Raw genomic sequence first — 41,770 nt, 5'->3', positions numbered from 1 at the left:
AGAATTTCCTCCTAAATTATATTTTATTATTTAATGCTTTTTTTACTTCTATAATGATTTTATTTATAAATTCATCATTATATATATTATTCATACTATTATTAGAACTGCCGTTAGAGAAATCTTTAATTTTAGATATATCATTAACTCCATAAGCAATTCTCTTTCTATTAAATAAATGTAAAACACTTATATTATCACTTGTGGCATTTCCTCCATAACTTCCACATCCTAAAGTAAATGATGGAGTCAAAGAAGTTGCATAACCCACAGCACCTTGGCTAGTAGGAGTATTTACCAACACGCGTGATACTGGCATAACTGATGAATAATTAAGAATTCTTTCCTTATCATTAGCATGTATAGCACAACTATGCCCCATACCAGCAAATCTTATCAAACTTAAAGCTATATATTTAGCATCATCTAAATTTTTTGCTTCATAGAAAGCTAAAATACAAGTTAATTTTTCTATAGAGAAAGGAAATTTCTTACCAACTCCAGTTTCTGGTGCAATCAAAACCCTGGTATATTCTGGCACTTTTATACCTGCCATATCAGCTAATGTTTTTCCGTCGAGTCCAACTATATTCGGATTAAATGCTCCGGTAGGTCCAACAAGTATTTTTTCTACTTTTTTCTTTTCTTCTTCGTTCAGGATATAAGCACCTTGTTTTATACATTCTTTTTTAACAAGATCTGAAACTGCAGAATGCGCTATAATAGACTGCTCTGAAGCACAAATAGTACCATTATCAAACGTCTTACTGCATAAAATATCTGCAACCGCTTTTTCAACATTTGCTGTTTTATCAATATAAGCTGGAACATTACCCGGACCAACTCCCAATGCAGGTTTGCCAGAACTATAAGCGCTTTTAACCATAGCTGAACCGCCAGTAGCTAATATTATGGCAACTTTATCATGCTTCATTAGCTCTGATGTGGCAACCATTGTAGGATTAGATATGCAACCTACTAAATTATCATCTACACCTAATCTTTTTAATTCAGACTTTATTATTTCGACCGTTTTTAATATACATTCTAAAGCTCTAGGATGCGGACTAAAAACTATAGCATTGCCAGCTTTCAATGATATTAAAGTTTTAAATATAACAGTAGATGTTGGATTTGTAGTAGGGATTATACCTGCAACAACTCCCATAGGTACAGCTACTTCATATATTTTATTATCATTATCTTCCTTGATTATACCTCTAGTTTTTATATTTTTCATATAATCATTTAATATTTCACTAGCAAGTATATTTTTAGTCTTCTTATCCTCCCATCTTCCAAATTTAGTAGTTTCACACGCTAATTTAGCAAGATATTCTGAATTTTCATAAAGTACCCTAGCCAAAGAATTAACTATATTGTCCGTTTTTTCTTGATCTAACTTTTCAAATCCCTTTTGTGCCTCATAAGCTTTCTCTACTAAATCCCTTGTCTCTTGTATAGATATAAGATCAACATCTTTTATTGTTTCCATATACTGTCCTATTTATCAATTATTTCTTTTTCTTTTTTCTCTTTTTAGGATTTTTTTTATCAGAGGATTCATCAATTAAATTATCATCTAATAACATACCATCCATATTAATAACATTGTCGTTTAAATCACTGCCATCATTATCTTCTGAAACATCTGTTACTTCATTAACAACAGCATCATTATTATGTTTTGTAGTATTCACAGTATCATTATTAGAATCTATTTTTTTATCAATACTATTGGAAAGATCTACTTCTTTACCACCATTATCTTTGTTGAAGTCATCTTTAAAAATAGTGTCAAACACCTCTGCACTTAATCTAGCTATAACAGTACTACTTAAAACCATACCAACCCTTTGAGAGGCAGCCACACCGCAATCAACAGCAACTTTAACAGCTGCAACATCTCCAAAAAAACTAATTGTAACTATACCGCCTCCAATATAGGTTATAACAGGTGTAATAACATTACTAGATTTTAAAGCAGCATCTAATGCTTCAATAGCCGCCACATCACCATAAGTTTCTATCATTCCTATAGCATATTCCATACACAGAAATCCTAAATATTAAAATAATGTTGGATTAGAACATACTGATTTTACAGCTTCAGCAAATGCCATACAAGCAGCTTTACAAGCAGATTGCTCACCTGTTAAAAATGCAGATGCAAAGTTTGTTTCTGAAGGAGGAGGTCCAAACACAGCCAATTTAACATCAGCTGCCTTCAAAGCTGCATCTATAGCATACATAGCTTCAAGCGGAGGAGCAACAAGATATGCTAAAGGAGAACCTAAAGCTATACCTGCCTGTTCAGATAAATAACTTCCTGTTCTAGAAATTGTATAAGCATAGTATGCAACAGAATCATCTTCATTAGCTGATTTAAATGTAGCATCACCTGAATTAATAAAATCTATTGCTGCATTTAATCCGCTTCTTACTTCTGCTGGTGAAGGCCCTGCTAATATACCTATAAATTCTCCAGCATACTTCTGACTAGCATTAGATGCTCCAGCATACATTGAACGTGCATAAGCAACTTTAACATCAGCTTTTTTTGTAGCTTCATCTATAGCTGTATATCCTACATCATCACAATCGGTAGTTATTAAACCTAAACTTTTATAGCTGCCATCAAGTTTAAATTGTTCAGCCATGGATTTATCTACATTAGTTATCATTTTAACTGCCAATATATTAACTTTTATGCTATCATCTCTCATAAAAATGAACTCCTTTATTTTAATTCTATACCACTAACTTTTTGTTCTAACATTTTTTTCACAAGATCTGCTATATAAGCACCAGCTTCTAAAGCAGGCATACCGCCAGAATGTATATTAGAAACAACTGTTCTTCTACTTTCAGGCATTCCTATAGTTGGTCTATAAGCCATATAACAACTCATACTCTCATCTGTTATCAATCCAGGTCTTTCACCTATTAAAGTACAAACAACATCAGCATCCAATAATTCTCCTATTTCATCCATTACACCAACTCTACCGTATCTAACAAAAAATGGTGTACCTATAGTTAAATTATATGATTTTAAAGACTGCTCTATAGACTGAAGAGTTGTTTTAGCATTTGTCATTACAGCCATTGATGATAACCCATCAGCTACATATATCTCAACTTTCGGACTTTTTTGACATTTCTCCTGAACCATCTTCACACCTTCTTCATTAAGTCTTCTTCCAAGGTCAGGACGTGTCAAAAACATATCTTTACTTGTACATCTAGTTTGTACAGACCACCATCCATTTTCTTTAATAAATTCTTCAGGAACATCTTTAAACACTGTATCTTGTGCTGTAGCATGGTCTGCTCTAAATCTAAGCATAGTCCTAGTAGTATATCTAGGACCTGATCTCCAAATACCTATTCTTCCAGGAGTAGCTTGCTTAAGTTTCATATACATATCTAAATTCTGCGGATTAGGAACTCTCATTTCTTTTTTGAAATCCATATCACCCAAATCTTCTAAAGGAGAATCATCTGCAAATGATGAAGATGAATTAGAAGACACATTATTGTTTGTTACAGAATTTTTAGATACATTATTAATATCCATATTAGATAATACTTTTTTTATCAATAATTCAAGTTCTGCTTCTTGCATATTATAACTCCTATATATTATTTCATAAATATAGAGGCATCACCAGCTATATCTGTAAGTCTGCCATTCTTCCATATACCCATATTTTCAAGCCATTCTTCAAATTCTTTTATAGGTTTTAAACCTAAAAGCTGTCTTAAAGTAGGAGCTTCATGATAACCTGTACATTGATAATTCAACATTACATCGTCGCCTGCTGGTATTCCCATAAAGTAGTTACAGCCAGCTGCTGATAACAATACAGCTAAATTCTCAATATCATTTTGATCTGCTTTCATGTGGTTAGTATAACAAGCATCACAACCCATAGAAATTCCTGTAAGCTTACCCATAAAGTGATCTTCAAGACCTGCTCTAATAACTTGTTTAGAATTGTAAAGATATTCAGGACCAATAAATCCTACTACTGTGTTTACTAAGAATGGACTATATTTTTTAGCAAAACCATAACATCTTGCTTCCATAGTTACTTGGTCAGCACCATGATTTGCCTCAGACGAAGCCTCAGAACCTTGACCTGTTTCAAAATATAAAACGTTAGGACCAACTCCTGTACCATAATGCAAAGCAACATCTAAAGCCTCAGATATTAAATCTCCGCTTATACCAAAAGCTTCATTACCTTTCTGACTTCCTGCTATACTTTGGAAAATCAAATCAGATGGAGCGCCTTTTTTAATTGCTTCTATTTGTGTAGTAACGTGCGCCAAAACACAAACTTGAGTTGGTATCTTGAATTTGTTTTTAAGATCTGTAAAAGCATTTAAAACTCTTGTAACACTTTCTACCGAATCGTTTACAGGATTCAAACCTATAACAGCATCACCTACTCCATAACTAAGACCTTCCATAGTAGAAACTATTATTCCATCTACATCATCAGTAGGGTGATTAGGCTGAAGTCTGAATGAAAGTGTACCTTCTTGACCTATAGTAGTATTACAATGAGCTGTTATTCTTATCTTTGAAGCTGCATATATCAAATCCAAATTTGACATAAGCTTACATACACCAGCAACAACTTCACTAGTAATACCTCTGCTGACTCTTTTTATCATCTCACCTGTTGTGTGATTAGATAATATCCACTCCCTAAAATCAGACATAGTCCAGTTTTTTATTTCATCATAAATCCTCTCATTCACCTGATCCTGTATTATACGAGTAACTTCATCTTCCTCGTATGAAACAACTGGATTATTCCTAATATCAGCTATGGTTAAATTAGCCAAAACCTCTTTAGCGGCAACCCTTTCCTTAGAAGTCTCAGCACATAAACCAACTAAGCTATCCCCCGACCTCTCTTCATTAGCTTTACCTAACACTTCTTTTAAATCTTTAAACTCATACACAGTGTTAAGAAGTTTAGTTTTCAACCTCATCTCTTTAAACTCCAAAAGAATATTTATAGAAAACCAATCTTTTCTACTAAAGAAAGTATAGTATATATATATCAAAAAATCAAGCGGTTGACTTTAAAATAATAAAAAAAACATACTTTAAACTAACAAATCATTCTCTTAAAATCCTAAATACAAGGTTTATGACTTAGGGAGTTTATAATATTCTGATTGTATAAAAACTGCTCCCGAGTTTTGTAACAAAAAGGAATATCCTGACTTATGGCTATCTACGCTTCACCTTCTCACTAATAAGCAATGGTTTTTTAATATTAGCGATTTAATATTAAAAAGAAGTTTCGCTACCAAACACAGTGACGGGCTCGTATAGGATTCTAACCTATTTCCTCCTAATTATATTATAAAGTATAATATAATTATAAATAAAAATCAAGGTGTTTTTTACAAAAAAATTAAAAAATAAAATCACCATTTATTTAATGAATTGTGCATATATTCAACCACATTAATACCATATATATCATTCAATAACCTAATATCAAAGTCATCAATACTTCCAAAATATTTAGAGCCGCCATTTTTTAAAACCAATAATTTATCAGCAAAATTTAATACAGCATTAATATCATGAAGAACTGCTATAATACATCGACTACCTTCTTTAACCCACTCTTTCAAATTATAAATCAACTCTATCTGACTATTCAAATCTAAATGATTAGTAGGCTCATCCATAAGTATTATGCTTGGATTTTGCACTAAAGTCCTAGCTAAAAAAACCCTCTGAAGCTCACCCCCTGAAAGCTCTGTTATTAACTTATCTTTTAAATGCATAATCTTTAATTTTTCCATATAATAAATTACAAATTCTTTATCCTCTTTACTTGGAATAGACAAAAGTTTATCTTTATAATTAAAATATCTACCCATCATTATAGTATCATAAGCAGTGTAGCCAAAATATATCGCAGACATCTGAGTCATTATAGCTACAGTTTTATAAGTATCTATTTTTCTTATATCTTCATTATTAATAAGTATTTTTCCGCTATCAAAATCTATTATTCTGCATAAAGATTTTAAAAGTGTGCTTTTCCCGCATCCGTTTGGACCTATAATACATAAACTTTCGTTTTTATATGCCTCAAATGATATATCTTTCAAAACATCTTTTTTATTTGTATAGCTCAAACATAAGTCTTTTACTTCAAGCATTTTATTTACTTTATCATTCATAAAAAATTACATTCCCTTTTTACTACTGCTGCTCGATATAAATACATATAAAAAGAAAGGCGCACCTATAACAGCTGTAACAATCCCTATAGGTATATTTGAACCTTCTACTATAACCCTTGAAAATATATCAGAAATATTTAAAAGCAATGCCCCCATTAAAGCAGACATAGGAACAACAATGATATGCTTAGCTCCAAATACTTTCCTCGCTATATGAGGAGACACCAAATCAACAAACCCTATTATACCAGTAAAAGCAACCAACATTGCTGTTATAAATGACGAAATAAGTATAAAAAATATTCTCATATTCTTTACATTAATACCTAAAGATAAACTTGTCTCATCTGAGAAAGTCATAATATCCAATACACTTGAATATTTTATAAGTATAAGTAAAAATATTAAAGTAGCAAAAATTATTATGAAAATATCTAATTTGTTTCTTACAAATAAGCTTCCAAGCTGCCAAAGTATTATCTGATTTGAATATTTAGGAAACATATAAGATAAAAAACTCATTACAGAACTTAAAAAAAGCGATATTACAATTCCTGCAAGTATTATAGAATTATTACTCATATATTTATCTATTCTATTAGATATAAACAATATAAATAATATAGTAATGAAAGCAAATATCATAGATGTACTTATAAAAAAATACTGATTAAAAGATATCTGCATAACTATAAGTAATGCAGCCCCAAGACCTGCACCAGATGATATACCCAAATTATAAGCAGAAGCTAATGGATTTCTTAATATAGATTGTATAACAACTCCAGTCATGGAAAGTGAAGCTCCTACAAATAAGGATAATATAGCATGCTGAAGCCTTATACCTATAATATCAGAATTTATTTTATCTATATTCATAATCTCGATATTTAACAACTTATATAATAATATAGCTCCTATCTCTTTAGGCGATATAAATACACTCCCTATACATATTGATAATATAGTAGAAATAAAAACTAAAACCAATATTATTATTATCTTTTTTATCATTACAATTAATTCCTAATCAATTCAATATCTTTATATTCATTAGGATAAATATATTTAGCCATCATTATTAAAGCATTAACTATATTATGGGTAGGCAATGAAGCTGATGTTATATAATATACATCTTTGTTTTTTACAGCATTTACATTCTGCCAAGATGCTCTGCTTAATATTTCTTTATCAGGATTATTAATGTAATCAACACTTGTAAATATTATATCAGGATTTAAAAAGAGTACATTTTCTTCTGTTGTGGATATCCAAGAATTTCTATCCGAAAATACATTTGATGCTCCTATAATATTTATCATGTCGTCTAAATAAACATTAGTACCGAATGTGTATAAATTTGGCAAAGCCGATATTTCAAAATACACTTTCTTTTTATTAGTTATTGTATCGCCTATAGCTCTAATCTTTTCTATATTACTGCTCATAATATTGACAATGTTAGAAGCCTCATCAGTTTTAGATAAAACATCTCCTAAAAAGAATATATCATCTTCTATAGAATTAATAGTATCACTTGTAGGTATTACAGCCACACATATACCAGAAGCCTTTATAGAATCTAATGAATTTTTTCCTCCAAACACACTAAAACCATTAACAAAAATTATGTCAGGCTTAAGAGATATTATTTTTTCTGAATCAGGATTAAACATGTCAAAAACGGCAATATTAGACATATCCACATTGTTAGTAGATAAAATTTCTTTAGAAGTAGAGTCAACTGCTATTATTTTATCAGCAAAACCTAAAGATAATATAATATCCGTAGAAGAAGGAGATAAACTTGCTATACTTTCTATTTTTTTTGGTAAAATAATTTCATTTCCTACTCTATCTTTTGTTATATTCTCTTCTATATTTATTTTAGAATCATTACATGAAAACAAAAATATATTAAAACAAATAAATACTATATATATAGTAAGATTTTTCATAAATGACAAATCCTTCTAATATTTTTATTTAACAAATTTAATGTTTGGCAATTATAATTCTAAAGATTCATATTGTCAATAAAATATTAATTCAAATAAATAATATTAAATATATTTTATTTAAGTAATATAAATAAATTGAATATAATAAAAAAATAATTTATTATTATTATATAATTTATTGACTTTTTTATCATTTATAGTATAATACTTTCTGTAGTAAATTTTTAGGAAAAAACTAATGAAAAATATAAATAATAGCTACACTCTTTTTACAAATCATTCTTCAAGGCGTTAAGCCTCTAAAATTCTTTTATTAAAATAATTTCATCAAAAACATTAAAAAAATAAAAAACATATTATTTCTAAATATCACAGAGGAGTATTGTATTATGATAAAAGTATCCGTTATAGGTGCAACAGGATATGCAGGTGCAGAATTAATTAGACTGCTATTATCTCATAGTAAAGTAGAATTAAAAAATATTTCTTCAAAAAGTTTTGTTGGAAAAAACATAAACGAAGTATATCCTAACTTAAATAAAAACTTAGATAAATTATTAATAGATGAAAATGAAATATTTGAAAACACTGATGTAGTATTTGCCTCACTTCCTGCTGGTTTAAGCGATGAGATTGCAAATAAATGCTTTGAAAAAAATATTTTATTTATAGATTTGGGGGCTGATTTCAGATTGGACGATGAAGAAGATTATAAAAATTGGTACGGCAAAGAATACAAATATAAAAATCTTCATAAAGAGGCAATTTATTCAATACCTGAAATAATTAAATATGATAATGTATATAATAAGAAACAATTAAAGAATGCTAAAATTATAGGAAACCCCGGCTGCTACCCTACTTCTATAGGTTTGGCATTAGCTCCTGCTTTGGTAAACAAATTAATACAAAAAGATGATATTATAATTGACTCTAAATCTGGAGCTACTGGTGCGGGACGTGAATTAAAATTAAATACTCATTATACTGAATGTAATGAAGCATTTGCTCCATACAAAATTGCTGAACATAGACACACACCAGAAATAGAACAAACATTATCAAACATATACGGTGAAGATATAAAAGTTACTTTTGTTCCTCATTTGCTTCCATTAAACAGAGGAATAGTTTCAACAATATATGCTAAATTAGAAAATAAAAATCTTAAATTGGAAGATATACATAACATTTATAAAGAGTTTTATAAAGATTCAGCATTTGTAAGAGTATTAAATATTGGAGAGATAGCAAATTTAAAATATGTTAAATACTCAAATTACTGTGATATATCTTTGCATATAGACAATAGAACAAACAAATTAATAATAGTATCAACAATAGACAATATGGTAAAAGGAGCTGCAGGACAGGCTATACAAAACATGAATATAGCTTTAGGGTTAGAAGAAGCTGAAGGATTGAATTTCATTCCTCCAGCTTTTTAATAAATATAGATAAATAATTATATTTAATTAAAAATAATATAATTAAAATTATTTAGAACTATTTTGCACTTTTTGGTTCTTTTTGCTGCGGGAAAAAGAACAATAAAAAAACAAGCATATAAGAAATTAATTTACTAAACAACAATTAATTTTATAAATAAATAGGAGAATAAAATGATAAATATTAAAGAAATTGAAGGCGGTGTATGTGCTTCTGAAGGTTTCTTCGCAAATGGAATACATGCAGGAATAAAGAAAAATAAAGAAAAAAAAGATTTAGCAATAATTTATAGTAAAAGTCAATGTTCTGCTGCGGCAGTATATACTCAAAATAAAGCATGCGGAGCAAACATTACAGTAAGTAAAGAACATTTAAAAGACGGAAAAGCAAAAGCTATTATATGCAATTCTGGTAATGCTAATACTTGTAATAAAAACGGAGTAGAAATAGCAAAAGAGATGTGCAAACTTACTGCCGATGTACTTAGTATTGATGAAAAAGAAGTAGCTGTTGCATCTACTGGAGTTATAGGAGTACCATTACCAATAGAGCCTATAGAAAAAAATATTAAACAATTAATAGATAATGCAAATCACTCTCATAAGCATGCTAAAAATGCTGCAGCTGCAATAATGACAACTGACACATTTATGAAAGAGATAGCTTATGAGTTTGAAATAGACGGCAAAAAAGTTCATATTGGAGGCATAGCAAAAGGAAGCGGAATGATTCATCCAAATATGGCTACAATGCTCGCATTTATCACAACAGACTGCAATATATCAAGTGAAATGCTTCAGAAGGCTTTAAGCGAGGATACAAAATCTACATACAATATGGTTAGCGTTGATGGAGATACTTCTACAAATGATATGTGTGTTGTACTTGCTAATGGAGAAGCTAAAAACACTTTAATAAATAAAGAAGATGATAATTATAAAATATTTTGCAAAGCATTAAATATGACAAATACTTATTTATCTAAAGCAATAGCTAAAGACGGAGAGGGGGCTACAAAGTTAATAGAATGCGAAGTAATGAATGCAAGCGATATGAAATTAGCAAGAAAAATAGCGAAATCTGTTATAACATCAAATTTAGTTAAGGCTGCTATGTTTGGCTGCGATATGAACTGGGGAAGGATTTCATGTGCTATAGGTTATACTGATGCTGATTTTGATATAAATAAAGTTTCTATAAATGTAGGTTCAAAATACGGTGAGATGAATGTTTATAAAGATGGATATGGTGTAAAGTTTGATGAAGAAGAGGCTTTAAAAATATTAAAAGAAGATGAGATAAAAATTACAATAAATATGAACTGCGGGGCTAGCAAGGCTATAGCTTGGGGATGTGATTTAACTTATGATTATGTAAAAATTAACGGCTCATACAGAAGCTAAAATTTTATATAAAGCAATATAGATACAAGGAAATAAAAATGGATAATATTTCAAATAGAGATAAAGCACTTATACTTAATCAGGCACTTCCATATATACAAAAATACACGGGAAAAACCGTTGTAATAAAATACGGAGGAAGTGCTATGGAAAACCCTGAATTAAAAAAGAAAGTTATGAGCGATGTTGCTTTGCTTTCTACTGTGGGAATAAATGTTATAGTAGTTCATGGGGGAGGAAAAGACATTACTGCTATGCTCAATAAAATAGGCAAAGAATCAAAGTTTATAAATGGATTAAGATACACTGATAGCGAAACTGCGGAAATAGTAAAAATGGTTCTTGCTGGAAAAGTTAATAAAGAGTTGGTGGCTTCTCTTGAAAACTGCGGAGGCAAATGTTTAGGTATATGCGGTATTGATGGGAACATGTTTAAAGTAAGCAAATACAAAGGAGATACTGATTTAGGATTTGTTGGAGATGTTGATGATGTTGATACTCATTTGCTTAATACAATAGTAACAAACAAATATATTCCAATAGTTGCTACTGTTGGATGTGATAAAGATGGAAATGTTTATAATATTAATGCTGATACTGCTGCTGCAAAAATTGCAGAAAGCCTAAAAGCTGAAACATTAATATATATGACTGATACACCTGGACTTCTGCAAAATAAAGATGATGAAAGCACTTTAATAAGCCAAATAAATATTAAAGAAATAGATAATCTTATAAAAGATGGAACTATATCTGGAGGAATGATACCTAAAGTTCAACACTGTATTAATGCAGTACAAAATGGTGTATCAAAAGTGTTTATAATAGATGGAAGACTATGCCATTCATTATTAATAGAGATGTTTACTGATGAAGGTATAGGAACAATGTTTTATAAAGATTAAAATAAATTAAAATAATAAGGATAAAAATATGGCATGCAAAAAAAATAATAATAATCAAAATAATGAAAAATCAAAATTAAAAAAAGAATATATTAATAATAGTAAAAAATATGTTGCTAACACTTATGCAAGATTCGATTTAGTTTTGGAATCTGGAAAAGACACTAAATTAAAAGATGTAGAAGGAAAAGAGTATATTGATTTAGGAAGCGGCATTGGAGTTAATAGCATTGGTTATGGAAATAAAAATTGGATTAATGCTGTAACTAATCAATTAAAAACTTTGCAGCATACTTCAAATCTCTATTATAATAAACCTTATATAGATTTAGCAAAAAAATTATGCTCTATCACAAAATACGATAAAGCATTTTTCTGCAACTCTGGTGCCGAATCAAATGAAGCTGCTATTAAATGTGCAAGAAAATATTCATTCAATAAATATGCCAATAATGATAAAAATTATAAAAGAAACAAAATTGTAACATTAAAAAACTCTTTTCATGGCAGAACTATCTGTACAATTTCTGCTACAGGTCAGGAAGTTTTTCACAATTACTTTTTTCCATTTTTGGAAGGCTTTTCATTTGCAGAGGCAAACAACTATGAAGACACTATAGAAAAATTAAAAGATAATGCATGTGCTATAATGATGGAGCTTATACAGGGTGAAGGCGGAGTTATACCTCTTGATAAAGAATATGTACAAAAGATAAAAAAATACTGCGAAGAAAATGATATACTTTTTATAGTAGATGAAGTTCAAACTGGCGTTGGAAGAACAGGAAAGTTTTTATGCTCTGAACATTTTGGTATAAAACCAGACATCACTACATTAGCAAAAGGTTTAGGGGGAGGTCTTCCTATAGGGGCTATACTTATGAATAAAAAATGTTCCGATGTATTTGTTCCGGGGGATCATGCTTCTACATTCGGTGCTAATCCTGTTGTTGCTGCAGGAGCTTTAGAAGTTTTAAATATAATAGATAAAAACTTATTAAAAGAAGTTGAAAAGAAATCTAAATATATAAAAACTAAATTAACAAAACTTAATAATGTTGTAAGTGTTGACGGAATAGGTTTAATGCTTGGAATAGGATTAAAAGATGGATTAAATGCAAGAGAAATAGTTGAGAAATGTATATTAAAAGGAGTCATTCCACTAACAGCAAAAAATAAAATAAGACTTCTTCCTCCTCTCACAATAACTGATAAAGAATTAGAAAAAGCTATTTCAATACTTTGTGAGTGTATAGAAAATATTTAATTTTTAAAACAAATATAATTGTTGTACTTATAGTCTTAATATATGGCAATAAAAAAAGTATAATAATTTTGTTAAAAAAATATTTTCATAATTTAATTATATCCTTTAACTAAATATTAATAAAATAAATATTTATCTAAAAACTATTATATATAAATCTTATATATAATAGTTTTTTTATAATATTTAGTTATAAAAATATTCAAATAACTTGATTTAAAAATATTTATGTATTATATTATAAATGTATATACAAATATATTTAAAAGAATATACAAATCAAAAGGAGAGCAATATGAAAAATATTATCTTAGTTACTCATGGCAAATTTGCTTTAGGAATAATAGATTCATTAAAAATTATTTATGGCAATGTTGAGAATATTAGTTGTGTTTCATTAGAAGTTTCAGATCAATTATCAGATATAAAAGATAATATCATTAAAGAGATAGAAAAATATGATAATAATATTTCTACTATAATTATCACAGATATAGTAGGAGGCAGTACTACAAGAGCCGCTTTAGAAACATTATCCCATAGGAAAAATATATATATAGTAACAGGGTTAAATTTAGGTTTATTATTAGAAATAGTTATGGCTGATATTGGAGAAGATGATTCCAAGAATAAAGAGATATTAGAAGACATTATAGCAGATACAAAAGAAACTATGTATTTAGTCAATAATTATCTTGAAAAAAATTATCAAAATTTAGAAGAATTATAAATATATATTTTAGGAGTAATTAATTATGATAAAATTATTAAGAATTGATGATCGTCTTGTACATGGTCAAGTCGCTGTAAGTTGGGTATCTTTTACAGGTGCTGATACTTTATTGGTTGCAAATGAACAGGCTGTCAATGATAAGATGATGCAGGCTGCTTTTAGTATGGCAACTCCGCCTCAAGTTTTGTTATCCATAAAGAATATAGAAGGTGCTATATTAGTTATTAATAATCCTAAGCATGAAAATAGAAATATACTAGTTATCACAGCTTCTATAGATGATGCTTTAACTATTTGTAACAATACGAATTCTATAAAAACAATATGTTTGGGAGGGATTAGAAAAGCTGAATCTAAGAAAATGATTGATATGCAGGTATATTTAGATGAGCATGATATAAATAATTTAAAAAAGCTACATGAATTAAATAAGGAAATTTTTTTGCAAGCTGTTCCTACTGGACGAAAGCTTGGATATGAAGATATCATAAAAGAATTTTATAAATAACAAAGGAGAGTAAAATGTTATTAAATGCGTTATTACTTGGTATTTTAGCTGGTATAGCTATATGGGACGGACGTGTTTTTGGTCAGCACATGATTGACAGACCAATAGTAACAGGTCCAATAGTTGGATTAATATTAGGAGATTTTCAGACAGGAATAATAATGGGGGCTTCATTAGAATTAGTAATGATGGGTATTGTCGGCATAGGCGCTGCTACACCTCCTGATGTTGTTGCTGGGGGAATATTATCTACTGCTTTTGCTATTATGTCTGGATTAAGTATGGAGGCTGCTGTTGCCTTATCTTTACCAATTGCTACTTTGGCTCAATCTGTCGGCATATTAGACAGAACAATAAACACTACGTTTTTGCATTGGGCAGATAAAGCGGCAAATGAAGGAGACCCTAATAAAGTTGCTAGAGCTATGTGGGCAGGAGCATTTTTATTCTTTTTTAGTGAATTTATAGTTGTATTCTTGGGAGTATTATTAGGTTCAAATACAATAGCTGCTTTTATTGATGCTCTTCCTGACTTTATTATAAAAGGTTTAACAGTAGCAAGCGGAATGTTGCCAGCATTAGGTATAGCCATTTTAATGCAATTAATCTTTGATAAAAACAATGCGGCATATTTATTTGTAGGTTTTGTTTTAAGTGCAATATTTGAAGCAAGTACTATAGCTGTTGCTATTGTTGGCGGTATTATAGCTTATATAATTTATCAAGAAACAATAAAACATAAATCTAACGAAAATAATCCTAATACATTAGAAAATAATAGTGCTTCAAGCGGAGAACTATAATAAAAAAAGGAGAAATTATGGAAAAAACAGAAGAAAAATCAATAATTACAAAAAAAGATTTACAAAAAGTATTTTGGAGATCTTTTCCTCTACAGGCTTGTTTTAATTATGAAAGAATGCAAAATGTTGGATTTTGTTATTCAATACTTCCCATATTAAAAAAGTTATATACTAATAAAGATGATATGTCAAAAGCTTTAAAAAGACATTTGGAGTTTTTTAACACAACTCCTCAAACAGTAACTTTTATAACAGGAGCTTGTATAGCTTTAGAAGAACAAAATAAAAATAATAAAGATTTTGATATCAGTTCTATAGCAGCATTAAAAGCAGCCTTAATGGGTCCTATATCTGGTATAGGGGATTCATTTTTTTGGGGAACTTTTCGTATAATAGCAGCAGGTATAGGATGCAGTTTAGCTACACAAGGAAGCATATTGGGTGCTATTTTATTTCTTTTAATATTTAATATACCTCATTATTTAGTAAGATTTTACGGCTTAAAAATTGGCTACAAAAGCGGTATAGATTTTATAACAAATGCCCAAAAATCAGGAATGATATCAATATTAACTAATAGTGCTAAAGTAATGGGACTTTGCGTTGTTGGGGCAATGATAGCTTCTATGGTTTCTTTTAGTATTCCATTTACAATAGAATTAAGCGGTGCCAGTATTAAAATACAGTCTATATTTGATCAAATATTGCCTTCTATATTGCCATTAGGTCTTACATTTTTAATATACGCTTTATTAAAAAAGGGATTAAAAACAATACACATTATGTATGGTATTATATTGGTAGGTATATTAGGAGCATTGTTAGGAGTTTTTTAAATGGAAAAAAATGTATCAAAAATGTATGAATATATTGTAGAGACCCCTGTTGTTTTAAAGCATATTTTAGAAAATAGGAAAAAAATAACTCAAGAATTTGCAAACTATTATAAAGATATAAATATAGAACAGATATACATAGTAGGTTCTGGTACAAGTTATCATGCTGGAGTTGCAGCTAAAAAATTTTTGGAAGAAATATTTCCTGGTAAAGTATTTTGTATGTATCCTACTCAATTTGCTAGGTCTGAAAAAGTGATAAATAAAAATACTTTAGTAATAGGTATTTCTCAGGGCGGACAAAGTCTTTCAACTGTAGAAGGCTTAAATTCCGCAAAAGAAAAAGGTTTATACACCGCTGCAATATCTGAAAATCCAACAGCATTAATATTTGAATATTCTAATACAAAAACCTTAATAGAAATAGGAAATGAAAAATGTGGGGCAAAGACAAAAGGTTTTGAAGGAACTATAATAACTTTAATGCTAATGATAATGGAACTTATGCTAAAAAAAGAGCAAATATCTTCAAACGATGAAAATAGATATATAGAGCGCATGTTAAAAGTTATTGATAATATGCCAAATATTATTGAAGAGGCAACAAAATGGTTTGATAGAATATCTAAAGAATTCATAAATGCTAAAAGAATAATAGTTGTTGGATATGAAAATAATTATGCTGATGTTTTGGAAGGAGCTTTGAAGATATTAGAAACAGTTAGAGAAGGAGTTGCTGGATATGATATAGAAGAGTTTTTCCATGGCATATATAATTCAATAACAGATAGTGCGCATATATTTTATTTAGCATCAGATGGAGATTACAAAGATAGAACTGTAAAACTAATTGAGATTTTATCAGAATGGACTTCGCATCATTATTTAATTTCTTCAAAAGATATACAAGTAAATTCTGATAAATATTTAAAATGTGATTTTACAGAAGATAAACTATTTGGACAATGGGAATATATAATACCATTACAAATAGTAGCTTGCTTAGGTGCTTACCAATTAGGAATTAATCCCGATATACCTAAAGACCCTAACTTTCATAAAAGAATAGGCAGTAAAAAATTAGATGGTATAAGAGATCAATATACTATTGATAAATAACATTGTTTATTTAATTTACATTATATAGCCCTTAATTTTTAATTGAGGGCTATATATTCAAAAAAGCATAGAAATATGATATTATATAACACTAATAAAAAATATATAATATGCAAATTATGAAAAAAGAAACCAAATATAAAATTATAGAAAATAGTATACTAAAAGATATAAAAGATAAAAAGCTTCAATTTGGAGACCAAATTCCTACAGAAATTGAATTATGTAAAACATTTGAAACTAGTAGAATGACAGTTAATAGAGCTATCACTTCATTAGTATCTCGAGGTTATATAAAAAGAATTTCTGGCAAGGGAAGTTTTGTAAATAGTCAATTTATAGAAAAAACTTTGAAAAAAACTCCTAGAAGTTTTACAGAAGACATGAAATCAATAGGAATGGTAGCAGGTGCTAAATTATTAGAATATAGAATATTAAGAGCATCAGAAATACCAGAAGAAATTACTTTAAAATTAAAAGCGGAAAATGATGATTTTATACATTATTTCTCAAGATTAAGAACAGGAAATGGAATCATTTTTGCAGTTAGTTATGACTATGTTCCTACAAAAACTTTACCAATAATAGATGTTTCAAGGCTTGAAGGCTCTTTTTTTGAATATGTGCAAGAATTTGGATTGAGCATAGGAAATGCATCGCTAACAATAACTGCAACTTTACCAACAGAAGAACAAAAAAAAATATTAAAAATAAAAAATGAAGCCTTATTAAAAGTTTCTCATATTACAGAACTAAAAGACAATAGAATATTAGAATATATTGACACATATTATATTGGAAATATGTATTCATATAAATCATATATTGAAAAATAACATTATTGATACAAAAAATTACTTTATTAGAATTTATATAATATAATTAAATCAAAAAATATATTATAATAAATTATCTTTTTATTTATTATCACAATACAATTATATATTTTACTATAAATAGTTTTATTGAGATATTAAATCATTATTATTGTAACTATATAAACTAATATATTAATATATTATTAATAAAAAATTGAAATTACTCATTTATTTTACTATAATAAATATATAAAAATACAATCCGGGGTACAAAAATGATAAAAAAGATTTTTTTACTAACTTTATTTATTATTTTTATAGCTATAAGTTGCCAGAAAACTTCTTCTAATGCTATAAAAATAAGAATAGGACCAGAACCGCAAACAATAGATCCTACATTAAATACTTCTATAGACGGTGCTACATATATAGTTCATATATTTGAAGGTCTTACAACTAAGGACAAAGATAATAAAATTGCAGCAGGAGCCGCTGAAAGCTGGGAAATAAGCGATGACGGTTTAACTTACACATTTCATATAAGAGATGATGCTAAATGGTCAGATGGGCAAAAAGTTAAAGCTGAAGATTTTGTATATTCTTGGCAAAGGGCAGTTGATCCTATAGTTGCAAGCGGATATAGCTACCAGTTAGAACCAATATTGAATGCTAAAGAGATAACAGAAGGAAAAATGGATAAATCTAATTTAGGTGTAAAGGCTTTAGATGAAAAAACATTAGAAGTAACATTAAAAGCCCCTACTGCATATTTTTTGGAATTAACAGCCTTCCCTACTTTATTTCCTGTAAGAAAAGATATAGTGGAAGCTAATCCTGATTCATGGACAAGAGATGCTTCAACATATATAGGAAATGGACCTTTTATAATGAAAGAAAGAAGAATTGATGATAGATTAATTTTAGAGAAAAATACAAACTATTGGAATGCTTCAACAATAATACCTAATGAATTAGAATTTATACTTATGGATAACCCTACAGTATCAGTTGCAAGCATAAAAGATGGAAGTTTAGATTATGGCGGAGCTCCTCCTGTTCAGGAAATAGAAGCACTTAGAAATGAGGGCTTTATACAAACTAATGTAAGTTTGGGTATATATTTTTATATGATTAACTGTACTAATGATGTTCTAAAAGATCCTAAAGTAAGACAGGCTTTAACTTTGGCTATTGATAGAAATTACATTGTAAAAAATGTTACTAAAGGAGGACAGATACCAGCTGCTGCTTTTGTTCCTTATGGTGTATCTGATGTTGAAGGAGATTTCAGACAAAATGGCGGAAATTATTATGAAGTAAGTGAAGATAAACATCAGGAAAATATAGAAAAAGCAAGAGCATTATTAGCAGAGGCTGGTTATCCTAATGGTGAAGGTTTTCCGGTAATAGAGTTTAAATCAAATCAAGGAGGGGGAAATTTAGAGATATTTGAACCTATACAGCAAATGTGGAAAGAGGTATTAAATATAGATGTTACTTTCTCTGCTGAGGAATGGGCAGTATTTCAGCAAACAAGAGTTGATAAAAATTTTGAAATAGCTATGCATAGTTGGCTTGCAGATTATAATGACCCTCTTACATTCTTAGCTATGTTTTTAAGCTATAGCGACCAAAATCATTCAAGCTACAATAATCCTGAATATGATAGACTTATAAATATCGCTATGAATAGCGGAGATAATGCTGTAAGAATGAAAGCTTTTCATGATGCTGAAAAAATACTTATAAATGATATGCCTATAATACCTTTATATTTCCATACAACATCAGCTTTAATGCGCCCTAATTTGAAAGGTGTTGTATTTGATAAATTAGGTATGAATAGATTTTTCTATGTATACAGAGAAGAAAATTAAATAATTCATATAAGTGTTTAAGGGTATTAATTATTTGTTAATACCCTTTTTTATTTTATTAATAATTTTAAACAGAAATATCTCTTTTATTAAATATAATAACAGCCAATATATTAGTTAATATTCCAATAGCAAATAAACATATACCACCAATTAAAAATACATTAAAATCAGTGCTATATTTAGACGGTGCAAACAATGTTATGATACTTAAATATTTAAAAAACTCTGCCTTCTCCCCCACCCTTGATATCATTTGAAAAAGTATAAAAAATATACAAAGCCCAGAACCAACCCAAAGAGACATTGATGTAGAAGAAAAACTTACAGAGCTTAAAAAACATATTCCTAAAAAAGCAAACCATAAACCTAAAAGTCCAACATTTATAATGATAAGTTTTGTTATATCAAGTTCACCTTTAAACATAATCTCGCTTGTAAATATAAGAAGTATAGTTATATATAAGTTTAATATAAATATTTCTAAAATAGCAGTTAATATTTGTGTAGTTATTATTTTTATTCTTGAATTTGGTGTTGCAAATAAATATGCAATGCTTCCTTTATCAATATATCTTATAACAAGTCTATTAACAAGCAAAACAATAAAAACTAATGGAAAAATAATCATTAAAAATGAATATAAATAATCAATCAAAAAGTCAGTTAAATTACTTGAAAAATTATTCATTCCAAATAAAGCAAACATCTGAGGCATACTCTCAACCATAGAGTTTAAACTATCAACAAGTTTAGGGTCGAACATAGAAACTATAATTGCTCCATACATAGTTAATACTAAAGCAAATATTAATAATATTTTAAAATTCGATTTTAATTCTTTTTTTAATAAAACTAAATTAAACATAAAAACTCCTATTATTGATAAACTTATTATTGCTAATAAAAATTACTTTAATTTTTAAATTATAAAAACAATGTATTATATGTTATATAATTAACTATTTTAGTATATATCTAAACAACTATATTTTGTCAAAAATAACATTATATTTTGCTTTTATATCCGGGGCTTTGCCCCGTACCCCACTTCTTTTGTTGCCACAAAGAAGCAAAAAGGCTGTATTTGAGCTTACACTGATAATTTATATTACATGTAAAACAATTTCAGTATGGTTTAGTACTAATTCTATCCTTGCATTTTTTAGTTCTTTTTGCGGCGGGAAAAAGTTGAAGAAAAAAACTTCTACAACAAAATATATTTGTTTCAGTATATACAAAACCATCACTTATTATAAAAATGCAAAAATAACTCCTCCAAACTCTGACTTGAAGAATTAATATCCAATACATCATAATTGCTAAGTTCTTTTATAAAGCTATTAACTTCATTATTAGCAATAACAACTTTTATAGTATTATTATTCAATTCAGATTTAAAACTAATTTTATTTTTGAAATTTAACGCTTCTTCATTTGTTTTAAAAACCACTTCAAAATTTTTATTCTTTTTAGATTTTAATTCTTCCATATTTTCTATTGCTATGAGTTTGCCGTCTTTTAATATAGCAGTTCTATCACATGTTTTTTCAACTTCTTCAAATATATGAGATGACATAAAAATAGTAGTGCCTTTTCTCTTCTCTTCTAAAATCAATTCAATAAACTTTTTTTGCATCAAAGGGTCAAGTCCGCTTGTAGGCTCATCTAATATAACAACCTCAGGCTCATTCATAAAAGCACATACTATACCTATTTTCTGTTTTGTACCTTTAGACATTTTATTTATTTTTCTATTCGCATCAAGTTCAAACAAATCTATAAGCTCTTTAATTCTATTTTTATTTTTTATTGATTTCATTTCAGCAATAAATTTTATAAAATCACTCCCCTTCATCTCATCCATAAAAGCAATTTCTCCAGGCAAATATCCAAGCTTTGATTGTATATTTGCTCTGTTAATAAAACAGTCCATATCTAATATTTTAGCACTGCCTTTATCAGACTTTATAAACCCCATCAGCTGCCTTATAGTTGTTGTCTTACCTGCTCCATTAGGGCCAAGCATTCCAAATATTTCACCTCTATTCACTTCAAAAAACAAATCAAATACTCCCCTGCCGCTTCCATAATCTTTACTAATATTATCTATTTTTATTATAGACATAAATAATCCTCCTTATGCCTTATAAATATTTTTTCTTGTATGAAATCTGCTTAAACATCCTCATCCACTTAGAATACTGCTTTATCATATCTTCTTTATCTATTTTTTTAGTCATTTTCTTTCTGCTTTGCAAATAACCTTCCGATGTGTATGTTATCATTTCTATAATATCTTCTATATCAACATCATCTCTAAACTTACTTTTATCAATATTTTTAAAATAACTATTTATATCAATTTGCTTTTTATTTTTATAATTATTAACTATTTCTTTTACATCTTCACTCTCATCAAAATATCCCTGTATTAAAAAATCAAATATAGATTTATGCCTCTCCATCATTTCTAACTTTTTATAAAAAGAATATTCCATAAGCTCAAAAAAATCTTTTATCTTGTAAAAGTTAGAATCTGCAATTATTTTCTCTATATATTCATATACATAATTATAAACATATTCATACAATTTTTTCTTAGTCTTAAAATGATATAAAAGCAAAGATTTAGATATATTGGCATTACTCGCAATATTTTCTAAAATAGCATGTTTATATTCATGCTTTGCAAACTCTTCGATTGATGTGTTTATAATAGCTTCTTTTTTTTCTTCTGGTATATTAGTGTTCATTTTATTACATACAATTTATTTTACTGACTAACTTAGTCAGTTAGTTAAACTATAACACAAAACCTATATTTGTCAAATAAAAAAATTAAATAATAAATTTACACTTGATAAGCATAATCTTTAGAAACTAATATAGAATAATCAGATATTACATCCTTATATTTTAAATACTCTATTTCATTAATAAAATAACTTTCATCTAAGTCTAATAATTTAAGTTCGTATACAAATGTATTTAAAGCAAGATTTTTATCTGCAAATTTTTCTATAGCTCTATTTGATAACTCAAAGAAATTTTTTATAAGATAAGGCATATATTTATAATCTTGTTTATAATAATCTATACAATTTTTTAATAATACAAATAATGTTTTAAAATAATTAATATCACTATTTTTTTTAGTAGATATAGTATGAATATGCTGTCTATAATAATATGTTGGTTTATGATTAAAAGATATTTTAGGATTATGAATAAGAGATTTAAAAAACTGTTCTGTATCCTGATAGCAAAGTATAGAAGAATAATAAACATTATTATTTATTAAAAACTCTCTTCTCCATAATTTTGACCAAGTTGATTCTTCAATAGTTTCTTTATCTGTAGGAGATAAGTTTTTAATATTAGCATTAGATATACCTTCTAAATCATCATCATTTAAAAAACTTACTTTATTTAAATGAGATACATATTCTTTTGAATCTATAACATCATATATATTTAAGCTGCTTACATAATCAGAATCATATTTTTTTGCTGTATTATATAATTCCTCTAAAAAATTATTAGAAATATAATCATCAGAATCCATAAAAAAAACATACTCGCCCTTAGCAATATTTAATCCAATATTCCTAGATATACCAGCACCATGTTTTATTTTATTATCTATTAGTATTACTCTCTTATCTTTTTGAGCATACTCTTTTATAATTTCTTTACTATCATCACTGCTGCAGTCATTAACACATATTATTTCTATTTTCTTAATAGTCTGCTTAATTAAACTATCCAAACAATAGGATAAATATTTATCAGTATTATAGACTGGTATTATAACGCTTACCATATTATGTTACCTTTCTAATATCATATAATATGCAATTTTTTTTGTCAATTAAGATATCGACATTTAAAACAATATTTAGATAAAAATAAATAGCTTTTTTGCTTTTAAATCACATTATTTGTATTATTGATGTTATTTATAATTATTTCATAAATGAAGAAATTATTAAATAAAAACCGTATTTAAATCTTTCATCTGCATATTCATTAAATTTTATCTCTATTTCAGTTTCATCATTGTTATTAGAAGCATAATAAACATTAGATAATTTTATATAGACAGATGCATCGTTATAATCATCGTAAAAAACATACCCCTTAGTAACAACACCATTAATATCATCTTTAAGCATAGAAAATTTATCAGCAATATTTTTAACAACACCAACTGTAAGAATCTTAGGTATTTTTTTTATTAAAGCATTTTTTGTTTTTATAGAAAGCTGTTCGAAAGGCTGTTCTATTTCATAATCTAAAATTTGTTTTTGCCATTTTTCTATAGTAGATTTTTTTACTTCTATTGGGCTTAATAAACCTATAATAGTATTATCTTTAATAGAAATCTCTTCATCATTTATATCATTAAATGTGCCGTCTTCCATATACCTAAAACTGTTTAATAAAGCATTTTTTTCATCAAATATACCCCAAACTAAATTAACAGCAAATATCTTCATAAATGGATTATATATAAATAAATCCCTCCAATTATTAAACTGCCATTTTCTTCCATTCATAAAAACATAAATCAATCTTTCTGTTTGTATTTTTAAGATTTTTTTTGCTTCTGTTTTTAATGAAGTTAGTTCATTCTTTACATCAATTGGAAAATCTTTTGGTAAAGTTTTTAACTCTTTATTTTTAGATTCATCAAAAATATCAATAGAGAAATTATCTTTTAAAGTTATTTTAAATATTCTATCATCTGTTTTAATAATGCGAATACCATCTCTATCGAATCCAAAATTAGGCATAATAATATCTGCAAACTCTTCTTCTGTCATATTCATTTTACGTGAAATAGTATAAAACATATCGCGACATCTATTTCTAACGCTAACTTGCTTAAACTTTTTTGAAGCTTCATAAATTAAATAAAAACCAATATTCTTTGAAGATAAAAATATAGCCTCCATTATAAAACAAGCATATTTAAATCTTCTGCTTGCGATATTTTTTGCTTTTTTATAAAGCTTATTAATTTGACCATTAGAAGCAAATATACAATATGGATAGAGAATATTTTTAGTTTTATTATCTTCGGAAAAATTAATATATATATTTTCTAATGCCTCTCTAAAACTCTCTTCATCTAAAGAATAGCCTATATCATCAGCAATATCTAACCTGCAAGGTTCTTTTAACTCTAAATAAGCCCCAATAATAAACCTTATCACCTTAACACAAACAACAGCATTCTTATCTTTGGTAAAAACATTAGAAATAAGTTTATTTTCTATAAAAGAAGTTGTTTTATCATATTTTGATTTGTAATTTTTATCTATTATCTCATTAATCTCTTTTAAGCTCAACATACCAACACCTATATTTTTAAGGTACTATATTATAGTTATAATGTCAATAATTTAAGCATTACAAAAAGAATAAAAATTATATATTAGATTTTATTTATTTCTCAATTCATCATAGTTTTTTGTCATTATGTTATGCCAGTAATCTAATTTAGCATTATCATCGCCTTCTATATCTTTAAAGTAGAAAGGCTCTAAAAATCTTATCTTTATTTTCTTAAACGGCTTTAATACAAAACTTTTTGCTTTCATAATATCTTTAGTACCATATATAACAACAGGAAGTACTGCTACATCTTCACATCTTTCAGCAATTTTTAATATTCCTCTTTTTGGTTTTTTAATCTCTCCGTCTTTGCTTCTAGTACCTTCCGGATATATGATAATACTAGTTTTTGATTTTAATCTGTCTTCCATATCATCTATAGATTTAGCTGCCCCTATAGTACCCCTCTTTACAAATATATAATTAGCCAAACTCATACCAAACCCAACCATAGGCACTTTTCCATAAGTATCTTTAGAAACAAATGCAAACATACCTTTAAATATTGCAAAACAACAAAATATGTCAAAGGCACTTTGATGATTTGGAGTTATTAAATAGGTTTGTTTATAATCATAATTCTCTCTGCCTTCTATATCAAAAGAAATAAAAGCACTTTTCATTAAAAAAGTTCCCCACAATTTCGCTATATTATGAGTAATCTTTATTGAAAGAGTTTTACTAAAAGGCCTCACCAAAATAAATAAAATTAAAGCTACTATAAATAAAATAATAGTAAAAAGTACATTTAATAAAATATAAAATATGCTAAATATAATCATGGAAAAGAGTTTAATATAAAAATAAAAATTATCAATAGCATAAATATTATTTTTGATAATTAATAAAGAATACTAAAACTTTATTCTATTTTTAAAACCCTTTTTACAATATCAATATTTGCTATAATAAAACTTATAGAATTAAATATGTAGTATGATGTAAATATTATAAAAAATATAAAAATAACTCTTTTGATAATAGTTTTTGATTTACTATTTTTATCTTCAGTCCAGAATAGTTCGATTATATCTTTCTTTTTTCTTCTTTTTATATTTTTATTTTTTTGTATTTGTTTTTGTTTTATATCTTCTTTTTTATTTTCTTCTTTCTTTTTTGGAATCAATCTAAATATTAAAGATAATACTATATATATTAAACATACAAATATTATAAAATTAAATATTAGATAAAATGTCATTATTTGTTCTATATTACTAAAGTTTAAAGTTTCCATTGTAAATCTCCTTATGTTATAGTTTTTAAAAAGGACAGGCTATAGTTTGTTTATTTTTTATATCTGTATATTCTGCCTTCCAATAATGAGGATCATTAATTTCTATATATTTTATATTATTACAATTCTTCACTATTTTAGTAATGAAAGTTTTATTTAGAAAAATATATAAATGTTTTTCATCTCCAAAACCGCCAACGGATATTTCTCTTATTTTGTTTCCGGCTTTTAATTCATTATATAATATTTTTTCTAATTCATTATTTAATTTATACAAATTATTATTTTTTATAATTTCATTTAATGCTTTAATTTGCTCTTCAGTTGTTTTTTTATTAACAATAATATATTGTTCCAAGATAATATTTCCAAAATAAATATTTTATACTATTATATATTTATTTCTTATTTTGTAAAACTATATATTATGTTATAATTTACAAACATCGGTTAAATATGTTTTTATAAAAAATATTATTAAGGAGTGAATATTATATGAGCAATGAAAATAAATCAAATACTTTAATAGAAAGAAAAGATGTAAAAATAGAAGATACTTGGGATTTGAGTTTATTATATAAAAACGATGAAGAGTTTGAAAAAGATTTTAAATCAATGGAAGATTTTTCAAAGGAAGTTAGTAAGTTTAAAGGAAAATTATCTAGCTCAGCAGCTGAATTAAAAAATATATTAGACACTATAATGAAGGCTTCTATTGTTTTAGAAAAATTAGGCTCTTATGCATTTTTAAAACAAACAGAAGATTTAACTAATAATGATTCTAATATAAAAGTTGCAAGATTTGCAAAACTCTCTTCAGAAATATCTGCTAATATGAGCTATTTTGAGCCTGAGTTAATGAGCATTGATGATGAAAAGATTAATAGTTTTTTGAAAGATGAAGTATTAAAAGATTATTTAATTTATTTAAGAAACATATTAAAATACAAACCTCATACATTGTCAGAGAAAGAGGAGAGAATATTAGCTCTTCAAGGAGAATTATCTTCAACGGCTTCAAATGTATTTGACACTTTAAATGATGCCGATTTAGACTTTGGAGAATTAGAACATAACGGCAAAAAAACTCCTCTAACTCATGCAACATTTTCAAGTTTTCAAGAAAGTCACGACAGAGAAATAAGAAAAAACAGCTACAATCAATTTTATAAAGAATATGATAAACACAAAAATACATTAGCAGAACTTTATGCAAGCCAAATAAAGCAGGATATATTTGACGCTAGAATAAGAAATTATAACAGCGTACGCGAGATGGAACTATTTGCTGATGATATACCTGTAAGTGTTTATGACAGTTTAATTGAGAGTGTGCATAATGCTTTGCCTGCACTTCATAGCTACTACGAATATTGTGCTAATAAATTAGGTATTAACGACTTTAGGCAATATGACAAATATGCCCCAGTGGTAAAAGATGTTAAGCTACATCATACGTTTGATGAGGCAATAGATGTTTTAAATAAAGCTTTATCACCACTGGGTGAAGAATATGTATCAACTCTTACAAAAGGTCTTAATTCAAGATGGGTTGATAAATATGAGAATAAAGGCAAAACAAGCGGAGCATTCTCAGCTGGCTGCTATACATCAGAGCCTTATATATTAATGAACTTCAGAGATGAAAGCATTGAATCAGTATTTACTTTAGCTCATGAGGCAGGACATAGTATGCATAGCTATTACAGCAGAAAAAATAACCCTTTCCAACATCACGACTATACTATCTTTGAAGCTGAAGTTGCATCTACTTTCAATGAAAAACTTTTATTTAATTATTTAATGCAAAATGAAAGCAAAAAAGAAGTTAAGGCATTTTTACTCAATAAAGACATAAACGGATTTGTTGCTACAGTGTTTAGACAGACAATGTTTGCAGAGTTTGAGCATATCATTCACAAAGAGGCAGAAGAAGGCAACCCTACAACATTAGAGCTTATAAGAAATGTTTATAAGGACTTACTAAAAAAATATTTTGGAGAGAAATCTGTTCTTGAAGAGACAAGCGATTTAGAGGCTTTGAGAATACCTCATTTCTATCGTTCGTTTTATGTTTATAAATATGCTACTGGTATGTCTGCTGCTGTTGCTTTATCTAATGGAGTACTTGAAGGCAATGCTAAAAATGACTACACAAACAGAGATAACTATTTAAAATTCTTAAGGAGCGGAGGAAGCAGAACTCCTATAGAAAACCTAAAAGTGGCTGGTGTTGATATGACTAAGCCTGATGTGGTAGAGAGTGCTTTAAAACTATTTTCTAAAGAGGTAGAAGAATTAAAAGCGTTAAATTGATTTGATTTATTATTAGTTTTGATTTTGTAAGGCTGGCATAGTTTTGTATGTCAGTCTTTTATTTTAAATATTTATTTACATAGAAAAAACTATATTGGTTAGATATTTATAGTATATTAAAAATAATTGACTATAAAACAAAATATGTTATAATGTTTCAAATTATTTGCATATATTGTAAATAATAAAGTATCAATTCAAAGAGGTGTTATTATGTCAAAAATTAATTATTTAGGACAGTCTTATGACTTGTCTCATGGAGAGTCTTTATTAGACTTCCTTAAACAAAACGTAAAAAAAGATTCAAAAGATGCAGTAGCAGCAAAGTTTAATGGAACACAAGTTGATCTTACATATACGCCTGAAACAGACGGCGATTTAGAATTGATACTTAACACCACCGAAGAGGGGCTTGAAATATTAAGACACTCTACAAGCCACCTAATGGCTCAGGCAGTAAGAAGGCTTTATCCTAATACTCAAGTTACTATAGGACCAGCTATTAAAGACGGTTTTTATTACGACTTTGATGCTGAGAAACCTTTTACAGAAGAGGATTTGCCAAAAATAGAAGATGAAATGAAAAAAATAGTAAAAGAAAATATTCCTGTAGTAAGAAAAGTAATGAAAAAAGATGAAGCTATAGAATATTTTAAAAAGGCAAATGAACCATATAAAGTTGAAATTATAGAAGGCATAGATGCAGATACTGTATCATTCTATGAACAAGGCGATTTTATAGACCTTTGCCGCGGACCGCATGTACCTTCAACAGGCTATATAAAATCTTATAAACTTATGTCTGTTGCAGGAAGCTATTGGAGAGGCGACTCAAACAATAAAATGCTTTCTCGTATATATGGTACTGCTTTTGAAAGTAAAGAAGCATTAGATAAATATCTTAAAAAACTTAAAGAAGCAAAAGAAAGAGACCATAGAAAATTAGGTAAAGAATTAAACTTATTTAGTTTCCATGATGAAGGCCCTGGTTTTCCTTTCTGGCATCCTAATGGTATGATTATTTATAAGGCAGTTGAATCATATATAAGAAATGAAAATGATAAACGCGGATACGTTGAGATTAAAACTCCTGCTATACTTAATGAAGAGTTATGGCATAGAAGCGGACACTGGGATAACTATAAAGAAAATATGTATTTTACAGAAATTGATGACACTAAATATGCTGTAAAACCTATGAACTGCCCAGGCGGTTTGATTGTTTATAATTCTAATATACATAGTTATAGAGATTTGCCTTTAAGAGTTGCTGAGTTAGGCTTTGTACATAGACATGAGCTTTCTGGAGCTTTGCATGGACTATTTAGAGTGAGAGCTTTCACTCAAGATGATGCTCATATATTCTGTACAGAAGAGCAATTAGGCGATGAGATTATTAACACTATAGAATATTATTTATCTGTATATAAAGATTTTGGTTTTAAGGACTTTGAGATATTTGTTTCTACAAGACCAGCAAAATCAATAGGAAGCGATGAGATTTGGGAGCTTGCTACTAAATCTTTAATGAATGCTTTGGATAAACTTGGCATAAGCTACAAAGTTAATGAAGGCGACGGAGCTTTCTATGGTCCTAAAATAGACTTCAATATTAAAGATGTTCTTGACAGAAACTGGCAATGCGGTACTTTACAAGTTGACTTCTCCCTTCCTATGAGATTTGAGATTAGTTATGAGGGTAAAGACGGTAAAAAACATACTCCTGTAATGCTTCATAGAGCTATACTTGGTTCAATGGAGCGTTTTATAGGTATATTGGTAGAGCATTATAATGGTAAGTTCCCGTTGTGGTTATCTCCAATACAGGTTGCTGTTGTTAATGTTCTTAATGAAGAAGCACAAATAAATAGAGTTCATGAAGTAGCTAAAAAGTTAAAAGAAGCAGGTTTCAGAGTAGAAATTGATGAAAGTAATGATAATTTAGGTACTAAGATAAAAAAATATCGCTTGCAAAGAACTCCATATACAGTTATAATAGGAGCAGAAGAAGTTTCTAATGGTAAATTATCTATTAGAACACGTTCTTCACAAGAAATAAAAGATATGGATTTAACTGAGTTTATGGAAAAACTACAGAAAGAATCTAAGGAGAGAATGAATGATTCTATATTTACTACTAAATGAGGTAGCTAAATAATGGCAACAGTAAAAAAAGAAGGAGAGAGAATTAATCAGTTTATTACTGCACCAGAAGTTAGAGTAGTGCATGATAAGAGAGGAAACCTTGGAGTAATGAATATAAAAGATGCTTTAGCATTAGCCAAGGAAGAAGATTCAGATTTAGTTGAGATAGTTCCTACGGCAGACCCTCCTGTTTGTAAGATTATCAATTATGGAAAGTATAAATTTGATATTCAAAAGAAAAATAAAGAAGCTAAGAAAAAACAGAAGTCTGTTCAGCTTAAAGAAATTAAAATGCGTCCTCAAATAAGCATACATGATTACAACTTTAAAATGAAACATATTCGTGAATTCTTAGATGAAGGCAATAAGGTAAAAATAACTGTCATGTTTAGAGGAAGGGAAATGGCTCATACAGAATTCGGTTATGACCTTATTAATAAAATTATACAAGATTTGGAAAATGAAGCTTCTACAGAAAAACCTGCTAAGTTAGAAGGAAAAAATCTTTCTGCAGTGCTTAATCCAATAAAAATGAAAAAAGCTTCTTTTGAAGATGAAGAAATTTCCAAAAAAGAAATTTCTAATGATACTGAAGAGTAAGTAAGTATAATATAATTTAAGCCCACTAACTACTTCGTACTTATCATACGGGTAGATTGAGCATATAGTAAATATAATTTTTAAAGGATATTAGTTTATGAAACAAAAGTTAAAGACAAAAAGCGGTGCTAAAAAACGTTTTAGATTCTCTAAGACTGGTAAAGTAAAGTTTGCTCATGCATTTGGTAGCCATAAGTTTTTAAGCAAAAGACCTGATACTAAAAGAAAGTATCGTAAAGCAAAAATTGCTGATGATACTAATATGTTAGAAATGCCAAGATTAATGCCTTATGGCAGATAAAACTAAAAGGAGACTAAAATGAGAGCAGTTAGCGGAATAGTAAGAAAGAAAAAAGTTAAAAAAATATTAAAAATGGCTAAGGGCTATTATGGTTCTCATAGCAAGCAAACTAAGCAGGCTAAAGAAGCTGTAATAAGAGGCTTAAAATACGCTTACCGTGATAGAAGACAGAAAAAGAGAATGATGAGAAGATTATGGACTCTTCGTATCAATGCTGCATGCAGACCTTTAGGTATATCTTACAGTAAGTTTATTAATGGTCTTAAAAAAGCTAATGTTTTAATAGATAGAAAAGCTTTATCTAATTTAGCTATTGATGATTATAAAGCGTTTGAAGCTGTTGTTGAGGTAGCTAAAAAAGCACTTGCTTAAAATAAAAAGTTAAAAAATATTTACAATATGTATCCGCTGTAATCTTGAAAAAGGTTATAGCGGTTTTTTATGTATTTATATAAAAAATATTAAATAAAAAAATAAAGCCCTATAATTATTATAGGGCTTTTATTTATTATTATTTTTTATTAATTATTAAGTACAAGACTCACAAACCTCTTCAAGCTCAAAATTAGATTTAGGTGTTTTCATATAATAAAGTGTTTTAAGTCCCAAATCCATAGCATACTGAATATCATCCCATAACTCTTTTGCAGAATCTGGTTTTACATAATAAAGATTCAAAGATTGTGATTGGTCTATATATCTTTGTCTTACAGCAGCAAGTTCTATTATAGTTTTTGCTGGTATATCCCAACATCTTTCATAATATTCTCTATTCTTTTTCAAATTTGGTGCTAAGCTTGGTAGAGTCTGTATACCTTCTTCTACGAAAAATAAATCTACTATAGGTTCTATACTTTCTGTTGCTGATACACTTTTACCAGAAGTTGCAGTTGGTGCTATTGCTCCATGGAATGAAAATCTTACTCCATAATTTTTTATATTTTCTGCAAGTCTATCCCATTTCTCCATATCTATATCAAATTTCAAATTAGAGCTTTTGTTTAAAAGTGAAATATGTACAGGAGTTTTTCCTTCTCTCCATTTAGATTCATTAAATGTTTTGTAAGGTCCTCTTTCTTTTGACAATATATTAGAAGCTTCATATATGTGATAATATAAATCTTCAAATATTTTATTTGTAAATTCTAATGCCTCTTTATCAGTATATTTTAGTTTGTTTGACGCTAATAAATTGGCATAATTAATAACCCCTATGCCAATAGGTCTATTTTTCTTATTTGCAATCTCTCCTTCTTTTACAGGATAAAATTGACTGTCTATAATATTATCGCATCCTCTTAAAAGAGTATAGCAAAATGATTTTTTCTTCTCTTCGCTAAAATTAACCCAAGACATTAAGTTTACAGATACCAAGTTACATATACCAATTTCACCGCTTTTCTTTCTCTGTATTATCTCATAACTTCCATCTTCATTAACAACATATTTCTCTTCTATTATTTTTGAAGGGAAAGAAGGAATAACTATCTCCTGACAAAGATTAGAAGCCCCTACAAATTTATTAACCATATTCTGTTCATTAATGTTATCTACAAATGTAAGGTATAAGTTTCCAGTCTCTTGTCTTACTTTTAATATTTGAAAGAGTAAGTCCTTGGCTTTAATTCTCTTTTTTCTAATAGATGTTTTACTCTCATAATACATATAAGCCACATCAAATTTTGCTCCAAACTCTTCATTAAGAAGCGGAGTTTCTTTAGGGTCAAATAATGTAATATATTCATCTTTATTAACACGCTCTCTCAATATATTACTTATTCTAATAGAATAAACTAATTTTCTTGCCCTAGTATCTTCTGTTCCTCCTGCATCTTTAAGCATAATAAGGTCTAATACATCTAAATGCCACCAAGGAAAAGTAACAACACAAGCACCTTTTCTCACTCCCCCCTGATTAAATGACGATATTGTCTGCTCTGTTCGCTTAATAAAAGGTACAGGCCCATCAGAACGCCCTCTGTTGCTTTGTATAGTAGAGCCGGAAGCCCTTATATATGATGCATCATAAGCTATACCGCCTGAAAACTTTGAGTATAATGCCATGTTTCCATCTGTTTGATTTAAACTCCAAGTATCATCATCTGGAGTATTTAATATACAGCTTGCAAGCTGAGGTCTTATAGACATACTATTCGCTATTCTTGGTGTTGCAAATGTCACTTCATGTTTAGAAAGCATATCATAAGTTCTTTTTATATATTTTAATCTCTCTGACTTTGTTTTTTCAACTATATCTTTATTGCTTCCCTTATAAAAATCATCATAAAAAGAAAACATAGCAGCAACCATATATGTAATCTGGGGAAGTTCTAACTTTTTGCTTCCTATATTTTTACAATACTTTCTATAAAATATAGCAAGACCTTTATATGTAAATAGTAAATCCCTATCAGGAACTATCATAGAGTTAATTTTATCAAGTTCTTTATCTGAAAATAATGATACTATATTTTTATCGTATACTTTATGTTTTACACCTTTTTTTAAAAAAGTTTTTATATGAGGATAACTTCCTGTCTTTTTTAATTTACATGTTTCTTTATATATCTTCATAAGATACAATTTTTCTGCTATGGTATCATAAGAAGGATATAATGGACTTATTTTATTTACAGCTGTATTTATTAGCTCATCATATAGAACTTCTATTTTCATTCTATCATTTATTTTTATATTTAGCCCTTCTAATAAGGCATTTGTGAAGCCTTCTTTGCCATCTGTAGCCCAGTTAATAACTTTTTTTAATTTTTCCTCGTTAAATGGTTCTTCTCTTCCGTCTCTTTTGATAATAATATGCTTTTTATCTTTAGTAAGTTCTATCATAATAAATTAACCCTGTATTATAAATCGTTTTTTAATGCACCTTTTTGATATGATGTGTTTGTTGTCTCTTGAAGTGCAGCGTTTTGTTTATTAATATCTCTGTATGCATTAAACCAATCTATAATATCAGATTTAGGCTCTTTTAAATATTCTGTTTCCACTCCTAAATCTTTTAACCTTACACCAGCCCAATATTTGATGAAATGTTCGCTTACAGAAGAGTTTATACCTGCAACCTCTTTTCCGTCAAATAAATATTTAGCCCATTTTATCTCTTCATTAACAGTAAACTCAGTCATTTCTTTAGCCATATCATTATACCAACCGCTGTCAAATAACTCTTTAAAGCCTTGATTAGCATCTTTTCTTAATATTCCTATAACATTTTTACCAGTTGGTACATGTGTATTAAGCTCATCATGTGCTATTAGTTTAATAGTTTTTGTAAATCCTGTAATTGCATCATTGTAACTATTGTTAATTGTAAAAGTTACTAAAAATGAAAATGGAAACTTCACACTTTCAAGCAAATATATACCAGTTAAAAGTTTTAATACGGCCTTTTTTTTCTCTTCGAGACTAGCACCACTGTTTTCTATATTACATAAATCATCAACACAAGCAAAAAGCTCAACTTCTTTTTCCATTCTATGCTTTACAAACTCATCATTATAAACCAAATCCAAAGTTTCAGTAGCTAAATGCCCGAAAACTTCAGAAAGTCCGTAAGAGTAACTTTCAGCATGTATAACTTCCTCTATAGCTATCCTTGAATAAAGAATAGACCATATAGAACTTGTAACTATTCTGTTTAATATTGATGAAAAACCGCTTGTAACACCACTATCCATTAGAGTTTGATATGCAATATTAAGCTTAAAAGCCCTTTGAGCATCTTCAGGAAGAGAAGAAAATCTTGTTTTATCAGATTTATAGTCCACTTCTTTTGAAAACCATGTATTTCCTTCGCTTGCTTCTTTTAATTTTCTTGCTATTTCATGGCTTACAGAATCTATTCTTATGTAGTGACCAAAATCTCCGAAAAATATTCTTTCATTTTCAAGATTAGGTTTCTTTTCTATATCTATTACTTTCATTAATTTTATACCCCTTTCTTATATTTGTTGTTGTCTTATTATAATTTTAGTTAAAAAATTGTCAAATTTATTTTTTCCAAATTTGCATTAAATATATTAAAAACACATAACTACTACCCTACTCCTAAAAGATTATATATATTATAATTTATTGTGAAAAAATTATAAAAATAGTATAATAGAAGTACTTTAAGGAGTATGCATGAATTTAACTATTCCATATGAAAACAAAATAAAAGAAGCTGACAAAAAAATAATAGAAGAATATATAGAAAATAATGTAGAAGAGTATAAAAATAATTATGCCAAATTAACAGAACTTACAATGGATGCTGTATCATCATTAAGTGCTTCTAAATCCAGGACACAATTTATTGCTAATCAAGGTTTTATAAAAAATATATTAAATACAATCACAGGACAAAACAGAAAGATAAGATACGAAATTGATTATAATTATTCCATAGTAAAAAATGCTTCTATTAAAATGATAGAAACCTTAGCAAGGCAAAATAAAATAACTTATGAAGGGATAATATATTTAAATAATAAACTCAATAACATAGAAAAAGATGTAGATGAAGAATTAATAGCAGTATGTGAAAATGTAAGAGAGTCATTTAATGTTTTACTAAATAAGATAGATGAACAATCAAGCAGAATAGATAATATAGAAAAAAAAGTTCAGCTATTAGAGTTTAAAGCATCCAAAAATATATTGGAGTATAATGGCTTAAAATATATTGAGATGGATGATATAGAGAGATTAATATGCTTATCTAATGATTTGTATCATAGTATAACTTCAAATAATAAAAAAGATAATTTAGTATTTAAAGATAACATTTTTATGATTAAGTCTATATTATTTGATTTTGATATAAACTTAGAAGGAAGCACATGTTTAAAAGATTTTTATCTTAAATTTATGGAGAAGCCTTATTTAATAGATAAAATATTTTCTGCAATTGATATTAATAATGATGTTGCACAAATATTTATTCCAATACTTGGAGGTGTAAAAAAATTAGAGAAATTAAATGGTGAAGAAAACTATGTAGTATCATCTATATTAGATAAATTTACTGCTTCAAATATAGAAGCCAATATAACAGATATTAAATTTGATTTAATAAAAGAATATGGGAAAAATATTTCAAATTTCAATTATGAAACAACTATTAATAATTACGAGCTTATAGTTTTAATAATGAATGAATTAAAAATAATATCAACAAAAATCGAAACTCCAGCTATAAGTTTAGAAAATAGCTTAGAGTTAATAAAAAAGTATTATTCTTCAAAACAGTATTTAAAAGTTTTATCAGAATGTAATAAGATAAAAAATAATAACGAAGAAATTTTAAATATCAAGATTGATTCTATATATAAAATACTAATAAAAGAAATATCTAAAACTAAAAACTATAAAGAAATTGCAAAAGTATATTTAATGAAAAGCGAATATGATAAATCTATAAAATATTTAAATAAATATTTTGAAGAGCATTCTAATAATAAAGAATTGTATAGATATAAAAACCGATTAAAAGAGCTTTATGAAAAAACAAAAAAATATCAGGATAAAATATCTAAGCAGATAGATAAAACTAAAGATGATAATAAAAAAGAGTATTTAGATTTTTTGAATGATTTTTGGGGGCTTTATTTAAGTAAAATTAAATAGAGTATAATTTTTTGGAGAGCATATAATGAATAAATTAGGATTAGTTTTAGGAGGAGGAGGAGGACTTGGAAGCTATGAGATAGGGGTATGGAAGGCTTTAAGGGAGTATAATATAGATAAACAGATAAAGGCTATATCTGGGGCTTCTGTGGGAGTATTAAATGCATGCTTAATGGCACAGAATGACTATACTATAGCAGAGCATATTTGGACTAATGAAATAGAAGATAAAATATTATCTAAAAAAAAGATAGACAGCAAAAATAAAAGTATATCAGCAAATGGAATATTTAGCAGAGAAGGTTTGCTTGAGATTATAGATAAATATTTAAATATAGAAGCTGTATCAAATTGTGAGTATCCAATATATGCTGCGGCAGTTAATTTAGATAGCATTGATGTTGAGTATTTTAAGCTTAATGGAAAGAGTGTAAAAGAGATAAAAGAGATAATGATGGCTACAAGTGCTATACCAATAATATTTGGTAGACAGAAAATTAATGGTGTTAATTATATCGACGGCGGAGTTGAATTTTTAAATGGAAATAATTTACCTCTTACTCCTTTATATGAATATGGATGCGATGAAATTATAGTTGTTAATTTATATAGAGATGCTATAGTAGAAAAATCTGAAACTTGTAAAGTTTATGAGATAGTACCTAACGAAGATATAGGTACTTTTACTAATGGCGGATTAGATTTTAGTTTAGATGGGGCTATGTATAGAATAGAGAGAGGATATATTGATACTATGGAAATCTTGAAAGCGGTATTTGAGTTTAAAAGTATGGAAGATGAAATTAATTATATGAGTGATAAAATTAAAGATTATAATATAAAAAGTTACAATGAAAGAAGCAAATTAAAAAGCAAGCTATATAGAGCTATAGATGATTTGAAAATAGATGATTAAAAAACATGGAGCAGCAAATGAAAATTTTATTTATAAGACATGGTCAAACAAAAAACAATGCAGAACAAAGATGGCTTGGTTCTACAGATGTATCACTCTGGGAGGAGGGTATAAACGCTTTATTAAAAAATAAAAGCATAGTAGATAAATATAAGCCTTTTGAAAAATTGTATTCAAGCCCAATGAAAAGATGTATTGAGACTGCCAAAATATATTTTGATGATATGAGTTATGAGATTTTAAACGATTTAAGAGAGAGAAGTTTTGGAGATTTTGAAGGTATGACTTATAATGAGCTTAAAGATAATCCTTATTATAAAGAGTTTGCTAAAAGCTGCTGGAAAAGCGAAATACCTAATGGGGAGATATCTAATAATTTTTTTAATAGGGTTTATAATGTATATTTAACTATAATAGAAGATATGAAAAAAAATAATTTAAAATATACTGCTGTGGTTACACATGGCGGAATAATTATGACTATATTAGATAAATATAACATAGAAAAACACCCATTTTATGATTATCTTTTACCTAATGGTTGCGGATATCTTACCGAAATTATAGAAAACAACAATTTAAAAATAATAGATAAAATTTTATTATAAAAAACGGAAATTAATTTTTATGCAAACTTTATTAATACTTCCTATATCATTTCTTCTAAATATTTTTGTGTATAAGTTTAAAATTGATATATTTCAATATATAAAGATTCCAATAGAAAAATTGCAATATTTATTAAAAGACAAAATTTACAAAAATAATGAAACATTGGAGCTTATCTTAGGAACAATAGTATCTTTAATAGTTTTATTTATTTCTTTTGTTATACCATATTTTTTGTTCTATTTTTTATATAAAGTTCATTTTTTATTAGGAATTATAATAGAGCTTATAGCTGCATACATCATTATAGGAATAAGAAAACCTTTTGAAGTGAGCTCTTCTATATATTCTTCTATTAAATATATGGATTTAAACTCGGCAAAGAATATTTTAAAAGAAAATACCAATATAGATGTTAATGATATTGATAAAGAGAATATTATAAAAAAAACTATAGAATATTCTTCTATTAGTGTGGGAGAGGATTATATATATACTTCCATTTTTTTTCTTTTAGGGGGGATACCTCTTTGTTTTGTATATAAAGTTTTATGCATGCTTTCTGATATATCATCAGATAATAATGTTGCTATTGATGAAAATAGAGTTAAAGATAAATATGGAATATTTAATATTAATTTTGCTTATTATATTAATATGATAACTTCTATATTTGCATTTTTATCATATACTGCAGCAGATTTTCTTTTGGGATATGATATAAAAAAAGTTTTTAGGGTTTTTAAGAGAGATGGAAACGATAATAAGGCTAGGCTGGAATGTGGAGTTGCTGGGGCTTTGGATATAGAGCTTGGAGGAGAATATTTTAAAGATTCAGAGATTCATGATAGAATTTTAGTTGGAGATGCAATAAATAAATTAGAATCTAGTCATATAGTATTAGCTAACAAGATATTGATTGTTGGTGCTATAGTTGCTTTATTTGTGTTGATAGTTTTAAAATTATTATTTATGTTGTTTGGTATTATTTTTAATAAATTATTTTTTTAATTATTTATATTGGGGGATATTTTTATGCAAGAAGATATTTTATTTACAAGAAGAAGTATAAGAAAATATATTAAAGATAAAGCAGTAGAAAAAGAAAAAATAGACTACATATTAAAAGCTGCTATGTATGCTCCTTCTGCAAACAATAAAAGAAATTGGGAGTTTATAGTTGTAGAGAAAAGAGAGACATTAGATAAAATAGCTGATGTTCACCCTTATGCTAAGATGCTATACACTGCAACTTTAGCTGTTATTGTATGCGGGGATTTATCTGATGAATCTGGAAAACTTTATTGGCAGCAAAACTGTTCTGCTGCAATAGAGAATTTAATGCTTGCTTGTAAGGCAAAAGATTTAGGAAGTGTGTGGCTTGGGGTTGCTCCTCGTGAAGAGAGAATGAATGATATTATAAAATTGTTTAATTTACCAGATAATATAAAACCTCTTGGAATAGTTGCTGTGGGCTATCCTGACGGTGAAGTAGCTATGCCTGATAGATTTGAACCAAACAAAATTCATTATGAGGCTTATTAATTTTTAGTTTTAAAATTTTATTGTTTGCGGGGACTAGCCCCCTGCGAAGCGTGCCCTTAGGGTACGCACCCCCAGTTCTTTTATTGGTATAAAAGAACCAAAAGAACTGCATTTTATAAAATATAGCTTTTTATATATAAACAAAATATAAACATTATTTTAGTTTTACATATTCCAAAAATATAAAGCTAAAACACTCGCACTTTTTGGTTCTTTTTGCTGCGGGAAAAAGAACAATAAAATTAATAAGTTTTTTAGTATTTGCGAAGACTAGCCCCAGCAAATAATTAAAATATAAAAATTTTCACTATATATTAAAATAAGCCCGATGACTTTTTGGCATGTTCCAACAATTCTTCGGCATGCTTTATGCTTGCATCTGTTATTTCTTTGCCTGTTATCATTCTTGCTATTTCATTTACTTTATTAGAATCATTTAACTCTTCTATTGTAGAAGTAACTACATCATCTTTTTCATTTTTTATTACTTTAAAATGATTATTAGCATATATCGCAATTTGTGCTAAGTGAGTAATGCTTAATATTTGTTTTTGTTTGGATAATGTTGCTATTTTCTCTCCTATAACTTCTGCAATCCTTCCGCCAACACCAACATCTATTTCATCAAATACACAAGTCTCGCAGTAATCTCCGCTAGAAAGTACACTTTTTAATGAAAGCATGATTCTTGATATTTCTCCTCCAGAAGCAATCTTTCTTAAAGGCTGAAACATAGCTTGCTTATTTGGTGCTATTATAAACTCTATATTATCCACACCATTGGAGTTTGCTTTTAAGTTTGTGCCGTCTATATTAAGTATGCCGTTTTCATCATCTTCATCATAAGTAATCTCAACATCAAATTTTGTAGAAGTCATTCCCAAGTCGCACATTTCTTTTTCTATAGCATTTATAAAAATATCTTTCTTTGACTTTCTTATATCAGAAATCTCTTTTGCTAATATTGATGTTTTTGTTCTTATGTTTTCTATTTCTTCTTTTAATTTTAATATATCTTCTTCAGAGAAGTTAAGAGACTCCAATTTTTCTTTAGCCTCTTTTGCATAATTAATAATTTCTTTTATATTGTTTCCATATTTCTTTTTTAATGTGTTTATAAAGAAAAGTCTTTCATTGAGAGCTTGCAATTCTTCTGGGTC

The 41,770-nt window shown here is 27.8% G+C and carries 40 protein-coding genes and 1 riboswitch (1 of these 41 cut by a window edge); of the genes, 21 read left to right on the top strand and 19 right to left on the bottom strand.

The window, feature by feature from the left end; all coding sequences use genetic code 11:
- Positions 1–16: 16 nt before the first annotated feature.
- The 8 genes from R4I97_RS10165 to R4I97_RS10130 all read right to left on the bottom strand — a co-directional run bounded on the left by R4I97_RS10165 (position 17) and on the right by R4I97_RS10130 (position 8,189).
- Positions 17–1,495 (bottom strand): aldehyde dehydrogenase family protein, encoded by a 1,479-nt coding sequence (locus R4I97_RS10165; protein WP_335784928.1) that lies wholly within the window; start codon positions 1,493–1,495, stop codon positions 17–19.
- Positions 1,496–1,514: 19 nt separating this feature from the next.
- Positions 1,515–2,051, bottom strand: coding sequence for a BMC domain-containing protein (locus tag R4I97_RS10160; RefSeq protein WP_335784927.1), 537 nt, complete (start codon positions 2,049–2,051; stop codon positions 1,515–1,517).
- 18 nt (positions 2,052–2,069) lie between these two features.
- Entirely contained in the window at positions 2,070–2,726 is a 657-nt protein-coding gene (eutL, locus tag R4I97_RS10155) for an ethanolamine utilization microcompartment protein EutL (protein WP_335784926.1), read from the bottom strand.
- A 14-nt stretch (positions 2,727–2,740) separates the two neighbouring features.
- On the bottom strand, positions 2,741–3,628 hold the full coding sequence (gene eutC / locus R4I97_RS10150) for an ethanolamine ammonia-lyase subunit EutC (RefSeq protein ID WP_335784925.1): 888 nt from the start codon (positions 3,626–3,628) through the stop codon (positions 2,741–2,743).
- A gap of 17 nt (positions 3,629–3,645) precedes the next feature.
- Entirely contained in the window at positions 3,646–5,010 is a 1,365-nt protein-coding gene (locus R4I97_RS10145) for an ethanolamine ammonia-lyase subunit EutB (RefSeq protein WP_335784924.1), read from the bottom strand.
- Positions 5,011–5,236: 226 nt separating this feature from the next.
- Positions 5,237–5,380: riboswitch (cobalamin riboswitch) on the bottom strand.
- Positions 5,381–5,454: 74 nt separating this feature from the next.
- Positions 5,455–6,225 carry an ABC transporter ATP-binding protein gene (locus tag R4I97_RS10140; protein ID WP_335784923.1) on the bottom strand — a complete coding sequence of 257 codons (771 nt, stop codon included), beginning with the start codon at positions 6,223–6,225 and terminating at the stop codon, positions 5,455–5,457.
- Positions 6,226–6,231: 6 nt separating this feature from the next.
- Positions 6,232–7,242 carry an iron ABC transporter permease gene (locus R4I97_RS10135; protein WP_335784922.1) on the bottom strand — a complete coding sequence of 337 codons (1,011 nt, stop codon included), beginning with the start codon at positions 7,240–7,242 and terminating at the stop codon, positions 6,232–6,234.
- Between the two features lie 5 nt (positions 7,243–7,247).
- On the bottom strand, positions 7,248–8,189 hold the full coding sequence (locus R4I97_RS10130) for an ABC transporter substrate-binding protein (protein ID WP_335784921.1): 942 nt from the start codon (positions 8,187–8,189) through the stop codon (positions 7,248–7,250).
- 392 nt (positions 8,190–8,581) lie between these two features.
- On the opposite strand from R4I97_RS10130, the gene argC reads away from it, so the two are divergent.
- The 11 genes from argC to R4I97_RS10075 all read left to right on the top strand — a co-directional run bounded on the left by argC (position 8,582) and on the right by R4I97_RS10075 (position 19,910).
- Positions 8,582–9,640 (top strand): N-acetyl-gamma-glutamyl-phosphate reductase, encoded by a 1,059-nt coding sequence (gene argC, locus R4I97_RS10125; RefSeq protein WP_335784920.1) that lies wholly within the window; start codon positions 8,582–8,584, stop codon positions 9,638–9,640.
- A 174-nt stretch (positions 9,641–9,814) separates the two neighbouring features.
- Positions 9,815–11,044 (top strand): bifunctional glutamate N-acetyltransferase/amino-acid acetyltransferase ArgJ, encoded by a 1,230-nt coding sequence (gene argJ / locus R4I97_RS10120; RefSeq protein WP_335784919.1) that lies wholly within the window; start codon positions 9,815–9,817, stop codon positions 11,042–11,044.
- Between the two features lie 38 nt (positions 11,045–11,082).
- A complete protein-coding gene (gene argB / locus R4I97_RS10115) occupies positions 11,083–11,949 on the top strand; it encodes an acetylglutamate kinase (RefSeq protein ID WP_335784918.1) in 867 nt (288 codons plus the stop codon).
- Positions 11,950–11,977: 28 nt separating this feature from the next.
- Entirely contained in the window at positions 11,978–13,216 is a 1,239-nt protein-coding gene (locus R4I97_RS10110) for an aspartate aminotransferase family protein (protein WP_335784917.1), read from the top strand.
- A gap of 295 nt (positions 13,217–13,511) precedes the next feature.
- Positions 13,512–13,946 carry a hypothetical protein gene (locus tag R4I97_RS10105; RefSeq protein WP_335784916.1) on the top strand — a complete coding sequence of 145 codons (435 nt, stop codon included), beginning with the start codon at positions 13,512–13,514 and terminating at the stop codon, positions 13,944–13,946.
- A 25-nt stretch (positions 13,947–13,971) separates the two neighbouring features.
- On the top strand, positions 13,972–14,457 hold the full coding sequence (locus R4I97_RS10100) for a PTS sugar transporter subunit IIB (RefSeq protein ID WP_335784915.1): 486 nt from the start codon (positions 13,972–13,974) through the stop codon (positions 14,455–14,457).
- A 14-nt stretch (positions 14,458–14,471) separates the two neighbouring features.
- Positions 14,472–15,260, top strand: a complete 789-nt coding sequence (locus R4I97_RS10095) for a PTS sugar transporter subunit IIC (protein WP_335784914.1) — start codon at positions 14,472–14,474, stop codon at positions 15,258–15,260.
- A 17-nt stretch (positions 15,261–15,277) separates the two neighbouring features.
- Complete coding sequence (locus R4I97_RS10090; RefSeq protein ID WP_335784913.1) at positions 15,278–16,096, top strand: PTS system mannose/fructose/sorbose family transporter subunit IID; 819 nt, start codon at positions 15,278–15,280, stop codon at positions 16,094–16,096.
- Entirely contained in the window at positions 16,097–17,215 is a 1,119-nt protein-coding gene (locus tag R4I97_RS10085; protein ID WP_335784912.1) for an SIS domain-containing protein, read from the top strand.
- Between the two features lie 119 nt (positions 17,216–17,334).
- The gene (locus tag R4I97_RS10080) at positions 17,335–18,051 is read left to right on the top strand and encodes a GntR family transcriptional regulator (protein WP_335784911.1); all 717 of its coding nucleotides are present in this window, start codon (positions 17,335–17,337) and stop codon (positions 18,049–18,051) included.
- 257 nt (positions 18,052–18,308) lie between these two features.
- On the top strand, positions 18,309–19,910 hold the full coding sequence (locus R4I97_RS10075; protein WP_335784910.1) for a peptide ABC transporter substrate-binding protein: 1,602 nt from the start codon (positions 18,309–18,311) through the stop codon (positions 19,908–19,910).
- Positions 19,911–19,977: 67 nt separating this feature from the next.
- On the opposite strand, the gene R4I97_RS10070 is transcribed toward R4I97_RS10075, so the two are convergent.
- From R4I97_RS10070 to R4I97_RS10035, 8 genes are all read right to left on the bottom strand, one after another.
- Entirely contained in the window at positions 19,978–20,778 is an 801-nt protein-coding gene (locus R4I97_RS10070; protein WP_335784909.1) for an ABC transporter permease, read from the bottom strand.
- 378 nt (positions 20,779–21,156) lie between these two features.
- The gene (locus tag R4I97_RS10065; protein ID WP_335784908.1) at positions 21,157–22,038 is read right to left on the bottom strand and encodes an ABC transporter ATP-binding protein; all 882 of its coding nucleotides are present in this window, start codon (positions 22,036–22,038) and stop codon (positions 21,157–21,159) included.
- A gap of 19 nt (positions 22,039–22,057) precedes the next feature.
- The gene (locus R4I97_RS10060; RefSeq protein WP_335784907.1) at positions 22,058–22,666 is read right to left on the bottom strand and encodes a TetR/AcrR family transcriptional regulator; all 609 of its coding nucleotides are present in this window, start codon (positions 22,664–22,666) and stop codon (positions 22,058–22,060) included.
- 98 nt (positions 22,667–22,764) lie between these two features.
- Positions 22,765–23,736 (bottom strand): glycosyltransferase family 2 protein, encoded by a 972-nt coding sequence (locus tag R4I97_RS10055; RefSeq protein WP_335784906.1) that lies wholly within the window; start codon positions 23,734–23,736, stop codon positions 22,765–22,767.
- A gap of 142 nt (positions 23,737–23,878) precedes the next feature.
- Positions 23,879–25,270, bottom strand: coding sequence for a DUF4132 domain-containing protein (locus tag R4I97_RS10050; protein ID WP_335784905.1), 1,392 nt, complete (start codon positions 25,268–25,270; stop codon positions 23,879–23,881).
- Between the two features lie 90 nt (positions 25,271–25,360).
- The gene (locus R4I97_RS10045; protein ID WP_335784904.1) at positions 25,361–26,095 is read right to left on the bottom strand and encodes a lysophospholipid acyltransferase family protein; all 735 of its coding nucleotides are present in this window, start codon (positions 26,093–26,095) and stop codon (positions 25,361–25,363) included.
- Positions 26,096–26,175: 80 nt separating this feature from the next.
- A complete protein-coding gene (locus R4I97_RS10040) occupies positions 26,176–26,550 on the bottom strand; it encodes a hypothetical protein (RefSeq protein ID WP_335784903.1) in 375 nt (124 codons plus the stop codon).
- A 25-nt stretch (positions 26,551–26,575) separates the two neighbouring features.
- Positions 26,576–26,908, bottom strand: a complete 333-nt coding sequence (locus R4I97_RS10035) for a hypothetical protein (protein WP_335784902.1) — start codon at positions 26,906–26,908, stop codon at positions 26,576–26,578.
- A gap of 137 nt (positions 26,909–27,045) precedes the next feature.
- Between R4I97_RS10035 and pepF the strand changes: the two genes are divergently transcribed.
- The 5 genes from pepF (at position 27,046) to rplT (ending at position 32,284) form a co-directional block, all read left to right on the top strand.
- Positions 27,046–28,866, top strand: coding sequence for an oligoendopeptidase F (pepF, locus tag R4I97_RS10030; RefSeq protein WP_335784901.1), 1,821 nt, complete (start codon positions 27,046–27,048; stop codon positions 28,864–28,866).
- 213 nt (positions 28,867–29,079) lie between these two features.
- Positions 29,080–31,011, top strand: a complete 1,932-nt coding sequence (gene thrS, locus R4I97_RS10025) for a threonine--tRNA ligase (protein WP_335784900.1) — start codon at positions 29,080–29,082, stop codon at positions 31,009–31,011.
- A 12-nt stretch (positions 31,012–31,023) separates the two neighbouring features.
- Positions 31,024–31,611 carry a translation initiation factor IF-3 gene (gene infC, locus R4I97_RS10020; RefSeq protein ID WP_335784899.1) on the top strand — a complete coding sequence of 196 codons (588 nt, stop codon included), beginning with the start codon at positions 31,024–31,026 and terminating at the stop codon, positions 31,609–31,611.
- A 97-nt stretch (positions 31,612–31,708) separates the two neighbouring features.
- Complete coding sequence (gene rpmI / locus R4I97_RS10015) at positions 31,709–31,912, top strand: 50S ribosomal protein L35 (RefSeq protein WP_101503749.1); 204 nt, start codon at positions 31,709–31,711, stop codon at positions 31,910–31,912.
- A gap of 18 nt (positions 31,913–31,930) precedes the next feature.
- Positions 31,931–32,284, top strand: a complete 354-nt coding sequence (gene rplT, locus R4I97_RS10010) for a 50S ribosomal protein L20 (RefSeq protein ID WP_013243468.1) — start codon at positions 31,931–31,933, stop codon at positions 32,282–32,284.
- Positions 32,285–32,440: 156 nt separating this feature from the next.
- Here the strand turns inward: rplT and R4I97_RS10005 are convergent, their stop codons facing one another.
- Entirely contained in the window at positions 32,441–34,756 is a 2,316-nt protein-coding gene (locus R4I97_RS10005) for a ribonucleoside-diphosphate reductase subunit alpha (RefSeq protein WP_335784898.1), read from the bottom strand.
- 17 nt (positions 34,757–34,773) lie between these two features.
- Positions 34,774–35,853 (bottom strand): ribonucleotide-diphosphate reductase subunit beta, encoded by a 1,080-nt coding sequence (locus R4I97_RS10000; protein WP_335784897.1) that lies wholly within the window; start codon positions 35,851–35,853, stop codon positions 34,774–34,776.
- Positions 35,854–36,055: 202 nt separating this feature from the next.
- Between R4I97_RS10000 and R4I97_RS09995 the strand changes: the two genes are divergently transcribed.
- From R4I97_RS09995 to R4I97_RS09975, 5 genes are read left to right on the top strand one after another with little or no spacing between them, the layout of a single operon-like run.
- A complete protein-coding gene (locus R4I97_RS09995; protein ID WP_335784896.1) occupies positions 36,056–37,540 on the top strand; it encodes a hypothetical protein in 1,485 nt (494 codons plus the stop codon).
- Between the two features lie 25 nt (positions 37,541–37,565).
- Positions 37,566–38,456 (top strand): patatin-like phospholipase family protein, encoded by an 891-nt coding sequence (locus R4I97_RS09990; protein ID WP_335784895.1) that lies wholly within the window; start codon positions 37,566–37,568, stop codon positions 38,454–38,456.
- Between the two features lie 17 nt (positions 38,457–38,473).
- The gene (locus tag R4I97_RS09985) at positions 38,474–39,064 is read left to right on the top strand and encodes a histidine phosphatase family protein (protein ID WP_335784894.1); all 591 of its coding nucleotides are present in this window, start codon (positions 38,474–38,476) and stop codon (positions 39,062–39,064) included.
- Positions 39,065–39,083: 19 nt separating this feature from the next.
- On the top strand, positions 39,084–40,076 hold the full coding sequence (locus R4I97_RS09980; RefSeq protein ID WP_335784893.1) for a cobalamin biosynthesis protein: 993 nt from the start codon (positions 39,084–39,086) through the stop codon (positions 40,074–40,076).
- A gap of 24 nt (positions 40,077–40,100) precedes the next feature.
- Positions 40,101–40,610 (top strand): nitroreductase family protein, encoded by a 510-nt coding sequence (locus R4I97_RS09975; protein WP_335784892.1) that lies wholly within the window; start codon positions 40,101–40,103, stop codon positions 40,608–40,610.
- A 314-nt stretch (positions 40,611–40,924) separates the two neighbouring features.
- Here the strand turns inward: R4I97_RS09975 and recN are convergent, their stop codons facing one another.
- Positions 40,925–41,770 carry the 3' end of a DNA repair protein RecN gene (recN, locus tag R4I97_RS09970; RefSeq protein ID WP_335784891.1) on the bottom strand. Its footprint extends 882 nt past the window's final position, so the window shows 846 of its 1,728 coding nt (coding positions 883–1,728); its start codon lies off the right edge, out of view; its stop codon occupies positions 40,925–40,927.

Origin of the sequence: Brachyspira pilosicoli, from assembly GCF_036997485.1 — a bacterium.
In the GTDB taxonomy this organism is placed as follows: domain Bacteria; phylum Spirochaetota; class Brachyspiria; order Brachyspirales; family Brachyspiraceae; genus Brachyspira; species Brachyspira pilosicoli_C.
The sequence above is the reverse complement of the archived record's forward strand: the minus strand, read 5'-3'. Positions and strand labels throughout refer to the sequence as shown.

Excerpts from the sequence above, each read along its gene's own strand:
- R4I97_RS10165 (WP_335784928.1), bottom strand. The coding sequence starts at position 1,495 with ATGGAAACAATAAAAGATGTTGATCTTATATCTATACAAGAGACAAGG.
- R4I97_RS10160 (WP_335784927.1), bottom strand. The coding sequence starts at position 2,051 with ATGGAATATGCTATAGGAATGATAGAAACTTATGGTGATGTGGCGGCT.
- eutL (WP_335784926.1), bottom strand. The coding sequence starts at position 2,726 with ATGAGAGATGATAGCATAAAAGTTAATATATTGGCAGTTAAAATGATA.
- eutC (WP_335784925.1), bottom strand. The coding sequence starts at position 3,628 with ATGCAAGAAGCAGAACTTGAATTATTGATAAAAAAAGTATTATCTAAT.
- R4I97_RS10145 (WP_335784924.1), bottom strand. The coding sequence starts at position 5,010 with ATGAGGTTGAAAACTAAACTTCTTAACACTGTGTATGAGTTTAAAGAT.
- R4I97_RS10140 (WP_335784923.1), bottom strand. The coding sequence starts at position 6,225 with ATGAATGATAAAGTAAATAAAATGCTTGAAGTAAAAGACTTATGTTTG.
- R4I97_RS10135 (WP_335784922.1), bottom strand. The coding sequence starts at position 7,242 with ATGATAAAAAAGATAATAATAATATTGGTTTTAGTTTTTATTTCTACT.
- R4I97_RS10130 (WP_335784921.1), bottom strand. The coding sequence starts at position 8,189 with ATGAAAAATCTTACTATATATATAGTATTTATTTGTTTTAATATATTT.
- argC (WP_335784920.1), top strand. The coding sequence starts at position 8,582 with ATGATAAAAGTATCCGTTATAGGTGCAACAGGATATGCAGGTGCAGAA.
- argJ (WP_335784919.1), top strand. The coding sequence starts at position 9,815 with ATGATAAATATTAAAGAAATTGAAGGCGGTGTATGTGCTTCTGAAGGT.
- argB (WP_335784918.1), top strand. The coding sequence starts at position 11,083 with ATGGATAATATTTCAAATAGAGATAAAGCACTTATACTTAATCAGGCA.
- R4I97_RS10110 (WP_335784917.1), top strand. The coding sequence starts at position 11,978 with ATGGCATGCAAAAAAAATAATAATAATCAAAATAATGAAAAATCAAAA.
- R4I97_RS10105 (WP_335784916.1), top strand. The coding sequence starts at position 13,512 with ATGAAAAATATTATCTTAGTTACTCATGGCAAATTTGCTTTAGGAATA.
- R4I97_RS10100 (WP_335784915.1), top strand. The coding sequence starts at position 13,972 with ATGATAAAATTATTAAGAATTGATGATCGTCTTGTACATGGTCAAGTC.
- R4I97_RS10095 (WP_335784914.1), top strand. The coding sequence starts at position 14,472 with ATGTTATTAAATGCGTTATTACTTGGTATTTTAGCTGGTATAGCTATA.
- R4I97_RS10090 (WP_335784913.1), top strand. The coding sequence starts at position 15,278 with ATGGAAAAAACAGAAGAAAAATCAATAATTACAAAAAAAGATTTACAA.
- R4I97_RS10085 (WP_335784912.1), top strand. The coding sequence starts at position 16,097 with ATGGAAAAAAATGTATCAAAAATGTATGAATATATTGTAGAGACCCCT.
- R4I97_RS10080 (WP_335784911.1), top strand. The coding sequence starts at position 17,335 with ATGAAAAAAGAAACCAAATATAAAATTATAGAAAATAGTATACTAAAA.
- R4I97_RS10075 (WP_335784910.1), top strand. The coding sequence starts at position 18,309 with ATGATAAAAAAGATTTTTTTACTAACTTTATTTATTATTTTTATAGCT.
- R4I97_RS10070 (WP_335784909.1), bottom strand. The coding sequence starts at position 20,778 with ATGTTTAATTTAGTTTTATTAAAAAAAGAATTAAAATCGAATTTTAAA.
- R4I97_RS10065 (WP_335784908.1), bottom strand. The coding sequence starts at position 22,038 with ATGTCTATAATAAAAATAGATAATATTAGTAAAGATTATGGAAGCGGC.
- R4I97_RS10060 (WP_335784907.1), bottom strand. The coding sequence starts at position 22,666 with ATGAACACTAATATACCAGAAGAAAAAAAAGAAGCTATTATAAACACA.
- R4I97_RS10055 (WP_335784906.1), bottom strand. The coding sequence starts at position 23,736 with ATGGTAAGCGTTATAATACCAGTCTATAATACTGATAAATATTTATCC.
- R4I97_RS10050 (WP_335784905.1), bottom strand. The coding sequence starts at position 25,270 with ATGTTGAGCTTAAAAGAGATTAATGAGATAATAGATAAAAATTACAAA.
- R4I97_RS10045 (WP_335784904.1), bottom strand. The coding sequence starts at position 26,095 with ATGATTATATTTAGCATATTTTATATTTTATTAAATGTACTTTTTACT.
- R4I97_RS10040 (WP_335784903.1), bottom strand. The coding sequence starts at position 26,550 with ATGGAAACTTTAAACTTTAGTAATATAGAACAAATAATGACATTTTAT.
- pepF (WP_335784901.1), top strand. The coding sequence starts at position 27,046 with ATGAGCAATGAAAATAAATCAAATACTTTAATAGAAAGAAAAGATGTA.
- thrS (WP_335784900.1), top strand. The coding sequence starts at position 29,080 with ATGTCAAAAATTAATTATTTAGGACAGTCTTATGACTTGTCTCATGGA.
- infC (WP_335784899.1), top strand. The coding sequence starts at position 31,024 with ATGGCAACAGTAAAAAAAGAAGGAGAGAGAATTAATCAGTTTATTACT.
- rpmI (WP_101503749.1), top strand. The coding sequence starts at position 31,709 with ATGAAACAAAAGTTAAAGACAAAAAGCGGTGCTAAAAAACGTTTTAGA.
- rplT (WP_013243468.1), top strand. The coding sequence starts at position 31,931 with ATGAGAGCAGTTAGCGGAATAGTAAGAAAGAAAAAAGTTAAAAAAATA.
- R4I97_RS10005 (WP_335784898.1), bottom strand. The coding sequence starts at position 34,756 with ATGATAGAACTTACTAAAGATAAAAAGCATATTATTATCAAAAGAGAC.
- R4I97_RS10000 (WP_335784897.1), bottom strand. The coding sequence starts at position 35,853 with ATGAAAGTAATAGATATAGAAAAGAAACCTAATCTTGAAAATGAAAGA.
- R4I97_RS09995 (WP_335784896.1), top strand. The coding sequence starts at position 36,056 with ATGAATTTAACTATTCCATATGAAAACAAAATAAAAGAAGCTGACAAA.
- R4I97_RS09990 (WP_335784895.1), top strand. The coding sequence starts at position 37,566 with ATGAATAAATTAGGATTAGTTTTAGGAGGAGGAGGAGGACTTGGAAGC.
- R4I97_RS09985 (WP_335784894.1), top strand. The coding sequence starts at position 38,474 with ATGAAAATTTTATTTATAAGACATGGTCAAACAAAAAACAATGCAGAA.
- R4I97_RS09980 (WP_335784893.1), top strand. The coding sequence starts at position 39,084 with ATGCAAACTTTATTAATACTTCCTATATCATTTCTTCTAAATATTTTT.
- R4I97_RS09975 (WP_335784892.1), top strand. The coding sequence starts at position 40,101 with ATGCAAGAAGATATTTTATTTACAAGAAGAAGTATAAGAAAATATATT.